Annotated in this window: 54 protein-coding genes and 1 tRNA gene; 23 read left to right on the forward strand and 32 right to left on the reverse strand. The window is 62.2% G+C overall.

The features are described 5' to 3' along the window. On the reverse strand, nt 1-401 hold a 401-nt coding region (locus A3722_RS13470), incomplete at its 3' end, for a DUF2852 domain-containing protein (RefSeq protein ID WP_067916203.1). Nucleotides 402-525: 124 nt separating this feature from the next. Further along, a complete protein-coding gene (locus A3722_RS13475; RefSeq protein WP_067630318.1) occupies nt 526-1,008 on the reverse strand; it encodes a YbaK/EbsC family protein in 483 nt (160 codons plus the stop codon). A gap of 115 nt (nt 1,009-1,123) precedes the next feature. Here A3722_RS13475 and A3722_RS13480 point away from each other — a divergent pair, with 115 nt between their 5' ends. From A3722_RS13480 to A3722_RS13495, 4 genes are all read left to right on the forward strand, one after another. After that, nucleotides 1,124-3,925, forward strand: a complete 2,802-nt coding sequence (locus tag A3722_RS13480) for a glutamine-synthetase adenylyltransferase (RefSeq protein WP_067630321.1) — start codon at nt 1,124-1,126, stop codon at nt 3,923-3,925. Continuing rightward, nucleotides 3,922-4,188: a hypothetical protein gene (locus A3722_RS13485; RefSeq protein WP_067630323.1), complete on the forward strand. Its 267-nt coding sequence runs from the start codon at nt 3,922-3,924 to the stop codon at nt 4,186-4,188. The genes A3722_RS13480 and A3722_RS13485 overlap by 4 nt, the downstream gene beginning before the upstream one ends. 62 nt (nt 4,189-4,250) lie before the next feature. After that, the gene (locus A3722_RS13490; protein ID WP_067630326.1) at nt 4,251-5,477 is read left to right on the forward strand and encodes an RSP_2647 family RNA methyltransferase; all 1,227 of its coding nucleotides are present in this window, start codon (nt 4,251-4,253) and stop codon (nt 5,475-5,477) included. Further along, nucleotides 5,477-6,028: an RSP_2648 family PIN domain-containing protein gene (locus A3722_RS13495; RefSeq protein WP_067630328.1), complete on the forward strand. Its 552-nt coding sequence runs from the start codon at nt 5,477-5,479 to the stop codon at nt 6,026-6,028. The genes A3722_RS13490 and A3722_RS13495 overlap by 1 nt, the downstream gene beginning before the upstream one ends. Here the strand turns inward: A3722_RS13495 and A3722_RS13500 are convergent. The 6 genes from A3722_RS13500 to A3722_RS13525 form a co-directional block, all read right to left on the reverse strand. Continuing rightward, on the reverse strand, nt 6,025-6,708 hold the full coding sequence (locus A3722_RS13500) for a M48 family metalloprotease (RefSeq protein WP_067630375.1): 684 nt from the start codon (nt 6,706-6,708) through the stop codon (nt 6,025-6,027). The genes A3722_RS13495 and A3722_RS13500 overlap by 4 nt on opposite strands. Before the next feature lie 73 nt (nt 6,709-6,781). Continuing rightward, complete coding sequence (locus tag A3722_RS13505) at nt 6,782-7,213, reverse strand: OsmC family protein (protein ID WP_067630331.1); 432 nt, start codon at nt 7,211-7,213, stop codon at nt 6,782-6,784. 74 nt (nt 7,214-7,287) lie between these two features. Continuing rightward, entirely contained in the window at nt 7,288-8,478 is a 1,191-nt protein-coding gene (locus A3722_RS13510) for a vWA domain-containing protein (RefSeq protein WP_067630334.1), read from the reverse strand. Further along, nucleotides 8,478-8,648: an apolipoprotein acyltransferase gene (locus A3722_RS13515; protein ID WP_067630337.1), complete on the reverse strand. Its 171-nt coding sequence runs from the start codon at nt 8,646-8,648 to the stop codon at nt 8,478-8,480. Before A3722_RS13515 ends, A3722_RS13510 begins: the two co-directional genes overlap by 1 nt. Nucleotides 8,649-8,675: 27 nt before the next feature. Then, nucleotides 8,676-10,046 carry a DUF2927 domain-containing protein gene (locus A3722_RS13520; protein ID WP_067630340.1) on the reverse strand — a complete coding sequence of 457 codons (1,371 nt, stop codon included), beginning with the start codon at nt 10,044-10,046 and terminating at the stop codon, nt 8,676-8,678. Between the two features lie 208 nt (nt 10,047-10,254). Further along, nucleotides 10,255-11,094 carry an AAA family ATPase gene (locus tag A3722_RS13525; RefSeq protein WP_067630343.1) on the reverse strand — a complete coding sequence of 280 codons (840 nt, stop codon included), beginning with the start codon at nt 11,092-11,094 and terminating at the stop codon, nt 10,255-10,257. 168 nt (nt 11,095-11,262) lie between these two features. Here A3722_RS13525 and dksA point away from each other — a divergent pair, with 168 nt between their 5' ends. Together dksA and A3722_RS13535 are read left to right on the forward strand one after the other, a co-directional pair. Continuing rightward, complete coding sequence (gene dksA / locus A3722_RS13530) at nt 11,263-11,685, forward strand: RNA polymerase-binding protein DksA (protein WP_067630377.1); 423 nt, start codon at nt 11,263-11,265, stop codon at nt 11,683-11,685. Between the two features lie 136 nt (nt 11,686-11,821). Next, on the forward strand, nt 11,822-12,988 hold the full coding sequence (locus A3722_RS13535; protein ID WP_067630346.1) for an FAD-dependent monooxygenase: 1,167 nt from the start codon (nt 11,822-11,824) through the stop codon (nt 12,986-12,988). 32 nt (nt 12,989-13,020) lie between these two features. Here A3722_RS13535 and A3722_RS13540 read toward each other — a convergent pair whose 3' ends face one another. The 4 genes from A3722_RS13540 to A3722_RS13555 all read right to left on the reverse strand — a co-directional run bounded on the left by A3722_RS13540 (nt 13,021) and on the right by A3722_RS13555 (nt 16,185). Next, nucleotides 13,021-14,070: an ornithine cyclodeaminase gene (locus tag A3722_RS13540; protein ID WP_067630348.1), complete on the reverse strand. Its 1,050-nt coding sequence runs from the start codon at nt 14,068-14,070 to the stop codon at nt 13,021-13,023. Nucleotides 14,071-14,085: 15 nt separating this feature from the next. Beyond that, nucleotides 14,086-15,009, reverse strand: coding sequence for an arginase (gene rocF / locus A3722_RS13545; RefSeq protein WP_067630351.1), 924 nt, complete (start codon nt 15,007-15,009; stop codon nt 14,086-14,088). Between the two features lie 133 nt (nt 15,010-15,142). Beyond that, complete coding sequence (locus tag A3722_RS13550; RefSeq protein ID WP_067630353.1) at nt 15,143-15,610, reverse strand: disulfide bond formation protein B; 468 nt, start codon at nt 15,608-15,610, stop codon at nt 15,143-15,145. Continuing rightward, nucleotides 15,607-16,185, reverse strand: a complete 579-nt coding sequence (locus tag A3722_RS13555) for a YqaA family protein (protein WP_067630356.1) — start codon at nt 16,183-16,185, stop codon at nt 15,607-15,609. The genes A3722_RS13550 and A3722_RS13555 overlap by 4 nt, the downstream gene beginning before the upstream one ends. Before the next feature lie 127 nt (nt 16,186-16,312). On the opposite strand from A3722_RS13555, the gene A3722_RS13560 reads away from it, so the two are divergent. The 7 genes from A3722_RS13560 (at nt 16,313) to hisD (ending at nt 24,517) form a co-directional block, all read left to right on the forward strand. Beyond that, nucleotides 16,313-16,396: transfer RNA gene (locus tag A3722_RS13560), tRNA-Leu, on the forward strand. A gap of 261 nt (nt 16,397-16,657) precedes the next feature. Then, on the forward strand, nt 16,658-17,632 hold the full coding sequence (locus A3722_RS13565; RefSeq protein WP_067630359.1) for a LysR family transcriptional regulator: 975 nt from the start codon (nt 16,658-16,660) through the stop codon (nt 17,630-17,632). Between the two features lie 139 nt (nt 17,633-17,771). Then, on the forward strand, nt 17,772-20,210 hold the full coding sequence (locus A3722_RS13570) for a GcvT family protein (protein WP_067630362.1): 2,439 nt from the start codon (nt 17,772-17,774) through the stop codon (nt 20,208-20,210). Between the two features lie 105 nt (nt 20,211-20,315). Then, nucleotides 20,316-21,329: a D-cysteine desulfhydrase gene (locus A3722_RS13575; protein ID WP_067630364.1), complete on the forward strand. Its 1,014-nt coding sequence runs from the start codon at nt 20,316-20,318 to the stop codon at nt 21,327-21,329. A 14-nt stretch (nt 21,330-21,343) separates the two neighbouring features. Beyond that, nucleotides 21,344-22,537: a DegT/DnrJ/EryC1/StrS family aminotransferase gene (locus tag A3722_RS13580; RefSeq protein WP_067630367.1), complete on the forward strand. Its 1,194-nt coding sequence runs from the start codon at nt 21,344-21,346 to the stop codon at nt 22,535-22,537. Further along, entirely contained in the window at nt 22,534-23,226 is a 693-nt protein-coding gene (locus tag A3722_RS13585; protein WP_067630369.1) for an aspartate/glutamate racemase family protein, read from the forward strand. The genes A3722_RS13580 and A3722_RS13585 overlap by 4 nt, the downstream gene beginning before the upstream one ends. 13 nt (nt 23,227-23,239) lie before the next feature. Then, nucleotides 23,240-24,517: a histidinol dehydrogenase gene (gene hisD / locus A3722_RS13590; protein ID WP_067630372.1), complete on the forward strand. Its 1,278-nt coding sequence runs from the start codon at nt 23,240-23,242 to the stop codon at nt 24,515-24,517. A gap of 254 nt (nt 24,518-24,771) precedes the next feature. On the opposite strand, the gene A3722_RS13595 is transcribed toward hisD, so the two are convergent. Continuing rightward, on the reverse strand, nt 24,772-25,776 hold the full coding sequence (locus A3722_RS13595; RefSeq protein ID WP_082849485.1) for a glycoside hydrolase family 113: 1,005 nt from the start codon (nt 25,774-25,776) through the stop codon (nt 24,772-24,774). Between the two features lie 273 nt (nt 25,777-26,049). Here A3722_RS13595 and A3722_RS13600 point away from each other — a divergent pair, with 273 nt between their 5' ends. Then, the gene (locus A3722_RS13600) at nt 26,050-26,595 is read left to right on the forward strand and encodes a YaeQ family protein (protein WP_067627384.1); all 546 of its coding nucleotides are present in this window, start codon (nt 26,050-26,052) and stop codon (nt 26,593-26,595) included. Between the two features lie 45 nt (nt 26,596-26,640). Here the strand turns inward: A3722_RS13600 and A3722_RS13605 are convergent, their stop codons facing one another. Both A3722_RS13605 and A3722_RS13610 read right to left on the reverse strand, forming a co-directional pair. Beyond that, complete coding sequence (locus A3722_RS13605; RefSeq protein WP_067627385.1) at nt 26,641-27,087, reverse strand: hypothetical protein; 447 nt, start codon at nt 27,085-27,087, stop codon at nt 26,641-26,643. Nucleotides 27,088-27,240: 153 nt separating this feature from the next. Further along, a complete protein-coding gene (locus A3722_RS13610; RefSeq protein ID WP_067627387.1) occupies nt 27,241-27,807 on the reverse strand; it encodes a carboxymuconolactone decarboxylase family protein in 567 nt (188 codons plus the stop codon). A 99-nt stretch (nt 27,808-27,906) separates the two neighbouring features. On the opposite strand from A3722_RS13610, the gene A3722_RS13615 reads away from it, so the two are divergent. Then, nucleotides 27,907-28,479, forward strand: a complete 573-nt coding sequence (locus A3722_RS13615; protein WP_067627389.1) for a TetR/AcrR family transcriptional regulator — start codon at nt 27,907-27,909, stop codon at nt 28,477-28,479. Nucleotides 28,480-28,491: 12 nt separating this feature from the next. Here A3722_RS13615 and A3722_RS13620 read toward each other — a convergent pair whose 3' ends face one another. Further along, nucleotides 28,492-29,106: a hypothetical protein gene (locus A3722_RS13620; RefSeq protein WP_067627390.1), complete on the reverse strand. Its 615-nt coding sequence runs from the start codon at nt 29,104-29,106 to the stop codon at nt 28,492-28,494. A gap of 120 nt (nt 29,107-29,226) precedes the next feature. Here A3722_RS13620 and A3722_RS13625 point away from each other — a divergent pair, with 120 nt between their 5' ends. The 3 genes from A3722_RS13625 to arsH are packed head-to-tail and all read left to right on the forward strand — an operon-like array spanning nt 29,227 to nt 31,394. Continuing rightward, nucleotides 29,227-29,556 (forward strand): ArsR/SmtB family transcription factor, encoded by a 330-nt coding sequence (locus tag A3722_RS13625; RefSeq protein WP_067627392.1) that lies wholly within the window; start codon nt 29,227-29,229, stop codon nt 29,554-29,556. A 29-nt stretch (nt 29,557-29,585) separates the two neighbouring features. Then, nucleotides 29,586-30,644, forward strand: coding sequence for an ACR3 family arsenite efflux transporter (gene arsB / locus A3722_RS13630; RefSeq protein ID WP_067627394.1), 1,059 nt, complete (start codon nt 29,586-29,588; stop codon nt 30,642-30,644). 39 nt (nt 30,645-30,683) lie between these two features. Beyond that, the gene (gene arsH, locus A3722_RS13635) at nt 30,684-31,394 is read left to right on the forward strand and encodes an arsenical resistance protein ArsH (RefSeq protein ID WP_067627396.1); all 711 of its coding nucleotides are present in this window, start codon (nt 30,684-30,686) and stop codon (nt 31,392-31,394) included. 65 nt (nt 31,395-31,459) lie between these two features. Here arsH and A3722_RS13640 read toward each other — a convergent pair whose 3' ends face one another. From A3722_RS13640 to A3722_RS13685, 10 genes are all read right to left on the reverse strand, one after another. Further along, a complete protein-coding gene (locus tag A3722_RS13640; protein WP_067627398.1) occupies nt 31,460-32,899 on the reverse strand; it encodes an aldehyde dehydrogenase family protein in 1,440 nt (479 codons plus the stop codon). 174 nt (nt 32,900-33,073) lie between these two features. Further along, the gene (locus A3722_RS13645) at nt 33,074-34,210 is read right to left on the reverse strand and encodes a sensor histidine kinase (protein WP_082849486.1); all 1,137 of its coding nucleotides are present in this window, start codon (nt 34,208-34,210) and stop codon (nt 33,074-33,076) included. After that, nucleotides 34,210-35,220: a SpoIIE family protein phosphatase gene (locus A3722_RS13650; RefSeq protein ID WP_067627400.1), complete on the reverse strand. Its 1,011-nt coding sequence runs from the start codon at nt 35,218-35,220 to the stop codon at nt 34,210-34,212. The genes A3722_RS13645 and A3722_RS13650 overlap by 1 nt, the downstream gene beginning before the upstream one ends. Continuing rightward, nucleotides 35,217-35,657 (reverse strand): ATP-binding protein, encoded by a 441-nt coding sequence (locus tag A3722_RS13655; protein WP_082849487.1) that lies wholly within the window; start codon nt 35,655-35,657, stop codon nt 35,217-35,219. The genes A3722_RS13650 and A3722_RS13655 overlap by 4 nt, the downstream gene beginning before the upstream one ends. Beyond that, a complete protein-coding gene (locus tag A3722_RS13660; protein ID WP_067627401.1) occupies nt 35,629-35,982 on the reverse strand; it encodes an STAS domain-containing protein in 354 nt (117 codons plus the stop codon). Before A3722_RS13660 ends, A3722_RS13655 begins: the two co-directional genes overlap by 29 nt. A 1-nt stretch (nt 35,983) precedes the next feature. Then, nucleotides 35,984-36,859 carry an STAS domain-containing protein gene (locus A3722_RS13665; protein WP_067627403.1) on the reverse strand — a complete coding sequence of 292 codons (876 nt, stop codon included), beginning with the start codon at nt 36,857-36,859 and terminating at the stop codon, nt 35,984-35,986. A gap of 286 nt (nt 36,860-37,145) precedes the next feature. After that, entirely contained in the window at nt 37,146-38,189 is a 1,044-nt protein-coding gene (locus A3722_RS13670) for a quaternary amine ABC transporter ATP-binding protein (RefSeq protein WP_067627405.1), read from the reverse strand. Nucleotides 38,190-38,197: 8 nt separating this feature from the next. Then, complete coding sequence (locus A3722_RS13675) at nt 38,198-39,223, reverse strand: ABC transporter permease (RefSeq protein ID WP_067627407.1); 1,026 nt, start codon at nt 39,221-39,223, stop codon at nt 38,198-38,200. A 251-nt stretch (nt 39,224-39,474) separates the two neighbouring features. Beyond that, entirely contained in the window at nt 39,475-40,443 is a 969-nt protein-coding gene (locus tag A3722_RS13680; RefSeq protein WP_067627408.1) for an ABC transporter substrate-binding protein, read from the reverse strand. Nucleotides 40,444-40,742: 299 nt separating this feature from the next. Further along, a complete protein-coding gene (locus A3722_RS13685; protein ID WP_067627410.1) occupies nt 40,743-41,015 on the reverse strand; it encodes a DUF1127 domain-containing protein in 273 nt (90 codons plus the stop codon). A gap of 1,390 nt (nt 41,016-42,405) precedes the next feature. Here A3722_RS13685 and A3722_RS13690 point away from each other — a divergent pair. Further along, nucleotides 42,406-45,318, forward strand: a complete 2,913-nt coding sequence (locus A3722_RS13690; RefSeq protein ID WP_067623675.1) for a Hint domain-containing protein — start codon at nt 42,406-42,408, stop codon at nt 45,316-45,318. Between the two features lie 69 nt (nt 45,319-45,387). Here the strand turns inward: A3722_RS13690 and A3722_RS13695 are convergent, their stop codons facing one another. Beyond that, a complete protein-coding gene (locus tag A3722_RS13695; protein ID WP_067623673.1) occupies nt 45,388-45,990 on the reverse strand; it encodes a nucleotidyltransferase family protein in 603 nt (200 codons plus the stop codon). A 141-nt stretch (nt 45,991-46,131) separates the two neighbouring features. Between A3722_RS13695 and A3722_RS13700 the strand changes: the two genes are divergently transcribed. Next, nucleotides 46,132-47,442, forward strand: a complete 1,311-nt coding sequence (locus A3722_RS13700) for a DUF2254 domain-containing protein (protein WP_067623670.1) — start codon at nt 46,132-46,134, stop codon at nt 47,440-47,442. A gap of 7 nt (nt 47,443-47,449) precedes the next feature. On the opposite strand, the gene A3722_RS13705 is transcribed toward A3722_RS13700, so the two are convergent. Next, the gene (locus A3722_RS13705; RefSeq protein WP_067623667.1) at nt 47,450-48,757 is read right to left on the reverse strand and encodes an HlyC/CorC family transporter; all 1,308 of its coding nucleotides are present in this window, start codon (nt 48,755-48,757) and stop codon (nt 47,450-47,452) included. Between the two features lie 88 nt (nt 48,758-48,845). On the opposite strand from A3722_RS13705, the gene A3722_RS13710 reads away from it, so the two are divergent. Beyond that, nucleotides 48,846-49,676 carry a metallophosphoesterase family protein gene (locus A3722_RS13710; RefSeq protein ID WP_067623664.1) on the forward strand — a complete coding sequence of 277 codons (831 nt, stop codon included), beginning with the start codon at nt 48,846-48,848 and terminating at the stop codon, nt 49,674-49,676. Here A3722_RS13710 and A3722_RS13715 read toward each other — a convergent pair. Genes A3722_RS13715 through A3722_RS24575 form a run of 3 tightly spaced genes read right to left on the reverse strand, consistent with a single transcriptional unit; the run spans nt 49,613 to nt 52,400 of the window. After that, the gene (locus tag A3722_RS13715) at nt 49,613-50,596 is read right to left on the reverse strand and encodes a site-specific tyrosine recombinase XerD (RefSeq protein ID WP_120351225.1); all 984 of its coding nucleotides are present in this window, start codon (nt 50,594-50,596) and stop codon (nt 49,613-49,615) included. The two genes, A3722_RS13710 and A3722_RS13715, sit on opposite strands and share 64 nt — an antisense overlap. Further along, nucleotides 50,593-52,254, reverse strand: a complete 1,662-nt coding sequence (locus A3722_RS13720) for a hypothetical protein (RefSeq protein ID WP_067628853.1) — start codon at nt 52,252-52,254, stop codon at nt 50,593-50,595. The genes A3722_RS13715 and A3722_RS13720 overlap by 4 nt, the downstream gene beginning before the upstream one ends. Continuing rightward, complete coding sequence (locus A3722_RS24575) at nt 52,251-52,400, reverse strand: hypothetical protein (RefSeq protein WP_007120408.1); 150 nt, start codon at nt 52,398-52,400, stop codon at nt 52,251-52,253. The genes A3722_RS13720 and A3722_RS24575 overlap by 4 nt, the downstream gene beginning before the upstream one ends. Before the next feature lie 80 nt (nt 52,401-52,480). On the opposite strand from A3722_RS24575, the gene A3722_RS13725 reads away from it, so the two are divergent. Both A3722_RS13725 and aroB read left to right on the forward strand, forming a co-directional pair. Next, nucleotides 52,481-53,077, forward strand: coding sequence for a shikimate kinase (locus tag A3722_RS13725; protein WP_067628855.1), 597 nt, complete (start codon nt 52,481-52,483; stop codon nt 53,075-53,077). After that, nucleotides 53,070-54,185, forward strand: coding sequence for a 3-dehydroquinate synthase (gene aroB, locus A3722_RS13730; protein WP_067628857.1), 1,116 nt, complete (start codon nt 53,070-53,072; stop codon nt 54,183-54,185). Before A3722_RS13725 ends, aroB begins: the two co-directional genes overlap by 8 nt. 294 nt (nt 54,186-54,479) lie before the next feature. Here the strand turns inward: aroB and A3722_RS24580 are convergent. Further along, on the reverse strand, nt 54,480-54,663 hold a 184-nt coding region (locus A3722_RS24580; RefSeq protein ID WP_082849489.1), incomplete at its 5' end, for a hypothetical protein.

Genomic DNA, 54,663 nt, shown 5'->3' on the forward strand with positions numbered 1-54,663 from the left:
CTTGTGGGCGTCTCGTCCCGTTTGGCGCGCTCATCCATGAACTGGTCGAACTCGGCCTTGTCCTTGGCTTCGCGCAGACGCTCAAGGAAAGCCTCAAAATTGCCCTGTTCCTCTTCCAAACGGCGCAGCGTGTCTGCCTTATAGGCGTCAAAGGCGCTGTTGCCGGTGTTGCGCGACATCATCGCACGGCTGGATTTGCGGCTGCAGGATTTCGAAGAGAACATGCGTTTGCTCCAAGTCATATAGGCAAGAAGGGCGAGGCCAAGGGGCCAGAAGAAGATGAAGCCGAGCACCATGGCGGCGATCCAAGCGCCTTTGCCGCGTGCGTCCATCCAGCTTTCGGCCCTTGCCAGCCAGCTGCTGCGGGGGGCATAGGTCGGGTCGGTGGTCACTGTCGTCATTGTTGAGCCTTTCAGTCGTGACGGGCCTGTCGCCGGCCCGGGCGTTTCGGATGATGTGAATGTCTTTCACATTGAATAGATCGGCACGCCGGGGCCCTTTCGCAAGGGGCTATGTGAATGTTTTTTACATTGCTTGGGAAACGACAGTAAAATCAGTAACCTGCGCGCCGGAAAGCTGCGCCATTTTCTGCGGCTCAAGGCAGAAAACGTGGTGCGGCGTGCCTGCAGCGGCCCAGACCAGCGGGAATTGCAGCAGATTTCGGTCAAACCAAGCGCGGGGTGGCGTGATATGGCCCAGCGGTGCCACGCCGCCGATGGCAAAGCCGGTCTGCGCCCGGATCAGCGCGGCATCGGCCTTGCCCAGTGGTTCCCCGGCCAGTGCTGCGGCACGGTCCAGATCGACCTGCTGAGCGCCCGCGGTGATGAAAAGCAGCGCTGCACCGCTGTTTTCGCCGCGAAGGACGATGGATTTGGCAATCTGATCGACCGCACAGCCAAGTGCGGTGGCCGCATCGACCGCCGTGCGTGCTAGGGTCGTCTCGCGTATCTCTGGCGTCACCCCTGCGGCCTCCAGCGTGGCGCGGACCCGTTTCAAACTCTTGCTCATTCTTTGCCCCTTGCTACATGGCGCCACCCTGGGGCGCACGCCAAAGTCGTAGCAAGGCCGCGCCGTGCCGCAACCCCCATTGACGCCGCTTGGATCAGCCCGCAAAGCTGGCCCCATGACAGACCCATCGCTTGCCGCCCGGATCACCCGCTCTCCCCGCATCTATCACCGCGAACGCGCGCAGGATGCGGCGGCGCTCTTGCCCGATCTTGCGCCGGACCTGCGCGAGATGATCTCGGCTGCCGCCTCTACCGCGCCCTATCTGATGGCGCTTTTGGAAAAGGAAGCGGCTTGGCTTGGCGAGGCCGTGGAAAACCCCGAGGCCGCTCTGGCCGCCAATTGCGCCGCGGCGGCAGAATTTGCGCCCGACCGGCTGGCCGATGGGCTACGGCAGGGCAAACGGCGCATGGCGCTTCTGACCGCGCTGGCCGATCTGGGCGGGGCATGGTCGCTGGAAGAGGTGACCGGCGCGCTGACCGATTACGCCGATGCCGCTTGCGGGGCGGCCCTGCGTGCGGGGCTGGCGGCACAGATCAAACGCGGCAAACTGCCGGGGATGACGATGGACGATCTGGCCGACTGCGCGGGCATGGTTGTCTTTGCCATGGGTAAAATGGGCGCGCGGGAACTGAATTATTCCTCAGACATCGACCTCATTTGCGTCTTTGACGAAAGCCGCTTCGCGCCTGATGATTTCCACGCCGCCCGCAGCGCCTTCGTCAAGGCGACGCGGGCGATGTCGGGCACATTGAACGACATTACCGCGCAGGGCTACGTCTTTCGCACCGATCTTCGCCTGCGCCCCGACCCGGCGGTCACCCCGGTCTGCATCGCGATGGAGGCAGCCGAGCGCTACTACGAAAGCCTAGGCCGCACATGGGAACGCGCGGCCTATATCAAGGCCCGTCCGGCGGTCGGTGATATCGCGGCGGGAAAGGCGTTTTTGCAATCATTGCGCCCCTTCGTCTGGCGCCGCCATCTGGATTTCGCCGCCATCCAAGATGCGCATGACATGCGGCTGGCGATCCGCGAGCACAAGGGCTTGGGCGGCCCGATCACCCTTCCGGGGCATGACATGAAACTGGGGCGGGGCGGCATCCGCGAGATTGAGTTTTTCACCCAGACCCGACAGCTCATCGCCGGGGGCCGCGATGCGGAGTTGCGGCTCCGTGGGACACTGGCAGGGTTGCAGGTGCTGGCCGAGAAGAACTGGGTGCCAAAAGAGGTCGCCGAAACGCTCGGCGATCACTACCGCGCGCATCGCACGGTCGAGCACCGGTTGCAGATGGTGCAAGACGCTCAGACCCACACGCTGCCCCGCAATGATGCCGATTTCGACCGGCTGGCCGCCATGATGGACATGGATGTCGAAGACTTGCGCGCCGATCTTCACGAACGGCTGCAAGCCGTGCACGACCTGATCGAAAGCTTTTTCGCCGCCACGCGGGAGGAGCCCGAAGCGGCCCGCCCGGCGCATCAATTCGACACCTCTGTGCTGGGCCGCTGGCCCAGCTATCCCGCGCTGCGCTCGGAACGGGGGGCGGATATTTTCGGGCGGCTGAAGCCACTGCTGCTGGACCGTTTGGCGCAATCTGCCAAACCGGACGAAGGGCTTTTGGCCTTTGACGGGTTCCTCGCTGGCCTGCCCGCCGGGGTGCAGCTTTTCTCGCTTCTGCGGGCCAATCCGCAACTGGGCGATCTTTTGGTGGATATCGTCGCCACATCGCCTGCGTTGGCTGCGCATCTGTCGCGCAACTCGGGCGTCTTCGATGCGGTGATTGGGGGTGATTTCTTTTCGGACTGGCCGGGGCAGACCAAGCTGACCGAAATGTTGCAACAGCATCTCGCGGCAGAGGCCGATTACGAGTTGCGTCTTGATGGCACCCGCCGTTGGGCGCGCGAATGGCATTTTCGGATCGGCGTGCATCTGCTGCGCGGGCTGATCGACGCGGCCACCGCCGGGCGCCAATATGCCGAGTTGGCCCAAGCGGTCTTGCAGGCGCTCTGGCCCGTGGTCGTCGATCAATTCGCCACCCGGCATGGCCCGCCGCCGGGACGCGGGGCGGTGATCCTTGGCATGGGCTCGCTTGGGGCTGGGCGGCTAACGCCGACCTCCGACCTCGATATGCTGGTGATTTATGATGCCGATGGGGTGGACAGTTCCGACGGCCCCAAACCCCTCGCCACGCGCAGCTATTATGCCCGGCTTACCCAAGCGATGATCACCGCGATGACCGCGCCGATGGCCCAAGGCAAGCTTTACGACATCGACATGCGCCTGCGGCCTTCGGGCAATCAGGGGCCAGTGGCGACCAGCCTCGCCAGCTTTGAGAGCTACCAGAAAGAGCAGGCATGGGTGTGGGAGCATCTGGCCCTTACCCGCGCACGGGTGATCGCGGGGGCAGAGGATCTGGGCCGCGATGTCGAAGCGCTTCGGGCTGAAATCCTCAGCCGCGCCGCCCCGCGCGACAAGGTGCTGGGCGAGGTCGCGAAGATGCGCCAGCGCATCGCCGCCGCCCGCAGCCCTGCAGGGCCGCTCGACGCCAAGACGGGCGCGGGCCGCTTGCAGGATATCGAACTGTTCGCGCAGGCAGGCGCGCTTATCGGCGGCACTGGCGCGCGTGAGATCGACGCGGGCCTTGCCGCCGCGCGCGGCGAAAACGTGATTGATGGGCAGGCGGAAGCGGCGCTTTCGTCGGCCTATACCAACGCATGGACCCTGAATTGCGCCGCGCGTCTGCTGTCTGCCAATCCGATTGATGCGCGGACAATGGGGCAGGCGGGGGCGAGCTTTCTCTGTCGAGTGTTAGCTTGTGACGATCTTGCGGCATTGGAGGCCAAGATGCAGGGAGATTACGCCACCGCGGCTCAGATCATCGACGCGGCGCTGCCCGAGCCGGGGCAAGAGGGGGCATGAGCGATCCAGATGACCCAAAGGGTTTGATCCGCGAATCCTACCGGATGGAGGGGATTGGCCCCGCCGAATGCCGCAGCATCTTTCTCGACTGGGCGTTGAGCTTGCCGGAAGGCCACGACAACGCGGTCGCCATCACCCGTTTGCTGGAACGCTACGGTGCGGCCGCCGCGGGTCACCCGATGACCCAAGTGCTGCGCGAGGGGCAGACGACGCTCACCACCCCGCGCCGCAGGGGCGGTTGGCGGGGGAGGGCGCGCAACTGAACGCCGATCTGGGCCTGCGAAACCTCTTTCCCCAGCCGCGCGAACGCAGTACGAGGGGCGCTATGACAACGCCCCAAACCCCCTCCGCCCCGCAGCCTGCCACGCTTCCCGTGGTGCGCCTTTTGCCCAAGGCCAATGCCCGCGCCATCCGCCACGGCTTTCCTTGGGTCTATGCCAATGAACTGGTCACCGACCGCCGCACGCGGGGGCTTGCCCCCGGCACGCTGGCGCTGCTGGAAGACGCCGACCGCAAGCCCATGGGGCTGGTCGCGGTCAATCCGACCTCCAAAATCATCGCCCGGATGATCGACCAAGACGCAGAGGCGCAGGTGGATCAGGCGTGGTTCGAGGCGCGCGTTAGTCGCGCCCTTGCCCTGCGCAGCCAGCTTTACGATCAACCCTATTACCGCCTGATCCACGCCGAGGCCGATGGCCTGCCGGGCGTCATCATTGACCGCTTTGGCGATACCTGCGTGATCCAGCCCAACGCCGCTTGGGCCGATGCGCTGCTGACACCGCTGGTGGCCGCGCTGCAATCGGTGACCGGCGTGGCCAACGTGTTGAAAAACGCCTCTGGCCGGACGCGCAAGCTTGAAGGGCTCGACGATGCTTCGTCTACGTTGGTGGGGGAGACCCCCGAAGGCCCGCTGCCCGTGCCGATGAATGGCGCGACCTATATGGCCGACCTTACCGGCGGGCAGAAAACCGGTCTGTTCTACGACCAACGCCCCAACCATGCCTTTGCCGCCAATCTCGCGCGCAATGGGGCACGGGTGCTCGATGTCTTTGCCCATGTCGGCGGCTTCTCCCTCGCCGCTCTGGCGAATGGCGCGTCATCAGCATTGGCCGTCGACGGCTCCGCCCCCGCCCTGGAACTGGCCGAGGCCGGAGCCGCCGCGATGAACATGCAAGACCGTTTCGCGACCCGCCAAGGCGATGCCTTCGACGTGCTTACCGCCCTGCGCGATGAGGGCGAGACCTTTGACGTGGTGATCTGCGACCCGCCCGCCTTTGCCCCCTCGCGCCAAGCGGTCGACGCGGGGCTGCGCGCCTATGAGCGTGTCGCACGGCTCTCGGCGCAGCTGGTGGCAGAGAATGGTATTCTGGGCCTCTGCTCTTGCTCGCATGCCGCTGATCTGAACCAATTCCGCACCGCTTCCGTGCGCGGCATCGGTCGGGCCGGACGCCGTGCCATGCTGCTGCACACCGGCTTTGCCGGGGCGGACCACCCGCAACTGCCGCAGCTTGCGGAAAGCGGCTACCTCAAGTCGCTGTTCTTCCGCCTGTGATGGAAACGCGCCCCCGCGTGCTGATCGACACCTGCGTGCTCTACCCGACGGTGATGCGCGAAATGGTGCTCGGCGTGGCCGCCCGGGGCGCGTTCGAGCCGATTTGGTCGGCGCGTATCTTAGAAGAATGGGCCCGCGCGGCGATCAAGCTTGGGCCTACGGGCGAAGCACAAGCGCGCGCCGAGATCGCACTGCTGCGCGGCAACTGGCCGGGGGCCGAACGCGCGGCCTCCCCCAGCCTACAGGCGCGGCTTTGGTTGCCGGATGCGAATGACATTCACGTTCTGGCCGTCGCCGTGGCCAGCAGCGCCGACATGATCCTGACGCTGAACGCCAAGGATTTCCCCCGCCAAATCCTCGCCGAAGAGGGCCTGAGCCGGGCCGATCCTGACAGCTATCTGCATGGGATTTGGCAAGCGACACCGGAATTGGTCGCCCCCGTGGCCGACGCCGTCTTGCAAGAGGCGCGGCGGCTGTCGGGCGAGCAATGGGAGATGCGCGCCCTGCTGAAAAAGGCACGGCTGCCGCGGCTGGCAAAGGCTCTGGCCTAGCCCTCCCACCGCAGTTGCAGCTTGCGCAACGCGGCGACACGCTCCTCGGTCTTGGGGTGGCTCAGCAGCCAAGCGGGCGGGCGTCCAGCGCCGTTTTGGCTTAGCGCGTCCAACTTCTCGAACAAGGAAATCTGTGGGCCGATGCCGATGCCCGCTTTGGTCAGCAGGGCGGCGGCATAGGCATCGGCCTCATACTCATCCCCGCGTGAGAGGCGGGCAGCTAGCAGGCTTGTCAGCCCGCTGGCGATCAGCACACCGATACCGGGAATGATCCGCCCCAGCACCATCGCCAGCGCCGTGCGCAGGGCGTTTTGACCCGAGAAATCAATCATCCGCCGCCGCGAGTGGCCAAGCGCCACATGGCCCAACTCATGCGCGATGACGCTCGCCAATTCCTCAGCCGTTACAGCGCCTTGACGGAACTTGTTGTAAAATCCGCGGGTGATGAAAATGCGCCCATCGGGGGCTGCCAGCCCGTTGACCGGTTCGATCTCATAAAGATGCACCTTGATGCGCGGCAGGTCCAACGCCTTGGCCATCTTGGCGCTCATGTCGTTGAGTTTGGGGTCCACCAAGGGGGTCGATTTCGCGTCCAACTCGCGCGCCGTGCGCCAAGCGGAAAAACGATACATGGCCAGCGCGTAAAGGATGGCAAGCAGAATGGGGAGAAAGCGGATCATGCCCGCAATATGGGCGCGCCGAGGGCCGGGGGCAAGCGGCACAAGGCCGCGCCCCCGGTTCCATGTCATGCGATCAGACGAGTTTTGCGTCCATCGTGATCTCGGCGGTCAGCAGCTTGGAGATCGGGCAGTTCTCTTTGGCGGTCTTCGCGGCTTTGTCGAAGTCCTCTTGGCTCGCGCCGGGGATGCTGGCCTCGACCGTCAGATGCACTTTGGGCACGTGGAAGCCGCCGTCTTTTTCTTCCAGATGCACTTCTGCCTTTGTCTCGATGCTGTCGGGCGTCAGGTCGCTTTGCCCAAGGATCATCGACAGCGCCATGGAGAAACAAGACGCGTGGGCAGCACCGATCAGCTCTTCTGGGTTGGTGCCTTCCTTGCCTTCGAAACGGGTGTTGAAGCCATAGGGCTGGTCAGACAGCACACCGCTTTGGGTTGAGACATGGCCCTTGCCCTCTTTGAGCGAGCCTTCCCATTTTGCGCTGCCGGTTTTCACGATCGAAGCCATTGGAATATCCTTTCAAGGAGCTTGCGTTCGTCCCCTCAACTGGCGCAGGGCGGAAAGGTTTCAAGGCCGAGCGTTCAAGATCGCGTCATGGTCTTGATGCCCCGGCTCAGCCCTTCGAGAGTCATCGGCACCATGGCCCCGGGGCCGAAAATCTCTTGGATCATCGCGATCGACTGGGTGTAGCCCCATTGCCGTTCCGGCACCGGGTTGATCCACAGATGGTTGGGCCATTGATCCCGCGCACGGGCGAGCCATGTGGCACCGGCCTCCGCGTTCCAATGCTCATTCGCGCCGCCGGGATAGGCGATCTCATAGGGCGACATGGAGGCGTCACCGACGAAGATGCATTTATAATCAGAGCCGTAGCTGCGCAGCACCTCATGGGTGGGGATCTGCGCGTCCCAGCGGCGGCGGTTGTCGCGCCAGACGCCTTCGTAGAGGCAGTTGTGGAAATAGAAATGCTCAAGATGTTTGAACTCGCCCCGCGCCGCGCTGAACAACTCTTCAACGACCTTCACATGCGGATCCATGGAGCCGCCGATGTCGAGAAACAGCAGCACTTTCACGGCATTGCGCCGCTCTGGCCGGGTTTTCACATCCAGATAGCCATGCTCTGCCGTGGCGCGGATGGTGCCGTTCAGGTCGAACTCCTCTGCCGCCCCGTCGCGTGCCCAACGGCGCAAGCGCTTCAGCGCCAGTTTGATGTTGCGGGTGCCGATCTCGACGTTGTCATCCAGATTGCGGAACTCGCGCTTGTCCCAGACCTTGACCGCGCGCTGGTGGCGGCTTTCCTTTTGGCCGATCCGCACACCTTCGGGGTTGTAGCCATAAGCGCCGAAAGGCGAAGTGCCCGCCGTGCCGACCCATTTCGAGCCGCCCTGATGCCGACCCTTTTGCTCTTCGAGCCGCTTTTTCAGCGTTTCCATCAGCTTGTCGAACCCGCCCGCGGCTTCGATCTCGGCCTTTTCTTCTTCGCTCAAGTGCTTTTCGGCCATCTTGCGCAGCCAGTCTTCGGGCAGGTCTACGGCCTCGAGCACATCATCAAGGCTGATGTTCTCCAGCCCCTTAAAGGCCGCTGCAAAGGCGCGGTCGAACTTGTCGATGTTGCGCTCGTCCTTCACCATCGACACGCGGGCGAGGTAGTAAAACGCCTCAACGTCATAGGTGGCCAGCCCCGCCTTCATGCCTTCAAGAAAGGCCAGAAACTCGCGCAGCGAGACCGGAACACCGTGGCGGCGGAGCTGATCGAAGAACGGCAGAAACATCAGAGGCTCAGCGCGCGGTCCAAAAGAACCGTGGCGATCATGCCGACGATCAGGAAGGCAAAGCCGTAGCCCGTTGCATATTGCGCGATGTCTTTGCGGTTGCCGCCACGTTTGCGGGCCGTCAGCCCACCGATTACCGCGCCGATCAATGCCAATCCGAGTGCTATCATAACCTATTGCCCGTCTATTTTGCAGGCCTATCCATTGCGCGGGTTCAGGGACGCGATCTCGCGCAGCTTGGCCCGCACGGCCCAGTCAGGGCCAAAGCCGTATCGCGCCCAGCCGATGCTGTCCAGCCTGACGCGGCGCGCCTCAATGCCGCGGCCTTCGATCTCTAGCGCTTCAGCCTTGAGCAGCATGAGCGTGGCCAGAAGGGCGGCGTTTTCGCTGGCCTCGGCGATGGGAAGATGCGGCTCGATCAAGGCAAGTGCGCCGGCCCCATCGCCGATGGTCACCGCATAGCCCGCGCGCTGTGTGGCGACATAGGCGCGGTGCAGCGTGGTGCCGGGGGTGCGGGAATAGAGGGTGTCTGCCATCTGGTAATGCGTCTGCGCGGCGGCAGGATCGGTCATCTGCGTGACGCGGCCCATGGCGTAGTGCGAAAATGCATGGCGGTTGTCCTGCCAACCCTGCGCTTGGGCGATGCGCAGCGCGTCTTGGGCCGCAGACATCCGGGCGTTGCGGCCCACGTCGCGGCCAAGGGCCGTCTGGATGGCCCGGCTCCAGACCTGCGGCGTGGCGCGCGCGGGGCGGGGGGCAACAGTGCCGCCGCCGGGGTTTAGCCGCGCCAAAATGCCCGGCAGGCGCGCGGCGACCTCGTCGCGGGTCATGCCTGAGCGCAGCGCCGGGTCATTGTAGATGCGCAGCACCAGCATGTCGAAGCCGGTCAGCACCGTATGCACGTTGTCGTCGTTAAAGACCGAGTCCGGCAAGCGGTAGAGATCGTTCAGCGGCCCAAGCGCTTGGGCCAGTTCCTCATGCAGGCAGTCGCGGCTTTCTTGCGGGCTTACGTCATTGGGCAGGAAAATCGCCAATTTGCGCCGCTCGGTCAGGCGGGTCCAATCGGTGGCGGCGGAGCGCCTCGTGCGGCGGTACTCTTCAAGTGTGCTGACATTCGGCACCACGAAACAGGCCGCCTGCGGCAAAAGCCGCCGGATCTGGCTGCGGTTCACCGCTTGAATGGTGATGCTCGCCTCTCCACCCGTAACCTCACGCAGTTCCATCCCGGCTTCCCGGCGCAGGCGGGCCAGCAGCCGCGCAAGGTCCGGCCCCAAGGTCGCGGGCGGTTGCCCCAGAACGCGCAGGGTAATCGGCCCCTCAAAGCGGGTCAGCACGGGCAGGGCGCGGCCGCTTTCCATCCGGAAGGACAGATCAAGGAAATCTTCGGCCAAGGCAGTATTCGACACATGCGGCGCAGTCGGGCGCGCTTGGGCGAACTGCTTCATCGGGGGCAGGGTGCTGTCGGCGATCACCGCGCGGGTCGCGACCTCGGAGTGAGAGGCCGGCACGCAGGCGTTCAGCAACATCATCAGCGGCAGGATCAGCCGCGCCTTTACCCCGCGCCTCATGCGCTTGGGCCTTTGCGCGACCTATTCCGCTGTGATCTATCGCAAACTGCGCATGGCGCTGCCGCTGTCTGTCCTTGCATTTGCCTGCCCCATCGGTCGTTTAAACCCGGGTCTTGATGCCCGTGATTGACCTCAGCCTAGGCAGGCAAAAAATCAAAAGCGAGGAAAATACCCGCTTTTGACGTAAAGTCGCATGGGTGTTGCCGCGCTACCGCTGGCGGCGCGCCATAAAGGCCAGTCGCTCGAACAGATGCACATCCTGCTCGTTTTTCAGCAGCGCACCATGCAGTTTGGGCAGGGCGTTGGGGCCATCCTTGGCCAGATCCTCGGCGTCCATATCCTCGGCCAGCAGCAGTTTCAGCCAATCCAGCACCTCGGAGGTCGAGGGTTTTTTCTTCAGCCCCTGCTGCTCGCGGATCTCATAGAACTGCGTCAGCGCGGTGGTCAGCAGTTGCTGTTTGATGCCCGGATGGTGCACTTCGACGATTTGCTTGAGCGTCTCCATCTCTGGAAAGCGGATGTAGTGAAAGAAACAGCGGCGCAGGAAAGCGTCGGGCAGTTCTTTTTCATTGTTGGAGGTGATGATGACGATGGGGCGCTGACGCGCGCGTATCGTCTCACCCGTCTCGTAGACGAAGAACTCCATCTTATCGAGTTCCTGCAACAGATCGTTGGGGAATTCGATATCGGCTTTGTCGATCTCGTCGATCAGCAGCACGACCTTTTCATCGGCATCGAAGGCCTGCCAGAGCTTGCCCTTGCGGATGTAGTTTTTGACGTCATGCACCCGCTCGTCGCCCAATTGGCTGTCGCGCAACCGGTTCACGGCATCGTATTCATAAAGCCCCTGTTGCGCGCGTGTGGTCGATTTGATGTTCCATTCGATCATGCGCAGACCCAAGGCATCGCTGACCTGCCGCGCCAATTCGGTTTTTCCGGTGCCGGGCTCGCCTTTCACAAGAAGGGGCCGCTCCAAGGTAACCGCCGCATTGACTGCGATTTTCAGGTCATCGGTGGCGACGTAGTCTTTGGTGCCTTGAAATTTCATCTTGTTTTCAACCTCGTGTGACGGGCGCTTGATCCTTGGCCTTTAACCAAAAATCAAAGGGATTGTGTAGTGACAATTGTTACCCGCTCAGATAGACGCTGCGGCAGGGAAGATGTCGGGAGACAGGCCTTTTTAATGTCTGAGTTGAAAACCGCCGGGGAAAAACAAATGAAGCAGGAAGTTTTCCTGCCGGACGACTATCGTCCGGCCGAGGACGAACCATTCATGAATGACCGTCAGCTTGAGTACTTTCGTCACAAGCTGATCCACTGGAAATCGGAACTGTTGGCAGGCAGCCGTGACACCATCGAAGCACTGCAAGACGGCACCCGGAACATTCCGGATGTGACCGACCGCGCCTCGGAAGAGACCGACCGCGCGCTGGAACTGCGGACCCGGGACCGGGCCCGCAAATTGGTCGGCAAGATCGACGCGGCTCTGCGGCGGATCGACGAGGGAGAGTTCGGCTACTGCATGGTCACCGGCGATCCGATCTCGCTCAAGCGGCTGGACGCACGGCCCATCGCCACGATGACGCTGGAGGCGCAAGAGCGTCACGAGCGGCGCGAGAAAGTCCACCGCGACGACTGACATCACCTGAAACATCACACGCCGAGGCTCATGCTTCGGCGTTTGTGATTTGGGCGCGGGGCCAGCACGATCCGAAGCTTGTGAGCTGGGGTCTACCAGCTTGCCTAAGATCTGGGGCCTGCGATCTGGGGCGTAAATGAAACCTTCCAATGCAATTGTCGTGGGCGGCGGGATCGGCGGGCTGGCCTTGGCCACGGCACTGGCCCGCAAGGGCGTGGCCGTGACCCTGCTTGAACAGGCCGCGCGGTTTTCCGAGATCGGCGCGGGGCTACAGATCAGCCCCAACGGCCTTGCCGTGCTGCGCGCGCTTGGGTTGGAACATGGGCTGAAAGCCCGAGGTGCCGTGCGGGGGCAGGCGGTGCGCCTTTGCGACTACGCGAAAGGCGCGCAGGTGGCCCGGCTTGATTTGACCCGCTTGGCCAACGATCAGCGTTACTATTTCCTCCACCGTGCCGACCTGATTGATCTGCTGCGGGAAGCCGCGCAGCGCGCCAACGTGAGTTTCGAGACCGACGCGCAGGTCGCCTCGATCCATCCCGGTGCCTTGCCGCAGGTGCAGATGGCCCGTGGCGGACGGCGGCGGGCGGAGTTGGTCGTGGCCGCCGATGGCATCCACTCGGTCGGGCGGGTGCAGTTGAACGGGGCGGATAAGGCGCGGTTCTCGGGGCAGGTGGCATGGCGTGCGCTGATACCCAACGACATAGACCACGGCCCAGAGGCGCGGGTCACCATGGGGCCGGGGCGGCATCTGGTCAGCTATCCGCTGCGCGAGGGGCGATTGGTCAACCTCGTCGCCGTGGAAGAGCGCGCCGATTGGGCCGCCGAAGGCTGGCATCACCATGACGATCCCGCCAATCTACGCCAAGCCTTCGCAGGTTTCGGCGGAGAGGCGGCGCAGATGCTGGGCGCGTTGCAGGAGGTGACCCTCTGGGGGCTGCATTACCATCCCGTCGCCGCCAATTGGCAGGCAGAAGGCGTGGCGCTGTTGGGCGATGCGGCCCATCCAACGCTGCCCTTTCTGGCGCAGGGCGCAAATATGGCGCTAGAGGATGCTTGGGTCTTGGCCGACTGCCTGACCCGCCAGCCCCGCGACGCAGCACTTGGCGCTTATCAAGCCGCCCGCATCGACCGCGCGCGGCGCATTGTCAAAACCTCGGAAGGCAACGCGGCACGCTATCACCTGCGGCCTGGCCCGATCCGGTTTGCGGCCCATACCGGGCTGCGCGTCGCCTCCAAAATCGCGCCCGGCGCGATGCTGGGCGCGTTTGATTGGCTCTACGCCCATGACGTTACCAAAGCGTAAAGGCCACCGAGCTTAGCCGGTGGCCCAATTGATCAGCCCGCCCGTTGCAGCATCCCGAAAAGGTCGCGCGGGTCGTCCGGGTCGGCCAGCAGATCAAGCGGTTGGAACAGCCCCGTCTCGGCGATTTGATCACGGACATAGCGCAGGGCCGAGAAATCCTCGATCGCGAAGCCCACGGAGTCGAATAGCGTGATCTGCTGCGCATCGCGGCGGCCTTCGGCCTGACCGGTCAGCACCTGCCAGATCTCGGTCACCGGGTGGTCGGCCTCAAGCTGCTGGATCTCGCCCTCGATGCGGGTCTGCTCGGGGAATTCCACGAAGATGCCCGAACGGTGCAGGATCGCGGGCGCGAGTTCCGTCTTACCCGGACAGTCGCCGCCGATCGCGTTGATGTGCACGCCAGAGCCGACCATATTGTCGGTCAGGATTGTGGCATATTGCTTGTCCGCGGTGCAGGTGGTGATGATCTGCGCGCCCATAATCGCCTCTTCGGCGGTGTCGCATTCCACCACCTTGATGCCATGGCCCGCCAGATTGCCTGCGCATTTGGCGGTCGCCGCGCGGTCGATATCGTAGAGCCGCACCTCATCCACGCCGCAGATCGCCTTCATCGCAAGGCTCTGAAACTCGGACTGCGCGCCATTGCCGATCATCGCCATGACATGGCTGCCCTTGGGGGCCAGCAACCGGGCCACCACGGCAGAAGTCGCCGCCGTGCGCAGGGCCGTCAGGATCGTCATCTCGGTCAGCAACACCGGGTAGCCGTTGGCCACATTGGCCAACAGGCCAAAGGCGGTCACGGTCTGAAAGCCGTCTTTGGTGTTGTCGGGGTGGCCGTTGACGTATTTGAAGCCGTAGACATCGCCGTCCGAGGTGGGCATCAGTTCGATTACGCCCTTCTCAGAATGGCTCGCCACGCGGGGGGTCTTGTCAAAAAGCTCCCAGCGTTTGAAGTCGGCTTCGATATAGTCGGCCAGCCCGCGCAGCATGTCTTCGACGCCGATATGGTGGATCAGTTTCATCATCTGATCGACGGAAACGAAGGGCACCAGTGCCTTGTCGGAGGGGTTCAGATTGGTCATATTCAGGTCTTTCTATCAATAGGCACGGGTGGGGCGGTCGAACACGCGGCGGCCAAAGGCCGATGCGGTGAGGTCCACCATCAGTTGCGCGGTGCGGCCCCGCTCATCGAGGAAGGGGTTCAGCTCAACCAGATCGAGCGAGGTCATCAAGCCGCTGTCCGACAGCATCTCCATCACCAGATGGCCTTCGCGTACCGTGGCGCCGCCCGGCACGGTGGTGCCCACGGCAGGGGCAACGGAGGGGTCGAGGAAATCCACATCCAGCGAAACATGCAGCATGCCGCCCGCCGCTTCGACCTTATCAAGGAAGCGCTGTAAGGGTTTGGCGATACCGCTCTCGTCGATCTCGCGCATGTCGACGTAAGTCACGGTCGTCTCCTGCAAAGCCGCGCGTTCGAGGGCATCGACAGAGCGCAGCCCGATCATGGCGATATTGTCGTGGGGCAGGGGCGTGTCGATCTTTGGAAAGCCGTCGAACCCCTCGCGCCCGGTGACATAGCCCAAGGGCGTGCCGTGCAGGTTGCCGCTGTCGCTGGTCTGCGGCGTGTGGAAATCCGTATGCGCGTCGAGCCAGAGCACGAAAAGCGGGCGACCTGCTTTTTCGGCATGGCGCATTGCGCCCAAGACAGTGCCAAGCGCCAGCGCGTGGTCGCCGCCCATGAAGATCGGCAAACCGTCGTCCATCGCCGCATCGGCGGCAGCGGCGAGGCTCTCTGTCCATGCGATGGTCTCTTCCAGCGCGTGCAGTTTCTCGTGCTCTTTCGCTTGGAAGGGCGCGGGGGCGACATTGCCGCGATCGGTGACGCTGTGGCCAAGATCGCGCAGGGCACGTTCGAGCCCCGCGGTGCGATAGGCATCCGGCCCCATCAGGCAGCCGCGACGGCGCTTGCCGCTGTCCAGCGGGACGCCCAGCAAGATACAGTTTTGTTGGTTCGACATGGGGGACTCCTGAGCTGTTTGAACTCAGATAATCCGCGCATCTGTCTAACAACAAGTCGTCAAACTGACCGTTTCGGGGGGCGTTTTTAACAAACTGAAAGAAAGAGCTTCCAGTTTGTCAGTTTTTTGCTGGCTAGGCCGCTTTGCGCGCCGCCGCGACCCAAAGACCGACCAAGACGAAGGAGAAAATCGCGTTCCATCCCGCCATCGACAGGCCCAGAAATTGCCAGACGATCTCATCGCACATGACCAGACCGCTCGGGCCTTCGGTGGAGAGAAGCGACCCGCCGTCAAGGCTGCCCAAGTCCATGCCACCGCCGGTGCAGGAACTCGGCCCCGGCCACCAGGCCCATTCGACGCCTGCGTGATAAACGCCGATCAGCGCCGTCACCGCCGCCGCCAAGGCCCCCAGCCACGCCAGCACGCGCGGCCCGCCAAAGAGCACGATCGCCCCAATCAGCACTGCCGCCGCATGGGGCCACCGCTGCCAAAGGCACATCTGGCAAGGCGCGTAGCCGCCCAGATGCTGGAAACCAAAAGCACCCAGCAACAGCGCGGCTGAGCCGAGCGTTGCCAACGAAGTCAAAGTCTTACCTGTCATAGAACCTTTACCACCATGAAGCCGCCAATCAGCAGGGCGACGGCCAATGTGAACATCAAACCCAAGCGCCGTTCAATGAAATCTCGGATCGGTGCGCCAAAGCGCCACAGCAGCACCGCCACCACGAAGAACCGCAGCCCACGCGCAAGGATCGAGGTCATGATAAAGGTGCCCAGCGGCATCCCGGTCCAGCCCGACATGATCGTGATGACTTTGTACGGGAAGGGGGTGACCCCGGCGACCAGCACCGCCCAAAAGCCCATGTCGTTGAAGCGGGTGGAAAATTCTGCCATCGCGTCGGACTTGCCCAGACTCGCAAGGATCGGCTGTCCAAGGCTCTCAAAGGCCAGCCCGCCAATGGCATAGCCCAAAAGCCCGCCCAGAACGGAGGCCAGTAGCGCCACCCCGGCGATCAGCCACGCGCGGTTGGGCCGCGCGATGATCATCGGAATCATCAGGATATCAGGCGGGATCGGAAAGAAGGAACTCTCGACAAAAGCCACTACGGCTAGCGCCCAAAGGGCATGGCGATGTTGGGCCAAGCCCAGGGTCCAGTCATAAAGGCGGCGGATCATTTAGGGGGCTCCGGCTGTTTTATATGCCTCACCATGTCGCGCGACCAAGGTCAAGCGCAACGCTGTGCAGAAACAGGGTGAAAATCCACTTGCCCCACGCGCTTTTGCAGGCTACATCGCCCCACGTGCCCAAGTGGCGGAATGGTAGACGCAGGGGATTCAAAATCCCCCGCCGCGAGGCGTGCCGGTTCGAGTCCGGCCTTGGGTACCACCTTGTTTCAGCAAGGTTTCCGTGAAAATCGTAGCTCTATCAAATCGCCGTTTTTCGCGTTGGTCATGCTATCTGCTTCCACGTTCTCGTTCTGGACATCGGTCATTTCTGGGCCGCGCTGGTTCGTAGTTTTCCTAGGGCCTGAGACTTCTACAGCTCGGGCAACCTGAGAAGACCATCTGCGCTCTGTGAAGTTTTGATATTTATCATCTCAAACAATGCTACACCTTAGCGCAGGGTCAGCAGGAATAGGACGCCGCCATGGCTCGGACCAAAGCCGCCAGAGATATCAGCCTGAAGTCGCTCGAACTGTTTCAGGTCTGTGCCAAGGAAGGGTCGCTGCAAGCCGCCGCGCGGGATGCAGGATTGACGGTGAGCACCGTGTCGCATCACCTGCGCAGTTTGGAAGACCACTTGGGTGTTGAACTCTTCAACCATGCCCGGCGTCCGATGGTCATGACGCCCAAAGGGCAGGTCTTTGCGCGCAAAATCGACGAGGCGCTGCGCACGATCCGCAAGGCTAAGGCTGAGGCCTCCGCCGGCAGCGTCGCCGACGCGAGCTTCCTTAGAATCGGTGCGATCGAAGATTTGGAGAGCGATATCGTGCCGTATTTGGCAGTCTCCCTGACCAAGACGATGCCCAGCTGCGATTTCAGCTATCATACCGGGGTCAGCCACGATCTGATCGGTATGCTGCGCAATCGCCAGCTTGATCTCGGCATATGCACCGCGCCGGGGGAAACGATCAACGACCTGCAAGAGCGCCCGCTTCTGCGTGACCCTTTTATCATCGTTCTGCCCCGCCTCGCGTCGGAAACCCTCTCACAGATTATGGAGGGCGGGGCAAAACTGCCCTTTTTGCGGTTTTCCGGCAACCTGATGATCGCCCGGCAGATTGACACTCACTTGCGGCGCTTGGGGGTCACGTCGCCGCATCGGTTCGAATGCAGCAACAACCAGACCCTAATGGCGATGGTGGCGGCGAATGCGGGCTGGACGATCACAACCCCGCTGTTGTTTTCCCGCGCCGCGCGGTTTCATGGCGATCTGCGCATGCACCGCTTTCCGGGCAAGGCTTTTGCCCGGACATTGGCCTTGATGACCACGCCGGATTGTTCGCGCTCTGTCGTCGAACTGGTTGATGCCGAGATGCGCGACCTCATTCGTCAGCATGTGATCGAGCCCCTGCACGCCAGCACGCCTTGGTTGGCAGAGAGTTTCCAACTGATAGAGTAGAGGGCAGGGCTATTGCCGCTTCAAGGTCTAATCAAGCTTTCGAAACTATCTTGCGATTTTTTCCAACACCCGCATTAGCGTTTGTTGTTTAACCCTCTCTCTGGCCCTCTGATCTCAGTATCTATCGGAGGCGCGCCCCATGAAATCTCGGACCAAGGTGGTTGTCATTGGCGGCGGTATCGCTGGCTGCTCGACGCTTTATCATCTCACTCAAGAAGGCTGGACAGATGTCGTCTTGGTCGAGCGTGATGAGCTTACGTCAGGCACAACTTGGCATTCGGCGGCGCAGGTCACGAATTTTGGGGCCAATCAAACGATGGTCGGGCTGAAAACCCATTCCATCAACCTTTACAAACGCTTATCCGAAGACCCGGAGTATCCGATCAACTACCACCACGCCGACGGCGGCATCCGATTGGCCAATACCGAAGCGCAGATGCAGGGCTATCGCCACTTCTCATCGATGGCGCGCGGCATGGATGTGGATTTGGAAGTCATCGACGCCGAAGAATGCGCCCGGCGCCACCCGCTCATCTCAACCGAGAACCTGTTGGGCGGGCTTTGGGATCCGCTCGACGGTGACATTGATCCGGCCCAGCTCTGTCAGGCCTTGGCTTTTCACGCGCGCAAGGCCGGGGCTGAGGTCTATCGCAACACGCCGGTCACCGCCCTGACGCAGCACAAAGACGACACTTGGACGGTCCACACCAAACATGGCGACATCGACTGCGATATCGTGGTCAACGCCTGCGGCTACCGGGTGAACGAGGTCGGCAGCATGATGGGGGTGCATCACCCCGTCGCCTCGATGGAGCACCAGTATTTTCTGACCGAAGACATTCCCGCCATTGTTGAGGCTGGTCACCGGATGCCGCTGCTGCGCTGTCCGATTTCGGACTATTACAGCCGCCAAGAAAAGAACGGCCTGCTGGTCGGCTTTTATGAGCAGGACTGCAGGACGTGGGGAATGGACGGGATCGACCCCAATTTCGTCAACGCCCTGTGCCCGGATGATCTTGAGCGGGTCATGGACGTGCTCGAAGGCGCCTTTGAGCGCATGCCCGCACTGGCCGAAACCGGCATCCGCTCCATCGTCAATGGTCCGATCACCTATACCATCGACGGCGCGCCGCTGGTCGGTCCGATCCCCGGCAAGCGCAACGCCTTTTGCATCATCGGCCTGCGTGCAGGACTGGGCGAGGGCGGCGGCCACGGGTGGCTGCTGGCCCAGCAGATCGTCCATGGCGAGGCGCAGTATGACACTTGGGTCATCGACCCGCGCCGTTTCACCGGGCACGCCAATGTGGAACTGACGGCGCTCAAGGCCATCGAAGATTACCAGAACGAATTCCGCTTCCACTTCCCGCATGAGCATCGCCCCGCCGCGCGCCCTGCCAAGACCACGCCGCTGACCCCGGTGATGGCCGCCGAAGGGGCCGAGTTCACCGTGGTCAACGGTTGGGAGCGGGTCGACTACATCAAGCCGTCGCCCGATTTTCACCCGACTCTCAGCTTTGACTTCGACGAGGCATTCGACGTGGTCGCGGCTGAAGTGAAGAACGTGGCCGAGAATGTCGGCCTTTGCGAGGTCAACGGCTTCAACCGGTTTGAGATCACCGGCAGCGACCGCCACAGTTTCCTTGACCGGATGTTCTGCGGCGTGGTCACAAGACGCGACGGACGGGTGGGCTTGGGCTACCTGCTGAACCATCGCGGCATGGTCAAAGGCGAGGCCACAGTGGCCAACTTGCCCGCCTCGGACCGCGGCCCGCAGCGGGTTTGGTACGGCTCGGCCGCGGCCAGCGAATATCACGACATGGACTGGCTCAAATTGCATCTGCGCGACGACGAAGATGTGCAAATCCGCAGCCTCACCAATGACCAAACGATCCTCGTGCTCGCCGGGCCCAAGGCACGCGATGTGCTCAGCGCCTGTGCGCGCGGCGACTGGTCGAAAGAGGCGTTCCCCTGGCTCAGCCTGCGCGAATGCTTCATCGGCTTTGCCCCTGCCACGGTGCTAGGCGTCAGTTTCTCGGGCGAGTTGGCCTATGAAATCCACGTGCCCAACAACGCGCTTTATGCCGCCTATCTGGCCCTGCGCGAGGCTGGCAAGACGCATGGCCTGAAGCTTTTCGGCGCCCGCGCAGTGGAATCGATGCGGATGGAGAAAGGCTTTATGCACTGGAAAGCTGACCTGCTGACCGAGTTCGACCCATTTGAGACCGCGCTGGACCGTTTCGTAAAACCCGAAAAGCCCGCCGATTTCATTGGGAAGGAGGCGCTTCGCAAGCGCATGGAAGAAGGGGCGCGCAAAAAACTGGTGACGCTCAAGGTCGACGCGACCCATGCCCCGGCCCATGGCGGTGCCTCACTCATGCAAGACGGCAAGGTTGTCGGCACCGTAACCTCAGGCGATTGGGGGCACCGGGTGGGCATGAACCTCGCCTATGCCTTCGTCGATCCGGCGCTGGCCACGCCCGGCACGCAAATCCCGCTTGATCTCTATGGGGAAATCGTTGGCACCGAAGTGATCGATCCCTCGCCATATGATCCTTCCTATGCGTTAATGCGCAGATAACATGATGGGGCAGGGGCCGGTGCAACGCTGGTCCCCGTCTCGCACCAAGGTCAACCAGCGGCAACGCGCGCCGCTGCACACCCATAGCTACGACAAGGATTATCCATGCACCTCTCTCGTTTTCCCCGCGTCCAACTTGCCCATTTGCCGACCCCGCTTGAGCATATGAAACGCCTGTCAAAAGAACTCGGCACCGAAATCTGGGTCAAACGTGACGATTGCACCGGCCTTTCCACGGGCGGCAACAAGACCCGCAAGCTGGAATTCCTGATGGCCGAGGCCATCGAACAGGGCGCGGACATGGTGATGACCCAAGGTGCGACCCAGACCAACCATGGCCGCCAGACCGCCGCGGCTGCTGCCAAGCTGGGCCTTGCCTGCCACATCCTACTGGAAGACCGCACCGGCTATGACGATGCCAACTACAACACCAACGGCAATGTGCTGCTGGACCATCTGCATGGTGCTACAACCGAGAAATTCCCCGGCGGCCACGATATGCCCGGTGAGATGGAAAAGGCGGCTGAAAAGAAGCGCGCCGAAGGCCACAAGGTCTATATCATCCCCGGCGGCGGCTCGAACCCCACGGGCGCTTTGGGCTATGTGAACTGTGCGTTTGAGCTGCTGAACCAAGTGAACACCTCCGGCATGAAGATCGACCGGCTGGTTCACGGCACCGGCTCATCCGGCACGCAGGCGGGGCTCGTCACCGGGATGTGCGCGATGAATGCCCAGATCCCTGTGCTTGGCATCGGCACGCGCGCGCCACAGCCCAAGCAAGAGCAAATGGTCTATGACCTCGCCTGCAGAACCGCCGAAAAGCTGGGCTGCGCGGGCGTGGTCAAGCGCGAGGATGTGATGGCCAACACCGATTACGTCGGCGAAGGCTACGGCATCCCGACCGACAGCGGCATTGAGGCGATCCAGATGTTTGCCGAGCTCGAAGGCATCCTGCTTGATCCATGCTATTCCGCAAAGGGGGCCGCTGGTCTCATTGATCTCGCCCGCAAAGGCACGTTTAAGGACGAACGTGTGGTCTTCCTCCACACCGGCGGCGCGGCGGCTCTGGGCGGCTATGACTTCGCCTTTGACACCGCCAACCGCTGGGTCAACCTGTAAGAAAGGCAGCTTAAGTGGCGCGCAAGTTTACTGGCAGTTTCACCCAGCAAGAGGGGCTTTCCCAAGAGGCCATCGCGGCGGCGGTCGCGGTGCTACAGTCAGGCCGCTTGCACCGGTATAACCTCGCGCCGGGGGAGGCTGGGGAAGTGGCCCAGCTTGAGGCCGAATACCGTGATTGGCAGGGCAGCGGCTACTGCCTTGCCGTCACCTCGGGCGGGCAGGCGTTGCAAATCGCCCTGCGCGCCTGCGACGTGGCATCCGGCGACAAGGTGCTGACCAACGCCTATACGCTGGCCCCGGTGCCCGGCGCGATCCGGGCGGTGGGCGCTGAGACCGTGCTGGTCGAGATCGACGAGGATCTGAGGCTCGACCTTGATGACCTCGACGCCAAAATTGCCAGTTCCGGCGCGCGGGTGCTGTTGCTGTCGCATATGCGCGGGCATCTGTGTGACATGGACCGGCTGATGGCGATCTGTGACGCGGCAGAGGTGACGGTGATCGAGGATTGCGCCCACACGATGGGCGCGCGGTGGAACGGCATTCGGTCGGGCAATTTCGGCAAAGTGGCCTGTTTCTCGACCCAGACTTACAAACACATGAACTCCGGCGAAGGCGGGTTTCTGACCACCGACGACGCCGCAATCGCCGCCCGCGCCACGATCCTGTCGGGCAGCTACATGCTCTATGAACGCCACGGGGCCGGGCCGGATCCTGAGGCGTTTGCCGATGCCCGCTACGACATGCCCAATTGCTCGGCCCGGATGGACGCGCTGCGGGCCGCGATCCTGCGTCCGCAGCTTGCCGACCTCGACAGCAACATCGCCCGCTGGAACGCCCGCTACACGCAGGTTGAGGAGAGGCTGAAAGCACAGGACGGCGTTACAACCATCAAGCTACCCTCCGCCGAAACGCATGTGGGTTCCTCCATCCAGTTCCGCCTGCCAGACTTCACCGCCGCGCAGTGCCGCGCCTTGCTCGATGCCGCAGCCACACGGGGCGTGGAGCTTAAATGGTTCGGCGCGAAAGAGCCTGCAGGCTTCACCTCGGCGCATCCATCTTGGCGCTATGTTCCAGCGCAAGACATGCCCAAGACAGACCGCATCATGGCAACGCTTTTCGACATGCGCTTGCCGCTGAGTTTTTCCCAAGACGACTGCGCGCTGATCGCCGAATTGATCTGCGACGCGGTGGGCGAGGTGGCATCATGAGCCGCCCAGTCGTCGGCGTATTGGGCGGCATGGGGCCCGAAGCGACGATCCTGCTGCAGCAGCGTGTTCTTGGCACCGTCAATGCCCAAGACGACGCCGATCACCTGCCGCTGCTGATCGACATGAACCCGCAAGTGCCCTCCCGCATCGCCCATTTGATTGAGGGCACAGGGGAGGATCCCGCCCCGGTGCTGGCCGCGATGGCACAGCGGTTGGAACGGGCAGGGGCCACGGCCCTCGCCATGCCCTGCAACACGGCGCATCACTACGCCCCGGCGATTGAGGCGGCGGTTTCGATCCCCTTCCTGAACATGGTGACCCTATCGGTCGACCGCGCAGCGGGGCAACTTCCCTCAGGCGCCTCCGTAGGGATTCTCGCCTCTCCTGCCGTGCGCATGGCCGGGGTGTTTGACGCAGCCCTGGACCGGACCGGGCTGATGGCGCTCTGGCCCGCCGACGCCGAGCGCATGTTGGCCGCGATCCGGCTGATCAAGGCGCAGGGGATTACCCCACAGGCGCAGCAGACGCTTACTGAGGCGGCGACCGAATTGACCGCGCAGGGGGCCGAACTTTTGTTCATCGCATGTTCAGAGTTTTCGTTGCTGGCCCCCGCTTTGACCGCCCCCGTACCGATCCTCGACACGATCGACGCGCTGGCCGAGGCGATCCATCGACATTCCCAATTCTAACCGAGGTAAGCACATGGCGATCACGTATCTGAAGCAAGTCGAGACCCGCCCGGCGGTTGAGGGCAAAGACATCCGCGGTGTGGTTGCTCAGATGCTCGCCAAGATCGAAGAGGGCGGTGAGGCTGCCGTGCGGGACTATGCCCGCGACCTCGACGGCTGGGCCGGGGATATCGTGGTCACTGCCGCGGAACGGGCAGCCGCCTCTGCGCGGGTGTCGCAAGAGCTCAAGGACGATATCCGCTTTGCCCATGCCAACATCCGCCGCTTTGCCGAAGCGCAAAAGGCGACGATGGGTGATTGCGAAATCGAGATCATGCCGGGGCTAATTGCAGGCCAAAAGCAAATCCCCGTCTCAAGCGCGGGCTGCTATGTGCCCGGCGGACGCTACAGCCATATCGCCAGCGCTCTGATGACGATAACCACCGCCAAGGTGGCGGGCGTGCCGCATATCACCGCTTGCTCGCCCACGCGCCCCGGCATCGGCATTCCCGATCCGATCATCTTTGCGATGGACCTTTGCGGCGCGGACCTGATCCTGAACCTCGGGGGGGTGCAGGGGGTCGCTGCCATGTCGATGGGGCTGTTTGGCGGTGTGCCTGCCGATATCCTCGTCGGTCCCGGCAACAGCTATGTGGCAGAGGCCAAGCGCATGCTGTTCGGCGCTGTGGGGATCGACATGTTCGCCGGGCCAACCGATTCACTGGTGGTCGCTGATCACAGCGCAGACCCTGAAACGGTGGCATGGGATTTGGTCAGTCAGGCGGAGCACGGGGCCGACAGCCCGGTTTGGCTGGTCACGACCGACCGCAGACTGGCGGAAACCGTGTTGCAGCGCGCGCCCGACATGATCGACAGCCTGCCCGAGCCGAACGCCAGCGCCGCGCGGGTGGCTTGGGCCGAACGGGCCGAGGTTGTCTTGTGCGACACCCGCGAGGAGGCCGCCCAAGTGGCCGACCGCTACGCGCCGGAACATCTTCAGGTGCAGGCCAAAGACCTCGACTGGTGGCTCAACCGCCTCTCTGCCTATGGCTCGCTGTTTTTGGGAGAGGAGACCACGGTCGCTTTCGGCGACAAAACCTCGGGGCCGAACCATGTGCTGCCCACCAGTGGGGCTGCGCGCTATACCGGGGGGCTCTCCGTGCACAAGTTTACCAAGACCGTGACATGGCAACGCTGCGATGCCGATGCCTCGCATGAGCTGGCCTTGCGCACCGCGCGGATCAGCCGGATGGAGGGGATGGAAGGCCATGCCCGTTCTGCCGAGCTTCGGTTGAAGCAGCAGACAGCCTGACGCCGCGCCGCGCTTAGCTGTCCTCGTTCTGCTGAACGAGCTATCCCGGTGGTGTCTGGTCAACGCCATCGCGGCCTTGGGGGTGAAAACCAGTCTGGCGAAGGTCGTGAAGGTCAAACCCAGCTACGGCATCATTCTGGTGGTCGAAACCGTGTTCCTGCTCGGCGCGGCCCTTGCTTTTGTGCTTTTGTTCGGCATTTAGGTGGGGCCGAGCCTGCCCTGTGAAGGCTGAGAGCATCGCCGGGACTTCAGGCTCACCCCTTGCCCCAAAAATCTGCGATAACCTCCTCCGCCAGCTTGTTTTGCACGGTGAAATCAGTGTCTTCCGCGCCGCCGCTCTCAGGGTCGGTGAACCAGCGCCAGACCCATAGGTCCGGGATGCCCCGTGCCTCAAGGGCGCGGAGCCAGCGGCGCAAGACGTCGGCCTGAAGTGCCATATCGGCGGGGGCTGCGCGTTCTTCGGCGCTTTCCCACGGGCGCTCGGTCGCCCCTTCGGCAGAGCGGATGCCGATTTCGGCGATCCAAATGGGCTTGGCATGTGTCCGCGCGACGGCCTCGACCCGGTCCAATTCTTTGGCGATGGCGCGATCCCAGTCGGCGGTCGCCCCGGCTGCGCCCAAGACGGGGTAGAGCGACACCGCCACGGCATCCAATAGCGGCCAGAACGCAACTTTCTCAGCCTCGTCAGCGCCATGGGCGACATAGGTGATTTTACCGCTGAACGCTTCGCGCAGCCCGGCGATGGTGCCCTCCCATGCCTCCGCCCCCGATACGCCGCGCAATTCGGTGCCGAGGACCAGCACCTCGGCGCGGCTTTGCTCTGCGGTGACCGCGATGGCGCGCAGGGAATTTTCATAGGCCGCGTGCCAATCGCCTTCGGTTCCCGCCGCGGGGACGATGGCACCCGCCCAGCTTTCGGGCACCCAGACATGCGGTTTGACGATGGCGGCCAGCCCGGCTGCGTGCAACTGCGCGATCCCGGCGGCGATCCTGTCATGGGGCAGCGCGTCCCCCATGACGATGCCGCTGGAGGTGGGCGCGGGTTGCCATAGAAACGGGATCACCGTTGCCGCCGTCGCGCCCGTCTTTCGCAATTGAGCGATGCTCAGCGCAGCGGCTTGGCTTCCGAAGGGCGCCTTCGTTGTCTCGATAAGGTTGAACCCGCGCAGAACCTCGTCCCTGCTGCTCTGGGGAAACGCTCCCGTCGCGGTGAGCGCGGTAGAGCCGAGGGCCCAAAGAAACGTGCGACGTTTAATCATAGGGGCAAGGTAGGATGACTTCCCCCGCCGCACAACGGCATCTTAGGTGACAGGCGGGGCCTTTGGGGGGCTGCATTTCGGGGGCTTTATTCGGGGACCTGCAATTCGGGCCTGTAATTCGGATGTTGGCAGGTGCCGACCAAAAGCAATGTCGCGAAAACGCTGAACGATCGCAGTCGCGCATACCAACGCGCGCAGCGTCCAAGGACTATTCCCTTTCCCCGGTCGGCCCAACCGCGTAGGCAGCCCCTACCTTGGAAAACGAGACATATCATGGCGCAGAATGCCACCATCTACAAAGTCGAGCTTTCGGTCTCCGACATGGACCGCCACTATTATGAGACCCACAAGCTGACCATCGCCAAACACCCTTCGGAAACCGATGAGCGGTTGATGGTGCGGCTCGTCGCCTTTGCCCTCAACGCGCATGAGCATCTGGAAATGACCAAGGGGCTATCGACGGATGATGAGCCGGACATCTGGCAAAAAAGCCTGAGCGGAGAGTTGGACGTTTGGATCACGTTGGGTCTGCCCAGTGAGAAAGTCCTGCGCCAGTCCTGCAACAAGGCTGCCAAGGTCGTGGTCTATCCCTATGGCGGCAAATCGGCTGAGATCTGGTGGGACAAGGTCAAGAACGGCACCACCCGCTTTGACACCCTCGACGTGGTGAACTTGGCCGAGAGTGACACCAAGGCGCTGGCGGAGATGGCCAGCCGCGCGATGAAGCTTCAGGTGATGATCCAAGACGGCGAGGTGACGGTGAACCTTGACGAGGCGCTGGTGACGCTCACGCTCGACCGATGGAAAACCGCCGGATAAAAGGCGCCGCGGCGGCAGCGGGGCAACCCAGCTGCCGCCGCTTCTTCAGGCTGCGCGGCGTTGCAGCAGGGCAATGGCATAGCCGATCACCATGGCCATGCCGACGTGCCCCACAAAAGACGACTGCGTGTAGGCCCCGAAATCCATCATAAAGCTGCGCCCCACCACCGGGGCCAGCAGCCCTTGGGCGACGAACCACAGCACCAGCCCCGACAGCGCCCCCGACAGGACCAGCCCAAGCCGAGTCAGGCGGTGCACCAGCCAAACAAAGACCGAGAAGCCGACGATCCCAAGCGCGATATGCAGCGCGAAGCCAAGCCAATAGGGCAGGGTGATCCCAAGGGCGATCTTGCCAAGCGCAACCACAAGGTTCGCCGGGGCGAGTGCGACGCCAAAGAGGAGGGGGGAGAGCAGCCAAGCATAAAGCTCGAAGGCGATCTCGCCCGCGAGCCCGGCCAGCAGGAGCGTGGGAACGGTTTGTTTGAGGGGCATAAGCAAAGTCTCTTGCAAAAGGACAGCACATCGGCGCGGCCGCAGCCGGATGGCGCGGGCGCTATGCTTTGTCAATGGAGGTAGGGGAAAGCGCCGGACCGAGGGGCCAAAGCGGATAGAAAAAGGCGCGCCACTATGGGCGCGCCTTTCAATTTAAACGTCGAGCTTGTTATCGCCGCGCTTCCATGCCAGCGGCTGGAAAACTTCGTCGACCGGGGTTTCGGCCACGTGGTTGACGTAGTTCGACATGGTCTTCTGCGCCATGCCAAGGATCACGTCCAGCACCGCACGGTGGCTGTAACCTGCGTCAAAAAACGCCTGCATCTGCGCGTCTGAGACAAAGCCCCGGTTGCGCACCATCTGAACGGTGAAGGTCCGCAGGGCTTCGAGTTTGGGTGTCGGCAGGGCGGTTTCATTGCGCAGCGCGTCGCTGATCTCGTCCGAGACCTTCATCATCTTGGCGATGCCGGTGTGGGCGGGCACGCAGTAGTGGCACTCGTTCTCGACGTTGATCGACTGCCAAACCACGGTCAGCTCTTCGGCGTCGAAATCCGTCTCGGTGAATAGCTTGTGCAGCACCTGATAGCCTTCATAGGCTTGCGGGCTTTCGGCCAGCACCTTGTGCAGACCCGGCAGGCGGCCAAAGGCCTTTTGCGATTCCGCCAGCAGCGGCTTGGAGGCTTCGGGTGCGGAGTCTTGGTCGTGGGACGGGAATGTCATGATCTCTACCTTTGTTAGTCGTCGATATTTGCTATTTAGGGTTTTTTGAGCGATCACTCAAGTATATATTTGAGTGATCGTTCAACACATGGTGATATCATGCCCCGCAAACCAAACCACGACCGAGCCGAGCTGATCGACCGCGCCCGCGATCTGTTTTGGCGTCAGGGCTGGGCAGGCACATCGCTGAAAGATCTCGAAGCGGTGCTGAAAATGAAGCCCGGCAGTTTCTACGCGGCCTTCGGGTCGAAAGAGGCGCTGTTTGAGCTCGCCTTGGACAAATACGCTGAGGATGGGGCCGGGCGCTTGGCCGAATTGGTCGAAGCCCATGGCCCGATGGCAGCCCTGAAACGCTATCCCGAATTGGCGATTTGCCGGGAGGAGGCGCCGGCCAAAGCCTGTATGCTGTCCAAGACTTTGTTGGAGCTACAGGCGCATGGGCACCCGTTGGCGAAACGTGCCAGCGCGCATCTCATGGGGATGGAGGAACAGTTCGCGGTGCTTTTTGCACGGATGCAGCGGGACGGAGAGATTGCGGCGGAACATGATCCAAAGTCACTGGCCCGGCGCTATCAAAGCGATCTGCTCGGCCTGCGTGTCTCGGCCGAGCGGGAGGGGATCGACGCCCATGCTATCGCCCGCGAAATCGCGGAAGGGCTGGACCGGTTGTAATCTCGGGCGGCGCTATTCGATCTGTTCTTCCAACATGGCGGTGATCTTGCGCCGTTGAAAGATATTGCGGATCTGATGCGCCATGATCCGTTCCGGCACAAAATAAGGCTTGCCGTCCTTCCATTCCGCCCGAAATTCATGGCGCGCGGCGATCAGTCTGGTGGTATGGCCATCCGCAGCCGCGACAGTGAGGTCCATCTGACGGACTTTATCGAACAGGCCTTCGGTCCCGATGCGCGCTTCGGCGCGGCGCAACAGATCGAGAAAACTGCCGATATCGATGAATTCACCGCTTTTGATCGGCCCTTGGTTGGTTCGGGTCAGGGGGTTTTCCACATCGTTCAGCGCCACTTCTTCGCGTTCGGTGACCTTGACGTGATAGGTCTTATCCTCCGTCACGACCCGCGCCATGACCTCAAGCAGATAAATCGGCTCGGCCCCCATATTGGTGACGAAACAATGGGCATTCTCATCCCGCGCGATAGAGCGGTTGATCAAGATCACCGGCTGCCGCTGCCGTCGGAAATTGAGCCATAGGATATGCAGGTAAGCCAGCCAGACCACCGCCGTGAAAAGACTAACCGCCACCTGCAACGTTGCGGAATTCTCTGCGATCCAATCAAGCATCCTTTGTCTTCCTTGCGAGTGCTGCCGGGGTCGCCAGACCAACGCGCGGGGCGGCGCTTCGTTGCACAGGGATTGACGCGACGCTTGACCTGCCGTTATTATATCAATAATTCACGATATATGGATAATGAAAACGCTCTCCTAGCCTTCGCCGCCTTGGGCCAACCGACCCGTCTGGATGTCTTTCGCCTGCTGATCAAAGCGGGGGGCAAGGGAATGTCAGCGGGGGAAATCGGCATGGCGCTCGACGTGCGGCAAAACACCATGTCCGCCAATCTGTCGGTGCTTGCCCGCGCGGGCCTGATCCGCAGCAACCGCGAAGGCCGCAGCATCCGGTATTTCGCAGATATGAACGGGCTGCGCGCGCTGCTGAGGTTCCTTTTAGAGGACTGCTGCGGCGGGCAGCCAGAGCTTTGCCAACCCCTGCTGGATGAATTGACCTGCTGCTAACCCTCAAAAATTACGCACGAAAGACCGCCATGACCGATACCGCACATCCCGCACCCGCTGGCCTTGGAGCATTTGAACGCTGGCTCTCGCTCTGGGTGGCGCTGACCATCGGGGCGGGGCTTTTGCTGGGCAATCTCTTTCCCGGCATCTTCGGCGCGCTGGCCGCGCTTGAGGTCGCCTCGGTCAACCTGCCCGTGGCGGTGCTGATCTGGGCCATGGTCTATCCGATGATGGTTGGCGTTGATTTCGGTGCGCTGCGGCAGGTGGGGGAGAAGCCCAAAGGGCTGGTGGTGACGCTGGTGGTCAATTGGCTGATCAAACCCTTCACCATGGCCGCCCTTGGGGTGCTGTTCTTCAACTACGTCTTCGCCGGGCTGATCCCGCCCGATGACGCGCAAGCCTATCTGGCGGGGGTGATCCTGTTGGGGGCCGCGCCCTGCACCGCGATGGTCTTTGTCTGGTCCAACCTCACCCGTGGTGATGCGACCTATACGCTGGTGCAGGTCAGCGTGAATGACGTGATCATGGTCTTCGCTTTCGCGCCGATCGTGGCTTTCCTTTTGGGCGTGACCGACATCACCGTGCCTTGGGACACGCTGCTGATCTCGGTCGGGCTCTACGTCATGCTGCCGCTGCTGGCGGGGTATCTCACCCGTGAGCGGTTGGTGGCCAAAGGCGGCGAAGCGGCGGTCGACGCCTTTAAAGCCAGCGTGCAACCCTTTGCGATCATAGGGCTTTTGCTGACCGTGGTGCTGCTTTTTGGCTTTCAGGGTGAGGTGATCCTTAACCGCCCGCTCGTCATCGCACTGATTGCCGTGCCGCTGCTGCTGCAATCCTACGGCATCTTCTTCATCGCCTATGGCGCCGCGCGGGCTTGGGGCATTCCTTTCAACGTGGCCGCCCCCTGCGCGCTGATCGGCACCTCGAATTTCTTTGAACTGGCGGTTGCTGTGGCGATCAGCCTCTTTGGGCTGGGGTCGGGTGCTGCCTTGGCCACCGTCGTGGGCGTCTTGGTCGAAGTGCCGGTTATGCTGTCGCTCGTGGCCTTTGCCAACCGCACGCAGCATTGGTTCCCCGTCTCCAAGTGAACCTCACCCGATAACCCACTGCCGCCTAAGGAAATTCCCGTGACCGATACGCCGAACATCGAAGAAGACCACTTCAACCCCATCGACGACGCCCGCCTGCTGTCGCCCGAGCGCGCCACCCACGGCCCGCGCATTCTGCTGCTCTATGGCTCGCTCCGCCCGCGGTCCTTCAGCCGCCTGATGACCGAGGAAGCCGCCCGCATCCTCACCCGCCTCGGGGCCGAGACGCGGACCTTCAACCCCACGGGCCTGCCGCTGCCCGACGACGCGGCGCCCGAACATCCCAAGGTGCAGGAACTGCGCGATCTGGTGCAATGGTCCGAAGGCATGGTCTGGTGTTCGCCCGAACGTCACGGGGCGATGACGGGCGTCATGAAAACCCAAGTTGACTGGATCCCCCTGTCGCTGGGCGGGGTGCGCCCGACCCAAGGCAAGACTTTGGCCGTGATGCAGGTCAGCGGCGGCTCGCAGAGTTTCAACGCCGTAAACCAGCTGCGCATCTTGGGCCGTTGGATGCGGCTGCTGACCATCCCCAACCAATCCTCAACCCCCAAAGCCTTTTTGGAGTTTGACGAGGATGACCGGATGAAACCCTCGCCCTTCTATGACCGGGTGGTCGACGTGATGGAGGAGTTGGTGAAGTTCACCCTGCTGACCCGCGACAACAAGGACTATCTGCTCGACCGCTATAGCGAGCGCAAAGAAAGCGCTGCGGAGCTTTCCAAACGGGTGAACCAAAAAGCGATCTGACCGCTAAAACGCAAACGGCAGGGCCAAATCTTGGCCCTGCCGCATCGTGCTACGCTACAAAGCGATCAGTCGTTGGACCAGCCCGAAACGGCTTTGACTTCGCAGAAGTCCTCGATCCCCCAAACGCCGCCTTCGCGCCCGTTGCCCGAGCGCTTCATGCCGCCAAAGGGCGATCCGGCACCACGGCTTTCGCCGTTCATCTCAACCATGCCCGACCGCAGCTTGGCCGCCAGACGGTTACGCCGCGCGCCATCGCTGGACTGGACGTAGTTGGTGAGGCCGTAGACCGTGTCATTGGCCATCTCGACGGCTTGATCTTCGTCCTCGAACTTCATGATGGCCAATACGGGGCCAAAGATTTCCTCGCGGGCGATGGTCATGTCGGACGTGACATCGGCAAAAACCGTGGGTTTGACATAGAAACCGCGGTTCAGATGCTCTGGCCGTCCGGTGCCACCGGCCACCAGCCGCGCGCCTTCGTCGATGCCCTTTTGGATCAGGTCTTGGATCTTGCCCCATTGCGCTTCGTTCACAACCGGGCCGATGTGGCGACCCTCTTCGCTGGCGGGGCCGACTTCGACCTTATTCGCGACTTCGGCGGCCGTCTCGACCGCTTGGTCATAGGCGCTGGCTTCGACGATCATCCGGCTTGGTGCGTTACAGCTTTGGCCGGTGTTGTTCATCATATGCAGCACGCCGCGTTTCACTGCCTTGTCGTCCGCATCGGCGAAAACAAGGTTCGCGCCTTTGCCGCCAAGCTCCAGATGGACCTTTTTCAGCGTATCCGCCGCGTTCTTGGAAATCGCAATGCCCGCGCGGGTGGAGCCGGTGAAGCTCACCATATCCACGTCCTCATGGCCGGTCAGGGCGGTGCCCACGGTCATGCCATCGCCGTTCACAAGGTTGAAGACACCGGCGGGGAAGCCTGCCTCATCCATCATCTCGGCAAAGATCACCGCGCTCAGCGGGCTTTCCTCGGAGGGTTTCAGCACCATGGTGCAGCCAGCGGCGACAGCAGCGCCCACTTTCAGCATCACTTGGTTCATCGGCCAGTTCCACGGCGTGATCATCGCCACGACGCCAACCGCCTCATGAATGATCCGGTCGTTCGGCGCGTGATCGCCCAAGGACTTCACGAATTTGAAGTCTTTCGCCGCTTTGATAAAGTTCTTCAGGTGGCTGTAACCCGCGCCCCATTGCGAGCTGCGCGCCATCTCGATGGGCGCGCCCATCTCGGTGCTGATCGCTTGGGCCATGTCTTCGGTCCGGGACTTATAGACCTCGGCCAGTTTCTCCATCAGCGCGATACGCTCTTCGGGGGCGGTGGCCATCCAACCGGGCAGGGCGGCCTTGGCCGCTGCCACGGCGGCGTCCACATCCTTGGCCCCGCCGAGCGAGATCACGGTGCAGGGCTCTTCGGTCGACGGGTTGATGACCTTATGTTCGCTGCCCTCAAGCGGGGCGACCCATTTGCCGTCGATATAGAAATCACGTTTTTCGATCATGCTCTGTCTCCGTTATTGGCCAAGCGGGCGTCTTTTTTGCCGCTTAGAAGTGTCCGGGAATCGCCGGCTCCCGATATGCCTAGGACAATTTTACGGGGTGGAAAAGTTCAGAGGTCATTTTTGATCAAAAATACGGACGCGGCGGCCCGAAACCGGCGGGCCCACGGGGGGCACTTAGCCCTGTGCGGGGAAGCGGATCTCGACGCAAAGCCCGTCTTGGCCCTCGACCTTCAGCGTCGCTTCATGCTGAAAGGTGAGCGTGCGGATCATCCGCCAGCCCAGCGAATCCGACCGCTCGGGCCGTTTGGCATCTTCGGGCAGGCCGACACCATCGTCATAGACTTTCAGCGTCAGACCTTCATCGCTCTCTTGCGTGACCTCAATGGTGATCACCCCTTTGTCGCGCCCTTTGAAAGCGTGTTTATAGGCGTTGGTGATCAACTCGCCCACGATCAGCCCGATGTCGACGGCCAGTTTGTTGTCCATCTTAAGGCTGGGGCAAATCAGCTTGATGCCGATGCTCTGGCGATCCCCGGTAAAGGCGCGTTCGGCGTTCTTGGTGACTTCATCCAGCATATCAGACAGATCAAGGTCGGTGCTGTCGGTTGAGCGTTGCATCAACTCATGCGCCTTGGAGAGCGAGCCGACGCGCGTTTCCAACTCGCGCAGCACTTGGCGGGTCTCGTCCTCTTTGGCTTGGCTCTTGCTCATCCGGATGAGTGCCACGATCAGGGCAAGGTTGTTGCCCGTGCGGTGGTGCAATTCCTGCATCAAGAGGTCACGGTCGGCAATGCCTTCGCTCAACTCGCGGTTCTGTTCGGTCAGCGCGGCGGTCGGGTCTTTGGCGTTATAGGCCTCCAGCGCCGCGAGGGCGTCAGCCTTGATCTGCTCAACAGCGCATTGCGGTTCGGGCAGCAGAAACTCCGCATGGACCCGCGTTCCCTCTTGGCCGGTGTCCACATCAAACCGCGCCGCGATCCGCTGCACCCCGCGCAGGCCCAGCCCCATGCCCGTCTCCGACACGATGTCGCGGGTGGGGTCAAGCTTGTCTTCCTCGATGCCGCGGCCTTGATCAATCACTGTCAGGCCGAGGGCGGGCTTGCCATTGACATCCGTCAGCGAAAACCGCGCGCGGCCCTTTTGCCCATGCTCAATGGCATTGCGGCCCAGTTCCACAGCGGCGGTGACGGTGCGCGTCCGCTCGAAAGAGGTAAAGCGCATCGCTTCGGTCAGGGTCAGGGCAATCTGGCGCAGGGCCGCGATATCGCCGCCTTTTTCAAGGTTCACCGACGTGAGGTTCGTAGCTTTCATCAGTCCGCGTCCCGTGCAATGCGTATGACCACGATGGAGGCGTCGTCACGCCCGCGAAATGCCCGGTCAAGTAGGAAGCCAGCGATCAAGAGCGGGGATTTCCACAATAGACCCTGTGGAAGATAGCTGTCGCGCAGGGTTTTCAACCCGTCGCTGTGCAGGATCATCAGATCCCCCGGTTCAAGGTCAAAGGTCTCTTCATAGCCCCGGGTGGCGCGTGCGCCAATCCGGCCGTCGCGGACCGGCAGGCGTTTGACCTCGCCATTGCGGACCCGCAGGGTGGCGATATTGCCCAAAGCGGCATAGCGCAGCACCATCTGCGGCTGCGCGATATGCACAAGGGCCGCCACCGCGCCGCGCTTGCCGATCAATTGCTCGGTCACCTCACGCATCACGGCACCCGGCTCGCTGTTGAAGCTGCGGGTGGCGGTGACGGCCTCTGTCACCTCCAGCGATGCGGCTGCGGCCTCGGGGCCATGGCCCAAGCCATCGCAAACCAGAATATCAGTGGCTTTTGGCGTTTGCCGCAGCAGATAGTCGTCGCCGCATTCCTCTTCGTTCGGGTGACAGACCCGCAGGCCCACGGCCTCGACCCCATGGGTCGCGCAGGGGGGGCTGTCTTTGGCAAAGCTGCAAACGATGGTGGTGCCCACCTCGGACCCGCTGAAGATGTCGAATCCATCCGACAGACGGCGGATCGCGCCAAGGCCCAGCCCGGCGGAATCGCCACTGCTCATGCCGTCTTGGAACATGTGATCCATATCGCTGATGCCGGGGCCCCGGTCGGTAAAGATCATCACGATCTTGTCGCCCTTCCCCTCGGCCGGGGCATTGATCAGGGCGCGGCCTTTCTCGGCGTAGCGCAGGATGTTGGTCGTGGCTTCGGTGGCGACGATGGCCAATTCGTCGGTCCGGTGTTTCGGCCAATCGTGCTGGGCGGCCAGACGCCGTGCGGCGCGGCGGACCACGGCGATGGCGCTTTGGTCCTGAACTTCGACCCATTGTTTCATAGGTTCACACTCATCATCACGCTGGTGCCCCCGCCGACGGCGGTGCGGATTTCAAATTTCTTGGCCAGCCGCTGTGCGCCGCCCAAACCACGGCCAAGGCCGCCGCCCGAAGTATAGCCGTCCGTCAGGGCCAGTTCCACGTCCTCGATCCCCGGTCCCTTGTCCCAACAAACCACGCTAAGCTGCTTGGCCCTTGGGTCGACATAGATGGAAAATTCACCTCCGCCAGCGTGAACGATCGCATTGCGGGCGATTTCGCTGACGGCGGTGGCGAAACGTGTGACATTCAGCGCCGAAGCGCCGTGTTCTTTCATGTAGCGCGCCACGGCTTGGCGCACCGTCACCGCGTCACCGCTGGTATTTAGTTTGAACTGAGAGAGAAGAACCTGCGCCCCAAGGTCCTTTTCGTCAAACGCGGCGTAGCTGGGCAAGGGCATGGGTCAGGCTTAACGCGGTGCGAATTTCCGGCAGGTACATGCCAAGCTCGACTAACGTGACCGCCACCGTGGGGCGCATGCCGACCACATAGGTATCCGCCGCCAGCAGACGGGAAATCCCCGCCAACTGCGCGATCACACGGCCCACGAAAGTGTCGACAATCTCAAGCGCTGAGATATCGAGGATCACCCCGTCGATGCGGTTCTCGGATATTTTGTTCGACAACCGGTCTTGAAGCTCCAAGATCTCGGTGTCCGTGATGTCATCCTGTATCGAAACGAGGAGCGCATGTTCGACCAGATTAATCGACGTGACACCGGCCACCTTATTGGCCCTCGGTCTTCTTGATCACATAGCCCACGGTCAGCAGCGCGTCCGACAGGGCGGTGCGGATGCTCGACCGGGTGGAAACGGTGCCGACATCAATGCCAAGCTGCACCATGGTCTGAGCGATCATCGGGCTGATGCCGCTGATGATGCACTCGGCACCCATCAGACGCACGGCAGCGGCGGCGCGCAGCAGGTGTTGTGCCACCTGCGTGTCGACGGTGCCGACGCCGGTGATGTCCATGATGACCACTTCGGCCTGCCGTTCCAGAATGGTTTGCAGCAGGTTCTCCATCACCTCTTGGGCGCGGGCGGAATCCAGCGTGCCGATCAGCGGCAGGGTCAAAACACGGTCCCAAAGCTCGACCACTGGGGTCGACAGTTCCAGCATCTCTTGGCGTTGACGATCGATGATCTGCTCACGCTCAAGAATGAAAATCTCGTTGGTGTAGATGGCAAAGGCATCGACCAGACGGGTGACCAGCATCACGTCGCGGATCAATACGCCATGTTCGCTGTCCTGCATCGCTTCGAGCCGTTTGAACAGCGGCGCTTTCAACGCCAGCACAAAGGTCGCCATCTCGGTTGGGGTCACGCCGCGGTTGACACGTTCACGGCTAACATCGGCCAGAACGGCGCGCAGATCGTCCCATTGGGTATCATCGAAATCGAAATCTTCGCCCGAGATGCCATCGCGCACACCTTTGGAAAAGGCTTTGAGCAATTCGCGGTTCTGGTTCCGGCTCTCCGCATCGGAGAACAGGTCAGAACGTTTCACGCCCTCTTTGACCTGCGTTCCCAGCCACTCCTCGATGATACCTTTGAAATCGGTGTCGAGAACAGTCAGAATATTGGCCGTAGCAGATTGCGGCATCTTGAACCCCAGTGTTTATTTCACCCCCCATAGGCCAATCGTGGGGCCAAGTGTCAATAGGACGCAGGGATTTTGATCGGCGGCAAAGCGCCATCGGGGGCGCGCCATGTGATTGACTATGACCGCTTTTCGTCTGCCGCGGCGGGGTGGGGCAGGCCATCGACCTTGGGTTATCGCCTATGAGTTTGGAGGGCTAGGGGCCCACGGCTCCACCATAAAGGGGTAGCCCCGTCGCATCGCCCACCCGCAGGCAGGCGATGACTGTCTCTTAGTCGCGGGTGGCGGCTTATGCCGCCTCGCCGGGATGCCGTGGGACCAGCGCCCGGACCAGATCACGCATATGCAACACGCCGACCTGTTTGCCCTCGCGCATGACGCGGTAGTTGTTGGTCGTATCCCCTCCGGAAACCGCGATGATGCTTTCCAGCGTGTCGTCGAAATCAACCTCACCGGCCACATCCGCAGGCGGCACCTCGGTCTTCTCCATGACCGACCGTACCCGCAGCACCCGCGCGCGGTTGATGTCGCTGACGAAGGCTTCGATGTAGGGATCATTGGGGTTCAGCAGGATATGCTGTGGCTCGCCCTGCTGGACGATGAACCCGTCTTTGAGGATCACCAGATGGTCTGCCAGTTTTAGCGCCTCGTCCAGATCGTGGGTGATGAAGATCACGGTCTTATGCAGCTCTTCTTGCAACTCGATCAGCAGATCCTGCATGTCGGTGCGGATCAGCGGGTCGAGCGCGGAGAACGCCTCGTCCATCAGCATCACGTCAGAGTTCGACGTGAGCGCGCGGGCGATGCCAACACGCTGCTGCATCCCGCCTGATAGCTGCGCGGGATACTGCTCTCCTTGACCCTCCAGCCCGACGCGGTTCAGCCATTTGGTGGCCTCAGCCGCGTATTTGCTGCGGTTCTTGCCTTCGATCTCCCAGCTGAGCCCGGTGTTTTCCAACACCGTGCGATGCGGCAGCAGGGCGAACTTTTGGAACACCATCGACATCTTGTGCTTGCGCATCTCGCGCAGGCGACGCTCGTTGTAGTCGAGGATGTTCTCGCCGTTCATGATCACCTCGCCCGAGGTGGGGTCAATGAGGCGGTTGAGGTGCCGGATCAGGGTCGATTTGCCCGAACCCGACAGCCCCATGATCACCGTGGTCTTGCCCGCAGGCATGTCCACGTTGATGTTGTTGAGGCCCAGCACATGGCCTGTTTCGGCCTGAAGGTCGGTCTTGCTCATGCCGCCGCGCACCTTCTCCAGCGCGCCCTGTGGGTCATCGCCGAAGATCTTATAGAGGTTGCGGACGGAAATCTTGATATCGTCTGTCATGTCTGGCCTCACTTCTGCGCCGCGTTGATCCGCGCAAGCGCGGCTTTGGTGACCCGGTCGAGGATGATCGCAAGCAGCACGATCCCCAGACCCGACAGGAGGCCCACGCCCAATTCAAGGCTCCGAATGCCGCGCAGCACCAGCACGCCCAGACCGGGGGCCGAAACCAGCGAGGCGATAACGACCATGGCGAGGCTCATCATGATGGTCTGGTTCACACCGGCCATGATGTTGGGCAGCGCCAGCGGGATCTGCACTTTATAAAGTTTTTGGCGGTTGGTCATGCCAAAGGCGTCGGCGGCCTCGATCACGTCTTTGTCGACCAGACGGATGCCAAGGTCAGTCAGGCGCACCACCGGCACGATGGCGTAAAGGATGATCGCGATGCCGTAGAGCTTGGGCTCAGTCACCGAGAACAGGAAGATCAGCGGGATCAGGTAGACGAAGGGCGGCAGGGTTTGCAGCATATCTAAGATCGGGATCATCGTGCGCTGCACCCGGTCACTGCGCGACATGGCGATGCCGATGGGCACGCCCAATAGCACACATATAAAGGCGCAGACAAAGATGATCGCCAACGTCTGCATGGTGTGTTCGTAAAAGTCGATAAAGGCGAGGAAGCCAAAGACCAGCGCCACCAGACCCACCAGTTTCAGCGAGCGGCCCACGGCAAAGGTGATCGCCATCAAAAGCGGGATCATCACGAACCACGGCACTGCCTGCATGATCCACAGCGCATTTTCCAGCGCCCAGCTTAGAGGTTGGGTCAGCGGATCGACAACGACTTTGAGACTGTCCTTGATGGCGAGGAAGCCTTGCTCCAGCCCTTGGGTCAGGTCGCGCGACTGCGGGATGGCGTCGCAACTGTCGTGCAGCGCATCGAGCGAAGGGAAGGGGGCGTCCCAGAGCGTCGTGTCGGTATCACCGCCCGCTTGCCCCATGAGATCGGCCATGGAGCTAAGCCCACCGCCTTGGTCATCGCCGCACCAGCCGCGCAGGCCGAGCTGGTCAAAGAAGTTATCGTAGGTCGCCATCTGTCGCTTTCCCGGTCTGCATCAGACCGTTTACTTTTGGGGAGGGGGCCGGTGCGCCGCGCGGTCTGCGCGGTGTCGGCTGCCCCACGCAAAGGCGGCAAATCAAACCTATGTCCTTGCAAAGAAACTGCGCAATAGGCCGGGGGCCGCGGCGCAGTCGGTGTGAAAAGACGTAAGTCTTGCCGCCGATCCTGAAACAAACGGGCGGGAAACCCAGATGAGTTCCCCGCCCGCCGTTTTGTCAGTCTGTCTTACTGGTCAAGCAGCTTCGACAGGTTGCCACGGGCGTCGTCGCTCAGCCATTCGGCCCAGACGTCCTTGTTGTTCTGCAGGTAGTAAACAGCCGCTTCTTCATTCGAAGCGTTGCTTTCGCCCTGCCATGCCAGCAGCTTGCTCATCTCTTCGGTCTTGAAGGAGACGTTGCCGATGAATTCCGCGATTTCAGGATTGTTGTCGTGGAAATCCTTGGTCATCACGGTCAGAACCGGTGCCGTCGGGAAGGCCGAAGGCTTGGGCTCTGGGTTGTCGGCGTTCTGGTTGGCGCTGTGCGCGGCCTCGTCAAATTCGCCCAGATCGACGCTGGTCATGTCGTATTTGCCCAGCGGCGTGGTTGGGGCCCAATAGTAGCCGAACCATGGCTCTTTGCTTTCATAGGCCGACGCCATCGAGGTCACCATCGTCTCACCCGAGCCGTGGTCAAAAACTTCGATGCCATTGCCTTCGAGGTCATAGGCGCGGGCGAGGTTGTCGCTCACGATGCGGCAGCCCCAGCCATCGGGACAGTTGTTGAACATGCCGCCGACCAGTTCGGGGTTTTCCAAAATGCCTTCGATGGTGGCAAGCTCGGGATGCTCATCCACAAGATAGGTCGGCACCCACCAGCCTTCGACACCACCGGGATCAAGCACGGAAGTCAGCTCAACAATCTTGCCGTTCTCTTTGAGCTTTTTGTAAGCATCACCGGCAGAGTTGGGCCACATCTCCGGCACGATGTCCGGCTCGTTGTTTTCCGACAGCGATGTCACGGCGGGGGTGGTGTCCGACGGTACCACGGTCACATCGCAGGAATAGCCCTGAACCAGCAGGAATTCGGTGACGGCGGTGACGATCTGTGCCGACGCCCAGTTCATTTCCGCGATCGAGACTTCGCCGCAGTCCTGAGCGGCGGCGGCCATCGGGGTTGCAACGGCAAAGGCCGTGCCAAGCAAATAGCGTTTCATAGTGATATCTCCTCTATTGTATCCGCAGTGCCACGCAGCCGCGCACCGCTGATCTTTGTCCCTTTGCATCAAGAAAAAGCCGGTCGCGCGATAGGGCGCGGCAGCTTTCGATGGCCGGGTTTGCTGGAGATAAGAAAACAAATCGCGCGCCCCTGTGCAACACGATTGCCGAGAGGATGACGCAAGTTCGGGCACCGCGCCGGGTCTGGCGCGGTGTGGTTATGATCGGCGCCCCCATGCTGGACGCCATATAATTAAGGCCCGCCGCGACCCTTCAAGCGGGGCGCAAGTGGGGCTGTTCAGCGGCGGGAAAAACTTTCCATGTCGCGGATATGCTGGGGGATGTCTTTGCGGTTCAAGCCAATATCCTGCAGCAGACGGTCATCCATCGCGTTCAGCGTCGACAGCGTGCGGTTGCGCTCCCAACGGCGCGCGGTGTCGCGCAGGGCACGCCGCAGCATGGCGACAAGGGCCAGACCCTCGGCGTTGGCGACTTGACCGATGGTGCCGTTAAAGGCGGTTCCGGGCATCCCGGCGATCTGGTTGGTGTTCTTCAGCAGGCGGAAATGCATGGCATGCTCCATATCAGAAAGGTCGTAAAAGGAAGGATCCGCAAAAGACGACGGTCAGTGCCAAAAGGCCGGGCCGGGTCGGTTGTGTGGGTCTCATCCCGAGTGTGATCCGGAAAGTCAGTTGGAACCCCGATGGTCCGAACAGGCGGATCGGCCTGTCCGACCGGGGTTACCGGCGGTTCAGCAGCGTGCCCGGTTTGCGCGGGCGCCTCTTATGAACGGCATACATCAACATGCGGCGCATTTGGTCTACCCGAGCGGCCATTGCAATAGGGTGAAATGGGGGGTGCGACACCCTGCCGCAGGGGCGGGGCGCAGAGTGCACTATGGCTGGGGTTTGCGCGCCATCGGCGCGGTGTCGTTTGTGGGCTTTGAAATGTCGTTTTGAGGGTCGGATTTGGCGCATTTTGGCGCGGATGTTCGGGGGGAGGTAAGCGGCTAGTGAGGTATACGTTCGAGACCAGCAGCCGCCTTTGCGCGATTAAGTCTGCCGCAAAGAGGCGATAGGCCGCTTCTTATAGGCCCACCTCGCCGCGCCGGTTGCGGTTCCGATGTGTTTCCGGCGAAATGCCTTGCATGAGCCCCTGACGCCCCCTGCAGGTGCAAGATTGATTCGGCGGGAATAAGGCGCTCTACCAGTGGCTTTGTCACCAGTTCCGCAGGTTTTTGGGCCATTGGTTCCAGCTTGTGAACAAGCAATCAAAAAGAATGACGAAAACAAGGCGGCACAGATGCGGCGCATTTGCGGCGCCATTGTCTCTCTCCGCGAAACAGTCTTGACCGGGGGTGAAAGGGCGCGGTCGCGTTTTGGCGTTAATTTTCCTTAATCCTATGGCGAAACGCGATTTTGCCGAGGAATGCTGGGGAAACAATCGCCGCCGTGAGATCGGCTAAACCACCTGAATTGCGGCAAAACTTCATTTGGTTCCGGCAATTTTCAAACATTTTTCTCTTTGTCCATTCGTATAGGAGGGCTATTCCTATAGGTGCCCAACTGGGGGGCATAGAAGTCTGTAGGTCACGGGGGCGGCCGCATTAAGCGCATCAAGGATGCGGGAAATGTGGGTACGCCGCAAAATTTGCGACCGTAAACACAACATACCGGGGAGGGGTTCTTCTCGGGTGTGGGCCTTGTTCAGGCTCTTCCCCTTCGTTGGCGCAAGGATGCGTGTCGCCCGATCTGGATTTCAGCCAGCGGGGCGCGTGTGAACGGAGGGAGAGACGAAATGATACACAAGCGACAGGCCCTGCCATTGGCCTTCTGCGGGGCAAGAAATGTCCGGTTCGACCGCTCTGCCGTTCGGCGCTCCATTCATCAGATTGAAACAGTATCCACTTCCAAGACGGCCGCGTTGCGCGCCGCGTGCAACACCGCTCAGGAGAATTCACAATGATTAGAACACTTGATTTCAATGCGTTCAGCGCAGGCACCATCATTGACGACGAATATGCGGACCTGGGCGTTACGGTTTCGGCCAGCGGCGGCTCTGGCGATGCGATGATCTTTGACAGCGCCAACCCCACGGGTGGCGACAGCGATCTGGCCTCCGATACGCTGGAAGGTCTGCTGATCGTCTCCGAAGACGGCGACCAGAGCGACCCGGACGACAACGCCGGCGGCGGCAGCCTGTTCTTTGATTTCGATGACATGGTGCGCATGAAGGGCGTCACCTTCAAAGACATCGAAGAGACCAGCGGCGAGGGCACCCGTGTCATCTTTTACGATGACAATGGAGACGTGATCCAGAACCACTACGTTCAGCCCACCGGCGACGGCGGCGAACGGTTCGTTCAGTTCAACATCGACGGCGTGTCGCGCTTTGAAGTGCGTTTCGAAGGCTCCGGCGCGATCGACAACGTGATCTTCGACGACGACAAGCCAGCAGGCGGCGGCAATGACGCGCCCGTGGCCGAAGACGATGTGCTTGAGATCGACGAAGACACCTCCGGCACCGTTGACGTGCTGGGCAATGACAGCGACAGCGATGGCGACACGCTGACCATCACCATGGCAAGCTGCCCCGTCGGGGATGTGATCATCAACGACGATGGCACGCTCACTCTGACGCCAAACGCGGATTTCAACGGCGAAACAACCATCACCTACACCGTGGATGACGGCAATGGCGGCACCGACACCGGCACCGTGAATGTCACTGTAAACCCGGTGAACGACGCCCCCGAGGCCAATGACGACACGGCCAGCACCACCGGCACCGAAGCGGTCGTAATCCCAGTCTTGGACAACGACACCGACGTGGACGGCGACACTTTGAGCGTTGCAGATGCGTCCAGCGACGATGGCACCGTGACAATCAACGACGATGGCACCATCACTTTTGTTGCCGATGACGGTTTCACCGGCGACGCGACGATCACCTACACCGTGTCCGACCCCGACGGTCTGACCGACGAAGGCTCCGTGACTGTGACCGTGGGTAACGGCGATCCGACCCGCGACGGTTATGTTGACGGCACCGCTGGCGACGATCTGATCGACACCGCCTATACCGGCGACCCCGATGGCGACATGATCGACAACGACGACGCGATCCTGCCCGGTGCCGAAAGCGATGACGACTATGTCCGCGCGGGCGACGGTGATGACACCATTCTGGCAGGCGACGGCGATGACATCGTCGAAGCTGGCTGGGGCTCTGACGTGGTCGAAGGCGGCGAGGGTGATGACATGATCACCACCGGCAACGATGATATCGCCCCCGATCTGGGCTATCCTGACAGCGACAGCGACTCCTTGGGCTTTGACCCAGACGAGTTCCCTGACAACGACCGCGATTCTGTTGATGGCGGCGCGGGCAATGACACCATCTCGACCGGCGACGACCGTGACACCATCACCGGCGGCACGGGCGATGATGTGATCGATGCGGGCATCGACGACGATTGGGTTGATGGCGGCGACGGCGACGACCGTATCGTCGGCGGTGAGGGCAACGACAGCCTCCTTGGCGGCGCTGGCAATGACACGATCTATGCGGGCAACGACCCTGATCTGGGTCTCGACGTGCTCGACATTCCCGATGATATGGACCCGTCCAACCCTTTCACTCCCGATCGTAACCCGACCAACGGGATGGATACGGTCGACGGCGGCTCCGGCGATGATGAAATCTATGGCGCGGACGATGCTGACTTCCTGCGCGGTGGGTCTGGCGATGACTTCATCGACGGTCAAATCGATGATGATATCATCGAAGGCAACACCGGCAATGACACACTGGAAGGCGGTCAGGGCGACGACAGCATCTCAGGCGGTCAGGGCGAAGACATGCTCTATGGCGAAGAGGGTAATGACACTCTGCGCGGCAACCGTGACGACGACCTTCTCGACGGCGGCGCGGGCGACGATGTGCTCGACGGTGGCGGCGAGAACGACACGCTGATCGGCGGCGAAGGCGACGACACGCTGCAGGGCGGTCAGGGCGACGATCTGCTTGACGGTGGTGCGGGGGTCGACGTGATGACCGGCGGTGCCGATCAGGACAGCTTCGTCAACGTAAACGCAGGCGATGATGTCGACGGTGGCAGCGCTGGCATGGACTTTGACACGCTCGATCTGCGCGGCTCGGCCCCTGAGGGTGGTCGCTTCGAGATCACCTATACATCGGACGACCGCGAAGACGGTTTCGTCGACTACTTCAACGAAGACGGCAGCGATGCCGGGCGTTTGAACTTTGTCGAGATCGAAAATGTCATCCCCTGTTTTACACCGGGCACCAAGATCGCCACACCGCGTGGTGAGGTCCGTGTCGAGGCGCTTGAGGTCGGTGACCGGGTCATCACCCGCGACAACGGCATCCAAACGATCCGCTGGGTCGGTGCGCGTGAGATGACGGGGGCCGAGTTCGAAAAGGCGGCCCATCTCAAGCCGGTGCTGATCCGCAAGGGCGCGCTTGGCAATGCACTGCCCGAGCGTGACATGATGGTCAGCCCCAACCACCGCGTGTTGGTCGCTAACGAGAAGACAGCGCTCTACTTCGAAGAGCGTGAAGTGCTGGTCGCGGCGAAGCATCTGACCGGCATGGAGGGCATCGACGTGGTCGAGGTCTCTGGCACCACCTACATCCACGTGATGTTCGACCGCCATGAGGTGATCTTGTCGGATGGCACATGGACCGAGAGCTTCCAGCCTGGTGACATGTCGCTGGCCGGTATCGGCGAAGAACAACGCAACGAAATCCTCGAACTCTTCCCCGAGCTTGCGACACAGGACGGCATCGAAGGCTACACCGCCGCCCGCCGGTCGCTGAAAAAGCACGAGGCCAGCTTGCTGGTGAAATAATCCCGCAAGGGCGGGGCGCGATGCAACTTGGAAACGGGGCGGGTGACCGCCCCGTTTTCTTTTGTGGGATTATTCCTGCGGCTTTCGCCACGCGGCCCAATCTTCGGGCGTGTCGAGGTCAAGCCGCGCGCGTTGACCGGGCAGGGGCACCATCTGCACCCGCGCGCCTGCGCCGTGCACCACCGCGCGGCCCCCATCATCGCCGCTGAGCCGCTTGAGTTGGTCAAACAGCGCGGCGGCAAAGATGATCGGATGCCCCGGCCTGCCATCCTCTGTCGTGGCGCGCCAGACCAACGTCTCACTGCTTAGATCAACCGAGGCCGCAAGGCAGGCCAGATCGCTGGGCTCAAGGTCGGGCATGTCGGCCAACATCACCATGGCCGCCGCCGTGTCCGGGGGCAGGTCCGTAAAGGCGCGGCGCAGGCTGGCGCCCATGCCCTCGGCCGCATCGGGAATGGGAAGCGGCGTGATATCCAGCCCGGTCAGGGCCGTGTAGCGCGGATGCGGCGCGGGCGGCAGGGCGACCATCACGGGGCCGACGCTTTGCGCCAACCGCGTCTGACGGCGCAACAGGGGCTGGCCGTCCACGTCTTCCATCAATTTGTCGCGCCCTCGCATCCGGGAAGAGGCTCCGGCAGCGAGGAGGATCACAGGCAGAGAGGCTTTTGTCATGGCGCCAGACTACCGGGCGCAGCGCGCGGGGATAAGGGCTTTCTTGCACCTTGCCACGGGCCAGATATCAGCGCCGCCAAAGGTTACAAATTCCTGCTAAACCACCGTTGGCAGGGCGCTTTTTCGTGCTACCCTTGCCCCATGAACATCAAAGACCTGATCCCGCACACACTGTTTCGCAAAGCCCGCGAATATTCTCGTAAACTTTGGGTGCGGGTGGTCGTCATGGGGCTGTTGGCCTTTGTCGCCCTCGGGATGACGCAGCTGTTTGAGCCCTTGGTGCCCAAGGAGGTCGCCACACGTTTGACGGGCGAGGCGGCGGATCGGCTTTTGCAGATCATCGCGGATGCGATGCTTGCGGTTACGATCTTTTCGATCACCATCATGGTCACGGTCTACCGCTCTACCTCGGCCCAATTCACGCCGCGGGCGCATCGGCTGATCATTCAGGACCGGACCACCCAGAACACCCTTGCCGTTTTCATCGGCGCCTATGTCTATGCGCTGGTTGCGATCATCATGCGCGAGTTGGGCATCTATGTCGACGAACGCTCTTTCGTATTGTTCCTGACCACGGTTCTGGTGCTGGCGATCATCGTGATCTTTCTGATCCGCTGGGTGCTTCACCTGCAAAGTTTCGGCAGCCTGATCGACACCACGCGCCAGATCGAAGCCGTAACCACATCGCTGTTTAAAGAGCGGCTAAAGACGCCCTGCATGGGCGGTCACCCTTTGACCGGCCCCACGCCGGAAAACGCCCGCCCGATCTTTGCTCCCGAAAGCGGCTATATCAAACATATCTACCCCGAGGCGCTGGACCAGCAGGCGCGCGATCATGGGGTGGCGATCTATCTTACCCGCCGCATCGGCGATTTCGTTTTTGTCGGAGAGCCTTTGGTCATGGTCACCCAGCAGGGCAGCCCGCAGGACGACGAGCACGACTGGGACAGCCTTGAGCAAAAGGTTTTCGACACCGTGCAACTGGGCGATCTGCGCACCTTTGACCAAGACCCGCGCTTTGGCCTGCGGGTGCTGGGAGAGGTTGCCTCCAAAGCGCTGTCGCCGGGGATCAACGACGGTGGCACGGCGATTGATGTCATCACCCGCATCGGGCGCATCCTGTCTTATTATTCGGACGAGGCGAAGCCGAGCGGCAAGATCAACTTGCCCAACCTGCATATCGCGCCGATCCCGTCGGATGCGCTGATCGAAGATGGCTTTGGCGCGCTGGCCCGCGATGGGGCCTCGGTCGTTGAGGTGCAGATGGCCTTGCAAGAGGTGCTGGCCGGGCTGATGCAGCACCCTGACCCCGGCCTTGCCGCCTCGGCCCGGGACGCGGCAGAGAACCACCTGCGCCGCGCTTTCGAAGAGGTGCCCTTTGGCCCTGACCGGGCGCGTATTTGGTCCGCCGCATGCAAAGAGGTGCGCGCGGCGGTGGTGACACCGGACTAAGCGGAGGTCAGAGGGGGCGGATTTTCAACTGCGTGATGCGGTTGCCGTCCCGCTCCATCACTTCGAACCGGAAGTTGTGGAAAGAGAACACCTGCCCCACGGTGGGGATCATCTGCGCTTCGTGGATCACCAGCCCGGCCACGGTATTGGCCTCGTCATCGGGGAGGGACCAGTCGGTGGCCCGGTTAAGATCGCGGATCGTCATGGCCCCTTCGACCATCAGATGCCCATCTTCGGACTGTTTGAGCGGGTGATCTGCGTCGGGGTCGAATTCGTCTGTAATCTCGCCCACGATCTCTTCGAGGATGTCTTCGAGCGTGATCAGCCCTTGCAGGGAGCCATATTCATCCACCACCAGCGCAAAATGCGTGCGGCGGCGCAGGAACTGGCGCATCTGCTCATCGAGGGTAGAGGTTTCGGGCACGAAATAGGGTTTCATCACCACATCGGCCACGTTGAACCCCTTGAGCGCCGCCGCATTGCCGTTGGGGCCGCCGATCAGCTTGTACATGGCCCGCAGCAGGTCCTTGGCATGGATCACGCCGATGATGTTCTCCGGATCATCGCGGAAGACGGGCAGGCGGGTGTGGTTGGATTGTAGGCATTTTTCCATAATGTCGGTTGGGTCGGAAGCCGCATCGATCATCTCGATCCCCGAGCGGTGCAGCATGACCTCTTCCACCGCACGTTCGCGCAGGTCGAGCGCGCCCAAGATACGGTCGCGGTCTTCCTTTTCGACAACGCCTTCGGAATGGCCCAGTTGCAAGGCCCCGGCGATCTCTTCTCGGACCGCCAGAATGTTGCTGTCCGGGTCAATCTGAACGCCGAAAAGCCGCAGCACCCCGCGCACGAAATAGCGCACTGCCGTCACCACCGGCGAGAAGACAAGCACCACGATGCTGATCGGGCGCGAGACCAGCGCCGCCGCCGTTTCGGCATTGGTGATGGCATAGGTCTTGGGCAGCACTTCTGAGAAGACAAGCACCAGAAGTGTCATCACCAGCGTCGCCAGCGCCACGCCGCTTTCGCCGAAAAGCCGGGTGAATAGCGCCGTCGCCATGGAAGCGGCAAGGATGTTGACCAAGTTGTTGCCCAGAAGGACCGAACCGATCAGCCGCTCGTTATCCTCGGTGATTTTGAGCGCCCGTATCGCCCCGCTTGCCCCTTTGTCGGCCTGCGCGCGCAGCTTCCCGCGCGAGGCGGCGGTCAATGCGGTCTCGGACCCCGAAAAGAAGCCCGACAGGACGAGGAGAAACAGGATAATTCCGGTACTGATCCAGAATGCGGTGTCAAAAAGGGCGGGGCCCGTTTCCATGAGGTCTAAATCCATCCATTATGTGTTGCAAATGTTATGGGCGCAGGGGCTGCGTCATTCAAGGGTCGCAACGGGTGAGGGTGGTGTGATGCAGGCGAAAATCAACTGTGCAGAGCTTGGGGTTCTGGACGGGCCGCTGCTGTTGTTCGGCGGGCCCTATTCCAACCTTCAGGCGGTAGCAGCGCTGGCGGATTTTGCCGCCGCGCACGGCATCGGCGGGGATCAGATGATCTGCACCGGGGATATCGTCGCCTACTGCGGGGCACCAAGCGAAAGCGTGGCGGCGATCCGGGCGCTTGGCTCTGCCGTGGTGGCGGGCAATTGTGAGTTGCAACTGGCCAGCGGGGCCGAGGATTGCGGCTGCGGCTTCGCGCCGGGCAGCAGTTGCGACATGCTTTCGGGCGCGTGGTACGCCCATGCCGCAAGCCAGTTGGACGCGGAGGCGAAGACGTGGATGGGGTCACTGCCGGATGTGGCCGTGTTTCAGCATCAGGGGCAGCGCTACGGGGTGATCCACGGCGGGGTGTGCGATGTGGCGCGGTTCATCTGGTCAGAGAGTGCAGAGGCGGTGTTCGAGGAGGAGTGGCAGGCCTTGGAAGAGGTCACAGGCCCCGTCGATCACATCATCGCCGGGCATTCCGGTCTGCCCTTTATCCGCAAGACGGCGCGTGGGCGCTGGATCAATGCAGGGGTGATCGGCATGCCGCCCCACGACGGTGGCCAGCAAACGCGGGTGGCCGTGTTGGACGGGGGCGAAGTGCGGTTTCACCGGCTTAGCTATGATATGGCAGGGGCCGTGGCCGACATGACAAAGGCCGGTCTGCCGCGCGCCTATGCTGATGCGCTGCAAAGCGGTTACTGGCCGTCGGAAGACGTGCTGCCACCGGGGTTGCGCGTGCCGTCCTTGGCCAGAGGGTGACGCTCTAGCACGAGGTCCGACAGGCGCTCTTCTAGCACATGGGTGTAGATCTCGGTCGTGGCGACATCGGCGTGGCCCAGCATGGTCTGGATCGCGCGCAGGTCCGCGCCATTGGCCAGCAGATGCGTGGCAAAGGCATGCCGCAGGGTGTGCGGCGTGACCTTTTCAGGGGGCACGCCCCCGGTCACGGCAAATTCCTTGATCAACAGATAGAACCGATGCCGCGTCAGATGGCCCGTTGCCCCGCGCGACGGGAAGAGATGCCGTGCGGGCGGTTTGCCCTTGGCTTGGGCCGCTTCATCCGCCTTGTCGCGCACCACCAGCCATGCGGCCAGCGCATCACGCGCAGGCTCTGACAGGGGCACCAGCCGCTCGCGGCCCCCCTTGCCCGAAATCAGCAGCAGGCGCGGATCGCCGCGCGCGGCGCTGACCGGCAGGCTGACCAATTCGCTGACCCGCATACCAGTGGCATAAAGCAGTTCCATCAGGCAGGTGTTGCGCAGCTGGTCTGCCAGCGCCCGGCCAGAGTTGCGCGCGGCATCCAGCAGGCGGTCGACCTCTTCTTCGGAGAGGATCTTGGGCAGACGTTTGTCTTGCCCCGGTCCGGCGATTTGCACCGCTGGATTGTCTTCGCGCAGCCCTTCCTCAAAGGCAAAGCGGTAGAGCTGTTTGATTGCCGAAAGCCGCCGCGCGCGGGTGGATTTAGCCAGTCCTTGGGCATCGCAGTAGACAAGGTAATCCTCAACCTCGCCGCGGCTGGCGGTTAGGAAATCATGGTTCCGCTGCGCCAGAAAGGAATCGAAATCCTTGAGGTCGCGGCCATAGGCCAACTGCGTATTGGTGGCGGCACCCTGTTCGGCGGCGGCGGCCTCCAGAAAGCTGGAGATCCAATGAAAGGTCGGGGTCTGGGACATCATCATTGCTGGAGCAATACAATCTGCAGGGCGGCACGTCGGGCGGTGTCTTCCAACCCGAGGGCGCGCAGGGTGGCTAGGGCGTCGCGGAGCGCCGATGTGTCACCACTCGCCCCGTCATGCAAGAGCGACAATAGGCGCAAAATCGCCATGCCCAATTCCTTGTCCCTCGCCAGCGCCATCAGGTCGGCGCGCGGGGTGGGATTGGCGAAAGCATCGTGAACAGCAGCGGCCAAGGGCGCATCCGGGGCGGGGCCTTCGGGGGCATCGCCAACCGCCACGGCGCGCAGCAATTCGTCTTCGGGGGACTTGCCGATCACCCGCGTCGAGGCGGCCTCGTAATTGGGCGACAGCAGCGCCACATCCCGCGCCAGTCGCGCAGCATGGCCCGCAAGCGGCATGGTCGAGAGGGGTTCGGCAAAGAGCGTGGCAAAGGCCACTTCGAGAGAGGCCTCGCGCATCGCTTCCCATGCTGGCGGCAGGGTCTTGGCCACCGCCTCTGCGCTGCTGGTGCGCAGGGCTGTCTCAAAGCGTTGCAGCGCCGCGACACGGTCCCAGACGCCCCCCGATGCGGCGGGCTGGCGGTCTGTGTACAGCCCCAGCAGCAGGTTGTCGGGCAGGGCGCCCGCGCGGGTCAGACGCTCGGCGGCCTCAAGCTGGGCTTTCCATCCGGCGATGTCGCGCAGATCGGCCACCGCATAGGGGCGCGGCAGAATGTTGGAGGGCAGCGGCTCACCAATGGTCTCAAACAGGCGAAAGGTCATCGGGTCCATCTGGCGCGGCACGCGCAGCGGCTCAGCCCCTTCGTAGAAATCCGGGTTGAGGAAACGGTCAAAGAGTTCAAGCTGCGCCTCTGGCAACAGGCCGAGCGCCTGCGCCGAGCCAAAGGTCAGAGCCGCGTTTTCCCAATTGCCCGCGCGGGCGTTGCAGAAAATCCGTGTGCCATAGTCGCGGGTCAGATGCGGAGATTTCATCAGCCGCTCGCAGACGCGGTGTTCGGTCCCGGTGAGCAAGGAAAGCTGCATCCACAGGTCGAAATGCGCGGTCGAGGTGGTCACCCCGGCCTGTTCGATCAGTGACAGCGCCGGATCGAGCGCGCCCAGCTCCATGAGTTTTTCGCCCCGTGCCAGCGCCAATAGATCGCCATTGCGCGCCTCGCCCTGCGGGGCCTGCGCCTCTGCCAGAAGCACGGTATAGAGCAGAGCCTGCGCGGCGGGCAAATGCAGGTCGGGCAGGTTGCGAATACGCTCGATCAGGGCGGTCGTATCGCTGCCCATCCAGATGTCCCCACGCAGCCCGGTGACCGAACCGGGCACCAGCCCGATGCGGCGCGGCGCGCCATCGCCCAGTGGGGTGACCTGCACCTCGGGGGGCAAAGCGTTGTTGGCGACAGGCGGTTCCGCCACCCGGCCCGGATTGGGCGGGCGTTTGGGGCGGTTTTCGGGCGGCGATTGCGCCCCGAGCCAGTCGATCACCGAAAGCGGTTGGTCATTGGCGGCGGGGGGCTTTTCCTGTTCCCGGCCCTCAGAGGTTTTGCGCGAATCGCGGCCCAGATTGCGGTCTTCGTCGGATTCGGCCAGCAGGGCGCTGGCACTGACCGAGCAGATCAACGCAGCGCAAAGGGCCAAACCGCGTTTTGACAGCGCGTTTGCCACCCCGCTCAATCCGCTGTCAGCGTGACGGGCTGGCGTGTCTCAATCTGTTCGGGCGAAAAGTCCACGCCAAAGAAGGGCCCGACGTAGGCATAGCCCACCAGCCCGATGAAGCCGACAATCAATAGAAATATCAAAAGCTTAAAAAGTTTACCCATGATTAATGCCTGCCCGGAATTCTGCTATTTTGCCAAACTATATATGGCCTTTCCGGCAAGATCACGTCATTCAGAGAAAAATGAGCGGAATTAAGCACAGCATAACCGATGGCGAAGAAATGCCGCCCCGTTACCGTCTGAACAAGACGGTGGCGCTGGTTGGCATGATGGGGGCGGGCAAGACGGCGGTGGGGCGTGCAGTCTCGGCCAAGCTGGGCGCGCCCTTTCTGGACAGCGATGCCGAGATTGAGGCGGCGGCCAATCTGAGCGTGCCCGAAATCTTTACCCGCGACGGAGAACCGTTCTTTCGCAAACGCGAGACAGAGGTCATCGCCCGGCTGCTGGCAGAGGAACGTTGCATCCTGTCCACCGGCGGCGGGGCGTTTCTGGCCGAGGTAAATCGCGACAATATCGCGGCTTACGGTGTGGCGCTCTGGCTGGATGCGGATCTTGATCTGCTGTGGAACCGGGTGCGCTATAAGGACAGCCGTCCGCTGCTGCGCACGGCTGATCCCAAGGCCACGCTGACCGCGCTCTACCGCGACCGGGTGCCGCTTTACCGGCTGGCGGATCTGTCGGTGCGCTGTGATCCGCGCCTGTCGATTGACGCCATGGCCAATCGGGTGATCGACAAGCTGCTGACAAGGCCGGATGTTTTGGAGAGATTGGATGCGTGAGACGGTATCCGTGGCCCTGCCGGGGCGGGAATATGATGTAATCATCGGGCCGGGGTTGCTGGCCGATGCGGGCGCGCTGATCGCGCCGCTGCTGCGCCGCAAGCGGGTGGCCGTCATCACCGAAAGCCGCGTGGCCGCGTTGCATTTGCAAACGCTGCGGGACGGGTTGGCCGCCGAGGGCATCGCGATGTCGGCGCTGGAACTTACGCCCGGAGAGGGGACCAAGGACTGGGCCAATCTGCAGCGCTCGGTCGACTGGCTGCTCGACGAACAGGTGGAGCGCGGCGATATCGTCGTGGCCTTTGGCGGCGGGGTGATCGGCGATCTGGTGGGCTTTGCCGCCGCCGTGCTGCGGCGCGGGGTGCGTTTTGTGCAGATCCCCACATCGCTTCTGGCGCAGGTCGACAGTTCGGTGGGTGGCAAGACCGGGATCAACGCAAGCCAAGGCAAGAACCTGATCGGGGCATTCCATCAACCCAGCCTCGTGCTCGCCGATACCGAAGTGCTGGGGACCATGTCGCCCCGCGATTTCCTCGCCGGGTATGGCGAGGTCGTGAAATACGGGCTGCTGGGCGATGCGGATTTCTTTGATTGGCTAGAGGCGCAGGGGCCAGCCCTAGCGGCAGGCGATATGGAAGCTCGGATCGAGGCGGTGCGCCGTTCGGTCCTGATGAAGGCCGATATCGTGGAACGCGACGAGACCGAGCAGGGCGACCGCGCATTGCTCAACCTCGGCCATACTTTCGGCCATGCGCTTGAGGCGGCGACGGGCTATTCCGACCGTCTGCTGCATGGCGAAGGGGTGGCGATCGGCTGTGCGCTGGCCTTTGAGCTTTCCGCGCGGCAGGGCCTATGCCCGCAAGAAGACCCCAGCCGCCTGCGCGCCCATCTGGCGCAGATGGGCATGAAGACCGACCTGCGCGACATTCCCGGCGACCTGCCAGAGGCCGAAGAGTTGCTGCGCCTGATGGGGCAGGACAAAAAGGTTGTCGATGGCCGGTTGCGTTTCGTTTTGGCGCGCGGCATCGGGCAAGCCTTTGCGGGGGCCGAGGTCGACAATGCCGATGTGCTGGCCCTGCTGCGCGACGCGCTAAGCGCGCGCCAGTGACCCGCGGCGGGCTGGGCCCGGCGGTTGAACTCTGTTCTTTAAGGTGTTGTGGTGCCGAATAAAAGGGGCGGCGCCGCCAAGTCGGATGTTTGAGACAGGCGTCACCCTGCATGTCTGAACGTCTTGACATGGCGCCCGCGTGGAGCGCCTCTGATCCGGTTGCCGAACTGATGAATGCCCGGCGGGTATCGCGATGGGGAGAGGTCTAATCCGGCGCGGTTAAAGACCTGTCACGGCCGCGGTCGCAGAGGGAGGGCAGGGCGCAACGGCGCCCCGCCCGAAATCGCATAGGGTTTAGAACGGGATCTCGTCATCGAGATCACGGCTGCCGCCGCCGCCGCCGCCGCCACCACCGCTGCCGCCGCCCGAGGAGGACGGGCCGCTGTCATAGCCGCCGCCGTAGTCATTGCCGCCACCACCGTAGCCGCCGCCACCACCACCGCCGCCGGACCCGGCGCCACCGGGACCGTCGAGCATG

Source organism: Sulfitobacter sp. HI0027 (assembly GCF_001634775.1).
Lineage (GTDB): Bacteria > Pseudomonadota > Alphaproteobacteria > Rhodobacterales > Rhodobacteraceae > Sulfitobacter.

What these genes read in the sequence shown, in the direction of transcription:
- A3722_RS13475 (WP_067630318.1), bottom strand. Translation starts at nt 1,008, where the DNA reads ATGAGCAAGAGTTTGAAACGGGTCCGCGCCACGCTGGAGGCCGCAGGG.
- A3722_RS13480 (WP_067630321.1), top strand. Translation starts at nt 1,124, where the DNA reads ATGACAGACCCATCGCTTGCCGCCCGGATCACCCGCTCTCCCCGCATC.
- A3722_RS13485 (WP_067630323.1), top strand. Translation starts at nt 3,922, where the DNA reads ATGAGCGATCCAGATGACCCAAAGGGTTTGATCCGCGAATCCTACCGG.
- A3722_RS13490 (WP_067630326.1), top strand. Translation starts at nt 4,251, where the DNA reads ATGACAACGCCCCAAACCCCCTCCGCCCCGCAGCCTGCCACGCTTCCC.
- A3722_RS13495 (WP_067630328.1), top strand. Translation starts at nt 5,477, where the DNA reads ATGGAAACGCGCCCCCGCGTGCTGATCGACACCTGCGTGCTCTACCCG.
- A3722_RS13500 (WP_067630375.1), bottom strand. Translation starts at nt 6,708, where the DNA reads ATGATCCGCTTTCTCCCCATTCTGCTTGCCATCCTTTACGCGCTGGCC.
- A3722_RS13505 (WP_067630331.1), bottom strand. Translation starts at nt 7,213, where the DNA reads ATGGCTTCGATCGTGAAAACCGGCAGCGCAAAATGGGAAGGCTCGCTC.
- A3722_RS13510 (WP_067630334.1), bottom strand. Translation starts at nt 8,478, where the DNA reads ATGTTTCTGCCGTTCTTCGATCAGCTCCGCCGCCACGGTGTTCCGGTC.
- A3722_RS13515 (WP_067630337.1), bottom strand. Translation starts at nt 8,648, where the DNA reads ATGATAGCACTCGGATTGGCATTGATCGGCGCGGTAATCGGTGGGCTG.
- A3722_RS13520 (WP_067630340.1), bottom strand. Translation starts at nt 10,046, where the DNA reads ATGAGGCGCGGGGTAAAGGCGCGGCTGATCCTGCCGCTGATGATGTTG.
- A3722_RS13525 (WP_067630343.1), bottom strand. Translation starts at nt 11,094, where the DNA reads ATGAAATTTCAAGGCACCAAAGACTACGTCGCCACCGATGACCTGAAA.
- dksA (WP_067630377.1), top strand. Translation starts at nt 11,263, where the DNA reads ATGAAGCAGGAAGTTTTCCTGCCGGACGACTATCGTCCGGCCGAGGAC.
- A3722_RS13535 (WP_067630346.1), top strand. Translation starts at nt 11,822, where the DNA reads ATGAAACCTTCCAATGCAATTGTCGTGGGCGGCGGGATCGGCGGGCTG.
- A3722_RS13540 (WP_067630348.1), bottom strand. Translation starts at nt 14,070, where the DNA reads ATGACCAATCTGAACCCCTCCGACAAGGCACTGGTGCCCTTCGTTTCC.
- rocF (WP_067630351.1), bottom strand. Translation starts at nt 15,009, where the DNA reads ATGTCGAACCAACAAAACTGTATCTTGCTGGGCGTCCCGCTGGACAGC.
- A3722_RS13550 (WP_067630353.1), bottom strand. Translation starts at nt 15,610, where the DNA reads ATGACAGGTAAGACTTTGACTTCGTTGGCAACGCTCGGCTCAGCCGCG.
- A3722_RS13555 (WP_067630356.1), bottom strand. Translation starts at nt 16,185, where the DNA reads ATGATCCGCCGCCTTTATGACTGGACCCTGGGCTTGGCCCAACATCGC.
- A3722_RS13565 (WP_067630359.1), top strand. Translation starts at nt 16,658, where the DNA reads ATGGCTCGGACCAAAGCCGCCAGAGATATCAGCCTGAAGTCGCTCGAA.
- A3722_RS13570 (WP_067630362.1), top strand. Translation starts at nt 17,772, where the DNA reads ATGAAATCTCGGACCAAGGTGGTTGTCATTGGCGGCGGTATCGCTGGC.
- A3722_RS13575 (WP_067630364.1), top strand. Translation starts at nt 20,316, where the DNA reads ATGCACCTCTCTCGTTTTCCCCGCGTCCAACTTGCCCATTTGCCGACC.
- A3722_RS13585 (WP_067630369.1), top strand. Translation starts at nt 22,534, where the DNA reads ATGAGCCGCCCAGTCGTCGGCGTATTGGGCGGCATGGGGCCCGAAGCG.
- hisD (WP_067630372.1), top strand. Translation starts at nt 23,240, where the DNA reads ATGGCGATCACGTATCTGAAGCAAGTCGAGACCCGCCCGGCGGTTGAG.
- A3722_RS13595 (WP_082849485.1), bottom strand. Translation starts at nt 25,776, where the DNA reads ATGATTAAACGTCGCACGTTTCTTTGGGCCCTCGGCTCTACCGCGCTC.
- A3722_RS13600 (WP_067627384.1), top strand. Translation starts at nt 26,050, where the DNA reads ATGGCGCAGAATGCCACCATCTACAAAGTCGAGCTTTCGGTCTCCGAC.
- A3722_RS13605 (WP_067627385.1), bottom strand. Translation starts at nt 27,087, where the DNA reads ATGCCCCTCAAACAAACCGTTCCCACGCTCCTGCTGGCCGGGCTCGCG.
- A3722_RS13610 (WP_067627387.1), bottom strand. Translation starts at nt 27,807, where the DNA reads ATGACATTCCCGTCCCACGACCAAGACTCCGCACCCGAAGCCTCCAAG.
- A3722_RS13615 (WP_067627389.1), top strand. Translation starts at nt 27,907, where the DNA reads ATGCCCCGCAAACCAAACCACGACCGAGCCGAGCTGATCGACCGCGCC.
- A3722_RS13620 (WP_067627390.1), bottom strand. Translation starts at nt 29,106, where the DNA reads ATGCTTGATTGGATCGCAGAGAATTCCGCAACGTTGCAGGTGGCGGTT.
- A3722_RS13625 (WP_067627392.1), top strand. Translation starts at nt 29,227, where the DNA reads ATGGATAATGAAAACGCTCTCCTAGCCTTCGCCGCCTTGGGCCAACCG.
- arsB (WP_067627394.1), top strand. Translation starts at nt 29,586, where the DNA reads ATGACCGATACCGCACATCCCGCACCCGCTGGCCTTGGAGCATTTGAA.
- A3722_RS13640 (WP_067627398.1), bottom strand. Translation starts at nt 32,899, where the DNA reads ATGATCGAAAAACGTGATTTCTATATCGACGGCAAATGGGTCGCCCCG.
- A3722_RS13645 (WP_082849486.1), bottom strand. Translation starts at nt 34,210, where the DNA reads ATGAAAGCTACGAACCTCACGTCGGTGAACCTTGAAAAAGGCGGCGAT.
- A3722_RS13650 (WP_067627400.1), bottom strand. Translation starts at nt 35,220, where the DNA reads ATGAAACAATGGGTCGAAGTTCAGGACCAAAGCGCCATCGCCGTGGTC.
- A3722_RS13655 (WP_082849487.1), bottom strand. Translation starts at nt 35,657, where the DNA reads ATGCCCTTGCCCAGCTACGCCGCGTTTGACGAAAAGGACCTTGGGGCG.
- A3722_RS13665 (WP_067627403.1), bottom strand. Translation starts at nt 36,859, where the DNA reads ATGCCGCAATCTGCTACGGCCAATATTCTGACTGTTCTCGACACCGAT.
- A3722_RS13670 (WP_067627405.1), bottom strand. Translation starts at nt 38,189, where the DNA reads ATGACAGACGATATCAAGATTTCCGTCCGCAACCTCTATAAGATCTTC.
- A3722_RS13675 (WP_067627407.1), bottom strand. Translation starts at nt 39,223, where the DNA reads ATGGCGACCTACGATAACTTCTTTGACCAGCTCGGCCTGCGCGGCTGG.
- A3722_RS13680 (WP_067627408.1), bottom strand. Translation starts at nt 40,443, where the DNA reads ATGAAACGCTATTTGCTTGGCACGGCCTTTGCCGTTGCAACCCCGATG.
- A3722_RS13685 (WP_067627410.1), bottom strand. Translation starts at nt 41,015, where the DNA reads ATGCATTTCCGCCTGCTGAAGAACACCAACCAGATCGCCGGGATGCCC.
- A3722_RS13690 (WP_067623675.1), top strand. Translation starts at nt 42,406, where the DNA reads ATGATTAGAACACTTGATTTCAATGCGTTCAGCGCAGGCACCATCATT.
- A3722_RS13695 (WP_067623673.1), bottom strand. Translation starts at nt 45,990, where the DNA reads ATGACAAAAGCCTCTCTGCCTGTGATCCTCCTCGCTGCCGGAGCCTCT.
- A3722_RS13700 (WP_067623670.1), top strand. Translation starts at nt 46,132, where the DNA reads ATGAACATCAAAGACCTGATCCCGCACACACTGTTTCGCAAAGCCCGC.
- A3722_RS13705 (WP_067623667.1), bottom strand. Translation starts at nt 48,757, where the DNA reads ATGGAAACGGGCCCCGCCCTTTTTGACACCGCATTCTGGATCAGTACC.
- A3722_RS13710 (WP_067623664.1), top strand. Translation starts at nt 48,846, where the DNA reads ATGCAGGCGAAAATCAACTGTGCAGAGCTTGGGGTTCTGGACGGGCCG.
- A3722_RS13715 (WP_120351225.1), bottom strand. Translation starts at nt 50,596, where the DNA reads ATGATGATGTCCCAGACCCCGACCTTTCATTGGATCTCCAGCTTTCTG.
- A3722_RS24575 (WP_007120408.1), bottom strand. Translation starts at nt 52,400, where the DNA reads ATGGGTAAACTTTTTAAGCTTTTGATATTTCTATTGATTGTCGGCTTC.
- A3722_RS13725 (WP_067628855.1), top strand. Translation starts at nt 52,481, where the DNA reads ATGAGCGGAATTAAGCACAGCATAACCGATGGCGAAGAAATGCCGCCC.
- aroB (WP_067628857.1), top strand. Translation starts at nt 53,070, where the DNA reads ATGCGTGAGACGGTATCCGTGGCCCTGCCGGGGCGGGAATATGATGTA.